Source organism: Vibrio sp. 10N.247.311.49, assembly GCF_041467655.1.
GTDB lineage: Bacteria > Pseudomonadota > Gammaproteobacteria > Enterobacterales > Vibrionaceae > Vibrio > Vibrio crassostreae_C.
In genome coordinates this window covers 1-57,671 of sequence record NZ_JBFSVA010000013.1, presented here as the reverse complement: position 1 = coordinate 57,671, position 57,671 = coordinate 1, and the positions used below count along the sequence as shown (strand labels likewise).

Annotated in this window: 48 protein-coding genes (1 of these 48 running past the window's edge); 21 read left to right on the top strand and 27 right to left on the bottom strand. The window is 45.6% G+C overall.

What is annotated here, in order from left to right; translation table 11 throughout:
* Both AB6E54_RS14030 and AB6E54_RS14025 read left to right on the top strand, forming a co-directional pair.
* Positions 1–930: the 3' portion of a GntP family permease gene (locus tag AB6E54_RS14030; RefSeq protein ID WP_017059423.1), read on the top strand. It extends 336 nt beyond the left edge of the window; 930 of the gene's 1,266 nt are visible here — the last part of the coding sequence; its start codon lies off the left edge, out of view; it ends in the stop codon at positions 928–930.
* A gap of 16 nt (positions 931–946) precedes the next feature.
* A complete protein-coding gene (locus AB6E54_RS14025) occupies positions 947–2,080 on the top strand; it encodes a glycerate kinase (protein WP_372106462.1) in 1,134 nt (377 codons plus the stop codon).
* 101 nt (positions 2,081–2,181) lie between these two features.
* Here AB6E54_RS14025 and acnB read toward each other — a convergent pair whose 3' ends face one another.
* The 4 genes from acnB to hrpB all read right to left on the bottom strand — a co-directional run bounded on the left by acnB (position 2,182) and on the right by hrpB (position 12,309).
* On the bottom strand, positions 2,182–4,770 hold the full coding sequence (gene acnB, locus AB6E54_RS14020) for a bifunctional aconitate hydratase 2/2-methylisocitrate dehydratase (RefSeq protein ID WP_372106464.1): 2,589 nt from the start codon (positions 4,768–4,770) through the stop codon (positions 2,182–2,184).
* A 272-nt stretch (positions 4,771–5,042) separates the two neighbouring features.
* Positions 5,043–7,376 carry a patatin-like phospholipase family protein gene (locus tag AB6E54_RS14015; RefSeq protein WP_372106465.1) on the bottom strand — a complete coding sequence of 778 codons (2,334 nt, stop codon included), beginning with the start codon at positions 7,374–7,376 and terminating at the stop codon, positions 5,043–5,045.
* A 38-nt stretch (positions 7,377–7,414) separates the two neighbouring features.
* The gene (gene mrcB / locus AB6E54_RS14010; protein ID WP_102331931.1) at positions 7,415–9,814 is read right to left on the bottom strand and encodes a penicillin-binding protein 1B; all 2,400 of its coding nucleotides are present in this window, start codon (positions 9,812–9,814) and stop codon (positions 7,415–7,417) included.
* Positions 9,811–12,309, bottom strand: coding sequence for an ATP-dependent helicase HrpB (hrpB, locus tag AB6E54_RS14005; RefSeq protein ID WP_372106467.1), 2,499 nt, complete (start codon positions 12,307–12,309; stop codon positions 9,811–9,813). Before hrpB ends, mrcB begins: the two co-directional genes overlap by 4 nt.
* Before the next feature lie 34 nt (positions 12,310–12,343).
* On the opposite strand from hrpB, the gene sfsA reads away from it, so the two are divergent.
* From sfsA to panC, 7 genes are all read left to right on the top strand, one after another.
* Positions 12,344–13,069 (top strand): DNA/RNA nuclease SfsA, encoded by a 726-nt coding sequence (sfsA, locus tag AB6E54_RS14000; RefSeq protein ID WP_372106468.1) that lies wholly within the window; start codon positions 12,344–12,346, stop codon positions 13,067–13,069.
* Between the two features lie 135 nt (positions 13,070–13,204).
* A complete protein-coding gene (dksA, locus tag AB6E54_RS13995; RefSeq protein ID WP_004738189.1) occupies positions 13,205–13,651 on the top strand; it encodes an RNA polymerase-binding protein DksA in 447 nt (148 codons plus the stop codon).
* 218 nt (positions 13,652–13,869) lie between these two features.
* Positions 13,870–14,745, top strand: a complete 876-nt coding sequence (gene gluQRS, locus AB6E54_RS13990) for a tRNA glutamyl-Q(34) synthetase GluQRS (protein ID WP_017068882.1) — start codon at positions 13,870–13,872, stop codon at positions 14,743–14,745.
* Between the two features lie 183 nt (positions 14,746–14,928).
* Positions 14,929–16,284 (top strand): polynucleotide adenylyltransferase PcnB, encoded by a 1,356-nt coding sequence (gene pcnB, locus AB6E54_RS13985; RefSeq protein WP_017059432.1) that lies wholly within the window; start codon positions 14,929–14,931, stop codon positions 16,282–16,284.
* The gene (gene folK / locus AB6E54_RS13980; protein ID WP_004735459.1) at positions 16,281–16,766 is read left to right on the top strand and encodes a 2-amino-4-hydroxy-6-hydroxymethyldihydropteridine diphosphokinase; all 486 of its coding nucleotides are present in this window, start codon (positions 16,281–16,283) and stop codon (positions 16,764–16,766) included. The genes pcnB and folK overlap by 4 nt, the downstream gene beginning before the upstream one ends.
* 22 nt (positions 16,767–16,788) lie before the next feature.
* Positions 16,789–17,583: a 3-methyl-2-oxobutanoate hydroxymethyltransferase gene (gene panB, locus AB6E54_RS13975; protein WP_372106470.1), complete on the top strand. Its 795-nt coding sequence runs from the start codon at positions 16,789–16,791 to the stop codon at positions 17,581–17,583.
* 8 nt (positions 17,584–17,591) lie between these two features.
* A complete protein-coding gene (panC, locus tag AB6E54_RS13970) occupies positions 17,592–18,482 on the top strand; it encodes a pantoate--beta-alanine ligase (protein WP_017059434.1) in 891 nt (296 codons plus the stop codon).
* Between the two features lie 86 nt (positions 18,483–18,568).
* On the opposite strand, the gene AB6E54_RS13965 is transcribed toward panC, so the two are convergent.
* The 3 genes from AB6E54_RS13965 to AB6E54_RS13955 form a co-directional block, all read right to left on the bottom strand.
* Entirely contained in the window at positions 18,569–19,339 is a 771-nt protein-coding gene (locus AB6E54_RS13965; protein ID WP_010435987.1) for an ABC transporter permease, read from the bottom strand.
* 1 nt (position 19,340) lies between these two features.
* The gene (locus AB6E54_RS13960) at positions 19,341–20,258 is read right to left on the bottom strand and encodes an ABC transporter ATP-binding protein (RefSeq protein ID WP_017059435.1); all 918 of its coding nucleotides are present in this window, start codon (positions 20,256–20,258) and stop codon (positions 19,341–19,343) included.
* Positions 20,259–20,594: 336 nt separating this feature from the next.
* Entirely contained in the window at positions 20,595–22,226 is a 1,632-nt protein-coding gene (locus tag AB6E54_RS13955) for a SulP family inorganic anion transporter (RefSeq protein WP_017063247.1), read from the bottom strand.
* A 286-nt stretch (positions 22,227–22,512) separates the two neighbouring features.
* On the opposite strand from AB6E54_RS13955, the gene can reads away from it, so the two are divergent.
* On the top strand, positions 22,513–23,181 hold the full coding sequence (can, locus tag AB6E54_RS13950; protein ID WP_017063246.1) for a carbonate dehydratase: 669 nt from the start codon (positions 22,513–22,515) through the stop codon (positions 23,179–23,181).
* A gap of 74 nt (positions 23,182–23,255) precedes the next feature.
* Here can and hpt read toward each other — a convergent pair whose 3' ends face one another.
* Positions 23,256–23,786, bottom strand: a complete 531-nt coding sequence (hpt, locus tag AB6E54_RS13945; RefSeq protein ID WP_061032638.1) for a hypoxanthine phosphoribosyltransferase — start codon at positions 23,784–23,786, stop codon at positions 23,256–23,258.
* Positions 23,787–24,122: 336 nt separating this feature from the next.
* Between hpt and AB6E54_RS13940 the strand changes: the two genes are divergently transcribed.
* Positions 24,123–24,728, top strand: coding sequence for a LuxR/HapR/OpaR family quorum-sensing transcriptional regulator (locus AB6E54_RS13940; RefSeq protein ID WP_102319888.1), 606 nt, complete (start codon positions 24,123–24,125; stop codon positions 24,726–24,728).
* A 226-nt stretch (positions 24,729–24,954) separates the two neighbouring features.
* On the opposite strand, the gene lpdA is transcribed toward AB6E54_RS13940, so the two are convergent.
* From lpdA to ampD, 5 genes are all read right to left on the bottom strand, one after another.
* Positions 24,955–26,385 (bottom strand): dihydrolipoyl dehydrogenase, encoded by a 1,431-nt coding sequence (gene lpdA / locus AB6E54_RS13935; protein WP_017059440.1) that lies wholly within the window; start codon positions 26,383–26,385, stop codon positions 24,955–24,957.
* A 242-nt stretch (positions 26,386–26,627) separates the two neighbouring features.
* Complete coding sequence (gene aceF, locus AB6E54_RS13930; RefSeq protein ID WP_136973774.1) at positions 26,628–28,556, bottom strand: pyruvate dehydrogenase complex dihydrolipoyllysine-residue acetyltransferase; 1,929 nt, start codon at positions 28,554–28,556, stop codon at positions 26,628–26,630.
* A 26-nt stretch (positions 28,557–28,582) separates the two neighbouring features.
* Positions 28,583–31,246: a pyruvate dehydrogenase (acetyl-transferring), homodimeric type gene (gene aceE, locus AB6E54_RS13925; RefSeq protein WP_017059442.1), complete on the bottom strand. Its 2,664-nt coding sequence runs from the start codon at positions 31,244–31,246 to the stop codon at positions 28,583–28,585.
* 62 nt (positions 31,247–31,308) lie between these two features.
* Positions 31,309–32,070: a pyruvate dehydrogenase complex transcriptional repressor PdhR gene (pdhR, locus tag AB6E54_RS13920; protein ID WP_065584924.1), complete on the bottom strand. Its 762-nt coding sequence runs from the start codon at positions 32,068–32,070 to the stop codon at positions 31,309–31,311.
* 483 nt (positions 32,071–32,553) lie between these two features.
* Entirely contained in the window at positions 32,554–33,102 is a 549-nt protein-coding gene (gene ampD / locus AB6E54_RS13915; protein ID WP_372106472.1) for a 1,6-anhydro-N-acetylmuramyl-L-alanine amidase AmpD, read from the bottom strand.
* 134 nt (positions 33,103–33,236) lie between these two features.
* Here ampD and nadC point away from each other — a divergent pair, with 134 nt between their 5' ends.
* The 8 genes from nadC (at position 33,237) to yacG (ending at position 40,325) form a co-directional block, all read left to right on the top strand.
* Positions 33,237–34,127, top strand: coding sequence for a carboxylating nicotinate-nucleotide diphosphorylase (gene nadC, locus AB6E54_RS13910; protein ID WP_372106474.1), 891 nt, complete (start codon positions 33,237–33,239; stop codon positions 34,125–34,127).
* A 253-nt stretch (positions 34,128–34,380) separates the two neighbouring features.
* A complete protein-coding gene (locus AB6E54_RS13905; RefSeq protein WP_268671608.1) occupies positions 34,381–34,797 on the top strand; it encodes a prepilin-type N-terminal cleavage/methylation domain-containing protein in 417 nt (138 codons plus the stop codon).
* Positions 34,798–36,483 carry a type IV-A pilus assembly ATPase PilB gene (pilB, locus tag AB6E54_RS13900; RefSeq protein ID WP_372106475.1) on the top strand — a complete coding sequence of 562 codons (1,686 nt, stop codon included), beginning with the start codon at positions 34,798–34,800 and terminating at the stop codon, positions 36,481–36,483. It abuts the gene before it with no gap.
* Positions 36,484–36,498: 15 nt separating this feature from the next.
* On the top strand, positions 36,499–37,725 hold the full coding sequence (locus tag AB6E54_RS13895; RefSeq protein WP_102331923.1) for a type II secretion system F family protein: 1,227 nt from the start codon (positions 36,499–36,501) through the stop codon (positions 37,723–37,725).
* Positions 37,726–37,792: 67 nt separating this feature from the next.
* Positions 37,793–38,662, top strand: a complete 870-nt coding sequence (locus AB6E54_RS13890; RefSeq protein ID WP_017065897.1) for an A24 family peptidase — start codon at positions 37,793–37,795, stop codon at positions 38,660–38,662.
* A 2-nt stretch (positions 38,663–38,664) separates the two neighbouring features.
* The gene (gene coaE, locus AB6E54_RS13885) at positions 38,665–39,279 is read left to right on the top strand and encodes a dephospho-CoA kinase (RefSeq protein ID WP_102331922.1); all 615 of its coding nucleotides are present in this window, start codon (positions 38,665–38,667) and stop codon (positions 39,277–39,279) included.
* Positions 39,280–39,305: 26 nt separating this feature from the next.
* On the top strand, positions 39,306–40,046 hold the full coding sequence (gene zapD, locus AB6E54_RS13880) for a cell division protein ZapD (protein WP_102331921.1): 741 nt from the start codon (positions 39,306–39,308) through the stop codon (positions 40,044–40,046).
* Between the two features lie 81 nt (positions 40,047–40,127).
* Positions 40,128–40,325, top strand: a complete 198-nt coding sequence (yacG, locus tag AB6E54_RS13875) for a DNA gyrase inhibitor YacG (RefSeq protein ID WP_004735515.1) — start codon at positions 40,128–40,130, stop codon at positions 40,323–40,325.
* Positions 40,326–40,588: 263 nt separating this feature from the next.
* On the opposite strand, the gene rplS is transcribed toward yacG, so the two are convergent.
* The 5 genes from rplS to ffh all read right to left on the bottom strand — a co-directional run bounded on the left by rplS (position 40,589) and on the right by ffh (position 44,203).
* The gene (gene rplS, locus AB6E54_RS13870; protein WP_004735514.1) at positions 40,589–40,942 is read right to left on the bottom strand and encodes a 50S ribosomal protein L19; all 354 of its coding nucleotides are present in this window, start codon (positions 40,940–40,942) and stop codon (positions 40,589–40,591) included.
* Positions 40,943–41,001: 59 nt separating this feature from the next.
* A complete protein-coding gene (gene trmD, locus AB6E54_RS13865) occupies positions 41,002–41,742 on the bottom strand; it encodes a tRNA (guanosine(37)-N1)-methyltransferase TrmD (protein WP_004735512.1) in 741 nt (246 codons plus the stop codon).
* Between the two features lie 26 nt (positions 41,743–41,768).
* A complete protein-coding gene (rimM, locus tag AB6E54_RS13860; protein ID WP_017063236.1) occupies positions 41,769–42,323 on the bottom strand; it encodes a ribosome maturation factor RimM in 555 nt (184 codons plus the stop codon).
* 24 nt (positions 42,324–42,347) lie between these two features.
* Positions 42,348–42,596 carry a 30S ribosomal protein S16 gene (gene rpsP, locus AB6E54_RS13855; RefSeq protein ID WP_004410028.1) on the bottom strand — a complete coding sequence of 83 codons (249 nt, stop codon included), beginning with the start codon at positions 42,594–42,596 and terminating at the stop codon, positions 42,348–42,350.
* Between the two features lie 212 nt (positions 42,597–42,808).
* Positions 42,809–44,203: a signal recognition particle protein gene (ffh, locus tag AB6E54_RS13850; protein ID WP_010435884.1), complete on the bottom strand. Its 1,395-nt coding sequence runs from the start codon at positions 44,201–44,203 to the stop codon at positions 42,809–42,811.
* A 200-nt stretch (positions 44,204–44,403) separates the two neighbouring features.
* Between ffh and AB6E54_RS13845 the strand changes: the two genes are divergently transcribed.
* Complete coding sequence (locus AB6E54_RS13845) at positions 44,404–45,198, top strand: inner membrane protein YpjD (protein ID WP_102331964.1); 795 nt, start codon at positions 44,404–44,406, stop codon at positions 45,196–45,198.
* Positions 45,199–45,325: 127 nt separating this feature from the next.
* Positions 45,326–46,597: an HlyC/CorC family transporter gene (locus tag AB6E54_RS13840; RefSeq protein WP_017063233.1), complete on the top strand. Its 1,272-nt coding sequence runs from the start codon at positions 45,326–45,328 to the stop codon at positions 46,595–46,597.
* Positions 46,598–46,694: 97 nt separating this feature from the next.
* Here the strand turns inward: AB6E54_RS13840 and luxS are convergent, their stop codons facing one another.
* The 9 genes from luxS to AB6E54_RS13795 form a co-directional block, all read right to left on the bottom strand.
* Entirely contained in the window at positions 46,695–47,213 is a 519-nt protein-coding gene (gene luxS / locus AB6E54_RS13835) for an S-ribosylhomocysteine lyase (protein WP_017056597.1), read from the bottom strand.
* 24 nt (positions 47,214–47,237) lie between these two features.
* A complete protein-coding gene (locus AB6E54_RS13830) occupies positions 47,238–47,888 on the bottom strand; it encodes a hypothetical protein (protein ID WP_017629422.1) in 651 nt (216 codons plus the stop codon).
* A 10-nt stretch (positions 47,889–47,898) separates the two neighbouring features.
* Positions 47,899–49,467, bottom strand: a complete 1,569-nt coding sequence (gshA, locus tag AB6E54_RS13825) for a glutamate--cysteine ligase (protein ID WP_102331920.1) — start codon at positions 49,465–49,467, stop codon at positions 47,899–47,901.
* Positions 49,468–49,566: 99 nt separating this feature from the next.
* Positions 49,567–52,425, bottom strand: a complete 2,859-nt coding sequence (locus AB6E54_RS13820; RefSeq protein WP_017063228.1) for a pitrilysin family protein — start codon at positions 52,423–52,425, stop codon at positions 49,567–49,569.
* A gap of 9 nt (positions 52,426–52,434) precedes the next feature.
* Positions 52,435–52,896: a YqaA family protein gene (locus tag AB6E54_RS13815; protein ID WP_017059555.1), complete on the bottom strand. Its 462-nt coding sequence runs from the start codon at positions 52,894–52,896 to the stop codon at positions 52,435–52,437.
* A 6-nt stretch (positions 52,897–52,902) separates the two neighbouring features.
* Positions 52,903–53,856 carry an NADP-dependent oxidoreductase gene (locus AB6E54_RS13810; protein WP_017065778.1) on the bottom strand — a complete coding sequence of 318 codons (954 nt, stop codon included), beginning with the start codon at positions 53,854–53,856 and terminating at the stop codon, positions 52,903–52,905.
* Between the two features lie 171 nt (positions 53,857–54,027).
* Entirely contained in the window at positions 54,028–55,158 is a 1,131-nt protein-coding gene (locus tag AB6E54_RS13805; protein WP_019825842.1) for a sodium ion-translocating decarboxylase subunit beta, read from the bottom strand.
* A 9-nt stretch (positions 55,159–55,167) separates the two neighbouring features.
* Positions 55,168–56,943, bottom strand: coding sequence for a sodium-extruding oxaloacetate decarboxylase subunit alpha (gene oadA / locus AB6E54_RS13800; protein ID WP_372106477.1), 1,776 nt, complete (start codon positions 56,941–56,943; stop codon positions 55,168–55,170).
* Between the two features lie 31 nt (positions 56,944–56,974).
* On the bottom strand, positions 56,975–57,232 hold the full coding sequence (locus AB6E54_RS13795) for an oxaloacetate decarboxylase subunit gamma (protein WP_004741884.1): 258 nt from the start codon (positions 57,230–57,232) through the stop codon (positions 56,975–56,977).
* Positions 57,233–57,671: the final 439 nt, after the last annotated feature.

Genomic DNA, 57,671 nt, shown 5'->3' with positions numbered 1-57,671 from the left:
GGCGTTTTCGTTGATGTGGCCGTTATCACGGTTTCTCCTATTGCACTGGCTATTGCTCGCCGCGCAGACCTTTCTAAAACCGCGATCCTTTTGGCGATGGTGGGCGGCGGTAAAGCAGGTAATGTCATGTCGCCTAACCCAAATGCCATTGCGGCGGCTGATGCGTTCAATGTTCCGTTAACCTCTGTGATGGCTGCAGGCGTGATTCCGGGTCTATTTGGGCTGCTTTTCGCCTACTTCTTGGCAAAGCGCCTCGTCAATAAAGGTTCAAAAGTAGCGGAAAGTGAAGTGGTCAAAGCGGATCAAAGTTCACTGCCAAGCTTTTCTTCTTCAATCGTTGCACCGTTAGTGGCTATTGCCCTACTCGCGCTGCGACCACTCGCTGATATCAATGTTGATCCTCTAATTGCATTACCCTTGGGTGGATTGCTGGGTGCACTGGCTATGGGTCGCTTCAAACAAGCCAATAGCTTTGCGGTTTCAGGCTTGTCACGTATGGCACCGGTTGCTGTAATGCTACTGGGCACAGGAACCATTGCAGGCATCATTGCTAACTCAGGACTAAAAGCTGATCTGATTGAAGTGCTGACGATGTCTGGGCTGCCTTCTTACTTACTTGCTCCGTTTTCTGGCGCACTGATGGCACTATCAACCGCATCGACAACTGCCGGAACAGTAGTGGCATCGAATGTATTTGCCAGCACCATTCTTGAGCTAGGTGTTCCAGCTCTCGCAGGCGCAGCAATGATCCACTCTGGTGCGACAGTACTTGACCATATGCCACATGGTAGCTTCTTCCATGCCACGGGTGGTGCGGTACATATGAGTATTCATGAACGTCTAAAACTCATCCCTTATGAGTCAGCGGTCGGTCTTGTTATCGCCTTCGTCTCAGTAATGATCTTCGGTGTATTTGGTCTGTTTGTTTAAGTTTAAAGGTATCAAAATGAAAATTGTAATTGCTCCTGACTCATATAAAGAAAGCCTATCAGCAATGGGCGTTGCTCAAGCGATTGAAGATGGCTTTAAACAGCTAATACCAAACGCCGAATACGTAAAATTACCAATGGCTGATGGTGGTGAAGGCACAGTACAATCTCTGGTGGATGCGACCAATGGCTCTATCATCCAACATCCAGTGATTGGTCCATTAGGTGAAATTGTCGAAGGCTTCTACGGTATGTTCGGTGACGGTAAAACTGCCATTATTGAAATGGCGGCCGCTTCCGGCCTAGATTTAGTCTCTCCAGAACAACGTAATCCACTAAAAACCACTACCTATGGTACGGGTGAGTTGATCAAAGCCGTATTAGATAAAGGTGTTGAGCATATTATTATTGGCATTGGTGGTAGTGCGACCAATGATGGTGGCTTAGGAATGGCTCAAGCGCTAGGCATTCGTATGCTAGATGCAGAGGGTCACGAGCTGGTGTTTGGTGGTGGTGAACTGTCAAAACTGACAACCATTGATCTCACCAACCTCGACCCACGCCTACAAAACGTACGCTTAGAGGTCGCTTGTGATGTCGATAATCCATTATGCGGACCAAAAGGGGCATCACAGGTATTCGGTCCGCAAAAAGGCGCAACACCAGAAATGGTTGAGCTGTTAGATGCTAACCTTGCTCATTATGCCAGTATCATGAAAAACCAGTTAGGCGTCGATGTCATTGATCTCCCTGGTGCTGGCGCGGCAGGCGGTCTAGGCGCGGCACTTGTTGGCCTGTTAAATGCGGAGCTTCGCCCTGGTATTAACATCGTAATGGACGCCGTCAATTTAGATGAAATAGTCTCAGATGCTGATCTTGTGATTACAGGAGAGGGGCGCATTGATAGCCAAACCATTCATGGCAAAACACCGATTGGTGTCGCTCGCACAGCCAAAAAACATAAACTGCCTGTCATCGGTATTGCCGGCTGTCTAGCCAGTGATTGTGGTGTGGTTCATGAGCATGGTATCGACGCGGTATTTGCGGTAGTGAACCGTTCAGTAGACTTGCCGACAGCTTTGGCTGAAGCGGCTAAAAATATTGAACTTACTGCTCGCAATGTTGCAGCAATGTATACGATTAAGCACTAATCGAGCTCTCTGTAAGCTAAAAGCAATTTTCGCTGTATGCTAAAAGCAATTAAGGCCGCTATTCACAGCGGCCTTAATTATATTTACAACAAAATCAGACGTTACGCAGGCTCTTGGAAGATAACCGTGTCTGCTTTTTCCGTGTACTGACCCATTTTATGGAAGTTCAGGTAACGGTATGTATCAGCAGCCGTTGCATTAATCTTCTCAGCGTACTCTAAGTACTCTTCTTTCGTTGGGATGCGACCTAGAATCGCGCCAACAGCAGAAAGCTCAGCAGAAGCCAGATAAACGTTCGCGCCATTACCTAAGCGGTTCGGGAAATTACGCGTTGACGTCGACATAACCGTCGAAGCATCAGCAACACGAGCTTGGTTACCCATACATAGTGAACAGCCAGGAGTTTCGATACGTACCCCAGCACGACCGAAGATGCCGTAGTAGCCTTCTTCTGTCAGTTGGTCTTTATCCATCTTCGTTGGCGGAGCCACCCATAGGCGAGTATTTAGCGAGCCGTTAAACTCTTCTAGCATCTTACCTGCAGCACGGAAGTGACCGATGTTCGTCATACAAGAACCGATGAACACTTCTTGAATCTCAGTACCTTGAACGTCCGAAAGAAGACGAGCATCATCTGGATCGTTTGGTGCACATAGGATTGGTTGATCGATGTCAGAAAGATCAATCTCGATAACGTGCGCGTATTCCGCATCTGAATCAGCAGATAGCAACTCAGGGTTCTCTAGCCACTCTTCCATTGCTGTAATACGACGCTCAATCGTACGAACATCACCGTAACCTTCAGCGATCATCCACTTCAGCATCACGATGTTCGAGTTCAAGTACTCAGAGATAGACTCTTCAGAAAGCTTAACGGTACAACCTGCAGCAGAACGCTCAGCAGATGCATCAGAAAGCTCAAATGCTTGCTCAACAGATAAGTGCTCAACACCTTCAATTTCTAGTACACGACCAGAGAATTCGTTGATCTTACCGGCTTTCTCTACCGTTAGTAGGCCTTGCTTGATGCCGTAAAGAGGAATGGCATGTACTAGGTCACGTAGCGTGATACCCGGTTGCATTTCACCTTTAAAGCGAACCAAGATAGATTCAGGCATATCAAGAGGCATAACGCCTGTTGCTGCAGCAAATGCTACCAAGCCAGAACCCGCAGGGAATGAAATACCTAGAGGGAAACGAGTATGCGAGTCACCACCTGTACCTACAGTATCAGGAAGAAGCATACGGTTTAGCCATGAGTGGATAACGCCATCACCCGGACGAAGTGAAACACCCGCACGATTCATGATGAAATCAGGTAGCGTATGGTGAGTGTTTACATCGACTGGTTTAGGGTATGCCGATGTGTGACAGAAAGACTGCATTACAAGGTCTGCAGAGAAACCAAGACACGCCAGATCTTTAAGCTCATCACGAGTCATAGGACCGGTCGTATCTTGAGAACCGACTGTCGTCATTTTAGGTTCACAGTACTGACCAGCACGAACACCTTCAACGCCACATGCTTTACCAACCATCTTCTGAGCTAGCGTGTAGCCTTTATCAGATGCAGATGGATCGATTGGTTTAGCAAACAGATCCGTTTCAGCTAGACCTAGAGCGTCACGAGCACGACCCGTTAGACCACGACCGATGATCAGTGGAATACGGCCACCAGCACGCACTTCATCAAGAAGTACTTTGCTTAGCTCAAAGTTTGAAATCACAGAACCGTTCTTGTGAACAATACCTTCGTACGGGTAGATATCAATGATATCGCCCATGTTCATGTCTTGTACGTTCAGTTCAATGGGTAGTGCGCCTGAATCTTCCATTGTGTTGTAGAAGATTGGTGCAATTTTACCACCAAGACAAACACCGCCAGTACGCTTGTTTGGTACGAATGGGATATCTTCACCCATGAACCAAAGTACTGAGTTTGTTGCCGATTTACGTGAAGAACCTGTACCAACAACATCACCAACGTAAGCCAGTGGAATGCCATCTTTTTGCATTTCTTCAATTTGTTTGATTGGACCAACGCTACCCTGTTCATCAGGAGTAATGCCATCACGTTCCATCTTCAGCATCGCTTTCGCGTGTACTGGGATGTCAGGACGTGACCATGCATCAGGCGCTGGAGATAGGTCATCGGTGTTCGTTTCACCAGTGACTTTAAATACTTTTACTGTGATTTTTTCTGCTACTTTATCTTTCGCTGTAAACCATTCAGCATCAGCCCAAGATTGAAGTACTTGTTGTGCAGCAGCATTGCCAGCTTTCGCTTTCTCTTCTACGTCATAGAACGCATCGAACATCAGTAGAGTATGAGATAGCGCTTTAACAGCGATTGGAGCAAGCTCAGCATCGTCTAGTAGAGATACTAGAGATTCGATGTTGTAACCGCCTTGCATGGTACCAAGCAGTTCTGCAGCTTTTGCTTTGCTTACTAGTGGCGAAGCTACTTCACCTTTAGTGATAGCCGTAAGGAAGCCAGCTTTTACGTAAGCAGCTTCATCTACACCCGGTGGAATGCGATTTTCTAGTAGGTCAAGAATGATTTCTTCTTCACCTTGAGGTGGATTCTTCAGAAGTTCAACTAGGCCAGCTACCTGCTCAGCATCTAGTGGTTTTGGAACAACTCCTTCGGCAGCACGTTCTTCGACGTGTTTACGGTAGGCTTCAAGCACGACTTTTTTCCTCTCATTGCGGTTCACTTCTTCCCTTCATAATTGTTAGTAAAATAAAGAAGTGAACATCCTTGGAAACTTGGCTCTCCATTGCCATTTTTGTCATTCAATTTGTATTGATGAGCGGCGTCATAGAGGCCAAACTGTGGGCGGTAGAATAGCAAATTTAACGTTAAATTAAAATCTTATCATTTTGACCAACATAGCAAGTTAAGACGAAAGTCCCACTATTTTTGCCTAATTACGCACTTAAATGGCGACTCTGCGCATGATTATTTGTAGGACGTACCTACAATCAGATACACCGAATCGAAATTATCTTCGGTTCGGCCATAAGCTAAAATGATCGGCCCGATTGGAGAATCAACACCCGCGAAAACAGAACCCGCGGTGTACATTGGCGCTTCATCAATACTCAAATCATTGTTCGACCAAACACCACCATGCTCAATGGATGCGCCCACGTAGAATGGTGATTTAAAAAGGCCGAAGTCATTTTCAAACCACTTATAACGATAAATAAGGCTGGTGTAAGCCAAGTTCTGACCAATCATACTATTCCTTGGAATACCTGACAGGTTTAAGAAGCCACCAAGCTCTTTGGGATCAATAGGGAAAATCGAATTTTTGCTCTCTACAATACCGTAATCCAGCTTTGCGACTAAAGTATGCTTCTCAATACTCTTTGCTGCCATGAAATTGGCCGAAAACTCATAAACCGTATCACTCTCAGACGTTAAATCCGATTCACCAAGAGAGCTGTCATTATCAAAATCATCATGAGAAACGAGGTACTCTAAATCGACAAAGTAACCCTTGGTCGGTAAGCTGAAATTATCCAAAGTATCCAGTCGGTAACCCATGAAGCCACCAATACGCTTGTAGCCACCACTGCCCAATGAAGGTAACGAAGAAACCTCAACATCCCCATCTGTATAACGAACACCAAATGTCAGCTCCTGCCACAAGGTTGGTTGATAGCCTAATGCCAATTCACCGACATATTCACTATACGTCATAGGGAGATAATCTTTCGTTACGTCCAGTGTCGGTTCTTCAATATCATCAATATCTGCGGGTAGGTTTCTGTTCTCTTTGCTGTAAACAACCGATGCCGAAGTAAACAGCTTTTGACTCGAAAAGAATGGCGAGTATAGTTCCGCTTCAATTCGCTTGTCCGTTCCCATCTCGATATTGGTTCTTAGCTCTGCGCCATGCTTATTAATATCAGTAAAGTTGGCTGAGACACCGAGCGAGTATTGGCTTGTAGTAGAGAAATCATCTTCAAGAAAGAATCGAAAGTTGAGGTAGTTTGGCCCCCAAGATTTTTCGTTCACATCGACCAGCAGTTGCTCCTCGCCATCTACCGTGTCAAATTCATAAGTCACCAACTCGAATCTATCTAGCGCATAGAGGTCTTGTACTTTAGATTCAATTTCACTGGTCTTCAGAATCTCACCTGAATCAAGGTTTAAACGGTTTTCGATCAGCTTATCGGAATAGTGGGTATTGTTATTGATAACAACTCGGTCAACGACGGTCTTATCGCCGTGTTTTAGCTGTCTGCGCGCTTTTTGTTTGTCCTCGATATAATGCTGATAATCGGCATTTGAGAGCGATAGCTTAGAAAGTTCATCAGTATGCTGCTTAGCGGCTTCATAGCCCGCGAGGAAAGCCGATGGCATTTTATCAAAGTCAGTCGTCTCCATTTGCCCAACATCAGGACGCAGGAAAACATCATCATCAGTCAGTGTTTCAGCTTGCTCTTGAGTGCTGCGTTGGACCAAATAATTCGAGAGTTGGTCAGCTGCCGCTAGAAAATTCGTGAAGTCTTCTTTGCCTTTGTAATTGGTACTGATATCCACCGCAATGACGATGTCCGCGCCCATCGCTCTAGCAACGTCGACTGGCATATTATTGGTGACACCACCATCAACCAGCATTCGGCCATCTAATTCATAAGGGGGAAGCGCTCCGGGAACTGACATACTGGCCATCATCGCATCAACAAGGTGACCATGGTCGATGACCACTTCTTCAAGCTCAATAATGTCGGTTGCGACTGAACGGTAGGGAATAGCAAGATGGTCAAAAGAGTCGAGTGGAGATAGGTTACCTGTGGTCTCACGCAGAATACGCAACATATTCTGACCTTGAACCACGCCTTTCCTAGCTTTGATTTCGCCCCAACCTAAACCGAGATCGGTGTTCAGTTGGTAACGGTCTTCATATTCTTTGTCACGCACTCGGCGATCACTACGGTTAACGCGATCACGATAGCCGCGATTCCAATCAACCGTATAAATAAAACTTTCAATCTCATCAGCACTCATCCCTGTCGCATAAAGCCCACCAACGTAAGAGCCCATGCTGGTACCGGTAATGTAATCGACCGGAATTTGCATCTCTTCTAGCGCTTTAAGTACACCAATGTGAGCCGCTCCTTTGGCTCCTCCACCAGCAAGCACAACAGCAACGGTTGGTCTTTTATGAGCTTGTCCAGCTTGCTGAGATTGTTCCACCGGTGTCACAGTAGATGCAAACAGCTGAAAACTGATCACAGTACCGACAATGCCTAAGCTGCTCACTATCCAACGAGAAATCATTATTTAAACTATCCTTGTCATTCTTTTCTTTTACGACTTTACCACTGAAAAAGCTTTTTTAGCCACTGTTTTGGTTGACTTTCACAACCCTTTTTAATGTTTCCATTCTCATCCCAAACCGGCAGTTTAACCGTACCGTCACAGTCAAACTCTAAAGCCCCTTGAGAAGTTCGAGTAAAACTTGCCGTCGTAATGCCATTCGGCCAAGGCAACAGTAACTGCTCTGGAGTTCGATGTTTCAGATAATCGGCATAGACACGTAGCGCACCACTAGAGCCCGTGAGTTTAGTCGGCTTATTATCATCGCGCCCTAGCCAGATGGTAGTGACTTCGCGACCATCAACACCCACGAACCAACTGTCTCGGCTGTCATTGCTGGTGCCCGTTTTACCGGCTAATCCTGCCCATGCAAACTGACCTTGTAGGAAACGCCCCGTACCTTCAGACACGCCACGTTTCATTGCATAGGTTGTAAGCCAAGCGGCTTGCTGGTCAACGCTTTGTGATACACGAGGGATCGACTGATACAGAACCTCGCCATCGTTATCAACAACTGAGCGAAGCGCAGACAAAGGTGCTATACGCCCAGAATTGGTAATGGTTTGATACATCTGCGCAACTTGGAACGGAGTCAGTGAGAACGAACCCAAAAACATCGACGGCACTGGGCGAATCTCATTTTTATCGACCCCCAGTTTTCCAATCGTATCCGAGACACTATCAATGCCTAATTGCATGCCTAAACGAACAGTAGGTACGTTGTAAGACTTAGAAAGCGCCACATACAAAGGCACATCGCCACGGAACTTACGATCGAAGTTTCTCGGGCTCCACACGCTACCTTTACTGCCTTTCAAGCTCAGTGGCGTGTCTTTCAATGTTGTCGCCAACGTGTACTTCTGAGGCTGCTCTAGTGCGGTTAAGTAAATTGCAGGCTTGACCAAAGAACCAATTGGGCGACTCGCGTTCAAGGCACGGTTAAAGCCATCGTAGCCAGTACGCTTACCACCGACCATCGCCCGGATTTCACCGGTATTTCTATCCACGGCAATAGCTGCTGCTTCCAGCTTATTACCTGCGGTTTTCGATAAATCAGGCACCTTACGAGCAATCGACTTCTCTAACTTGTCTTGAGATACCGGATCCAGAGAGGTAAAGACTCGAATCCCTTTTTTCGCCTCAAATCGATCGCCGACATACTTCTTAAGCTCAATGTTTACTTGTTGGAAATAAGCGGGCTGACGGCTAGCAATGCGTGGGTTGTCTTGAATATCCAAATCACGACTCGCCGCCTCTTCGTATTGTCGCGGAGTTAAGATGTCTTGTTGCATCAATAAGCGAAGAACCAGATCGCGTCGAGTCTTAGCACGCTCAGGATAGCGAACCGGATTGTAATACGACGGTCCTTTCACCATACCCACCAGCAGTGCTAGCTGATCGATGCGCAGCTCTTGAATAGGTTGACCAAAATACAAACGAGACGCTAAACCGAAGCCATGAATCGCTTGCCCACCATTCTGTCCAAGATAAACCTCATTTAAGTAAGCCTCTAGGATACGGTCTTTGCTGTAACGATGGTCTAAGATAAGTGCAATGTAGGCTTCACGAACCTTACGCCACAATGTACGTTCACTGGACAGGAACAGGTTTTTTGCCAACTGTTGTGTCAGCGTACTACCACCTTGTACCGTTCGCCCAGCTTTGACGTTAACGACCATTGCACGAGCGATGGCCAGTGGCGACACACCATCGTGTTGATAGAAGTTTCGGTCTTCGGTTGCCAGTAAGGCATCAACCATCACTTCTGGGAACTGATTGCGTTTTAAGAACAGGCGCTGCTCATCGTTACTTTTCTCAAGCATGCCAAGCATTTTCGGTTCAACACGCAGGTAGCCCATGTCGCCTTTCTTCTCCAGCGACTGAATGCGAGTTAATTCGTTACCATTGAAGTGCAGCATCACATGACGATCCGCTTCCGGTCCATCAACAAACTCGAACGGACGACGAATCATTTCAATCTTGGTCGAAGAAGAAGAGTATTCGCCTGGGTGACGAGGCGCGTTCACCTTACGGTAATTAAGTACATCGAGCTCATTCTTAACCTGAACCAAACTCACCGGAGTTCCCGGAGACAGGTCTAGCACTCGCGCATAAACCACGGTTGGCAAATCAAACAGCTGACCTTCAAAGCGCTGTTTGACCACAGAATCAAGATAAATACCGACGAACAACAGCAATGCCGCAAGCGCTAAGCCCGCTTTCCAAGAAATGCCCCATAGGATCTTCAACCAACCTCTTTTGCCAGATTTCTTAGCCTTAGGTTTGGTCTTTTTCGCAGCCGCTCTTGGTTTTCTTGGCTTGGCTTTGGTCGCTGGTGACTTCTTTGCTGGCGCTTTTTTAGGTGGTGCCTTTTTTGGCGTTAACATTTTGGTCATCATCGATTCAACTGTCGTTTGGTTTTAGTGGTTGCTACATGGTTAGCAGGGTCATCCGGCCAAGGATGTTTTGGGTAACGGCCCTTCATCTCTTTTTGTACTTCTTTGTACGCGCCAGCCCAAAAGCCAGCTAAATCTTGAGTAATTTGTAGTGGTCGCTGTGCTGGAGAAAGGAGCTCAAGCACTACTTTTTTACGCCCTTGCGCGATCAATGGCGAGTCTTGTTCGCCAAAGACTTCCTGCATTCGCACTGAGATCACTGGTTCAGATTGATATTGATAACGAATGGCCTTCTTGCTGCCTGTTGGCATCAGATAGTGCGTTGGCAACCATTGGTCGATTTCTTGATTCAAAGGCCAACCAAGATAAGCCGACAATGCTTGCTCAATCGAAACACTAGCCAGCCCTTTTGCCGACTTAATGCCATTCAGATAGGGAGATAGCCACTCATCAAGATGTTCAATCAAACTCGCATCGTCCATCGCTGGCCAATCATGCTCAGGCATCCAAAGTGCTGCACAGCGCACACGCTCAACCAACTGCTTAGCCGAAGCTGTCCAATTTAAGCGATCCAGCCCGCATCGAGCGACATAATTGAGCAGCGCTTGGCTCGCCTGATTCGCATCGGGATCAGGTAAAGCTTTGGTGCTGATAATCAACTTGCCCAGAGATACACGCTGCTCAGCAACTAAACGGCCACGTTTCTCATCCCAATCGGCGTAATCGGAACGCACAAACAGTTTTGGAAATTCAGCTTCTAACTGTGCGATATCAACCGCGGTGGCTAAGAAAATCTGACTGGCTCGCCCTGTGCTGCGCATCAAATCAATCACTACGATATAGTTATTGTTCGCCAGTGGATCATCATCACGAACCTCAGCACCGTGGCCATTCGCCAAAAGGAAAGCACTGCTGGTCGCGCTTCTCACTTGTGCAATCCGGTCTGGGAAGGCAAAACAAAGCACTAATGGTAGCAATGATTCGTCAGCTTGTGACAAATCTAAGTGATGATTGAGTTTGCTCGCGAGACTTTTCGCTCGCTGCATCACAACGCTATTTTTGGAATGTTTTCTTTGCTTAAGTCGATGCAAAGAGTGTTGAATATCCGTCACATTGCGCTCCGGCTCTTCCAGCAAAGCAGCAGCAACAATCGCGACATTCAACAGAGCAGGACTACCTTGCTGCGCTTTAACCAACATGCTGGCAATACGAGGCTCTAGACCTAAACGTTGGACCTGTTTTCCTAATGCCGTAAATTGACCATTATCGTCTAACAATTCAAGAGTCTGTAAGAGTTGCTTGGCTTGCCCGATAGAAGCTTTGGGTGGAACGTCTAACCATTGCAGTTCATCAGCACTCGCAGCGCCCCATTGCGTCAATTCAGACACCAGCGAAGACAAATCAGAATGAAGAATTTCAGGTTCTGGTATAGCTGGTTGCTGCATCAGCTGCGTTTCGCTGTACAAACGAACGCACAAGCCCTCTTCAATTCGTCCCGCACGGCCCGCTCGTTGTTCAGCTGAAGATTGCGAGATTTTCACTTGCTCAAGCTTAGTAATACCGGTTTTCAGATCGAACTTCGCCACACGTTCAAGCCCAGAATCAACCACCAATCGAATGCCTTCAATCGTCAAAGAAGTCTCAGCAATATTGGTCGCTAACACCACCTTTCGACGCCCTTTCTCTGATGGCGCGAGCGCTTTCTGCTGTTGAGGAAAGCTGAGTTGCCCATACAGAGGACACACATCGATATCATTGGCGAATTGTTCTAGTTGAGATTCCACCTGTTTAATCGCAGAAACGCCCGGTAAAAAGGCCAGAAGTGAGCCTAACTCTTTCTCCATCAGCGAACGAATCACGTTAGCCATTTTAGGGGCTAGATATTCATTTGCGTTAAGAGGCTGATAACGGAAATCGACCGGAAAGGTGCGACCTTGTGATTCAACGTATTTGGCATTCGGCAGCAAAGTTTGCAGAGCTTGTTGATCTAAAGTTGCCGACATCACTACCACTTTCAGATCGTCACGCAACGCCTCTTGGATCTCTAAGCTAAACGCCAATGCGGTATCGGCGTGAATACTGCGCTCGTGAAATTCATCAAAGATCACCATATCAACCCCAGTTAATTCAGGGTCGGTTTGGATCATTCTTGTCATGACCCCTTCAGTAACAATCTCTAAGCGAGTCGCACTGCTGCTTTTAGATTCACCACGAACTCTAAAGCCAATGCTCTCTCCCACCTTTTCTCCCAATTGGCTCGCTAAGTAAGTAGCAATATTCCTTGCAGCCAAACGCCTCGGTTCAAGCATGATGATTTTGCCTTGAACGGCGTTGGTCTTAACTAACTGTAAAGGGAAGAATGTTGACTTACCCGCACCGGGAGCGGCCTTTAGAATAAGTTGAGTGTGTGTTTCTACGCCAGCGAGCAGATCTGGCATCACAGCTTCTATGGGCAGTTGTGGCAATGGGAGAACCTTGTGGTGTAATGTTGGCAACATTGTACATAAAAACCTACCTGTCTAAATAAGTAATATGCACTTCAATCCTCCATTAGAGCCAGCGACTCTTATTAAACGCTATAAACGTTTCCTCACTGACATCCAACTTCCTGACGGTAGCGAGCGTACTATTCACTGCGCTAACACTGGAGCGATGACAGGATGTGCGACTCCTGGCAATACGGTGTGGTACTCAACCTCCGATAATGCAAAGAGAAAGTACCCAAACAGCTGGGAGATCTCAGAAACAGACAAAGGTCATCGTATTTGTGTAAATACTGCGCGGGCAAACCAGCTAGCAGTGGAAGCAATTGAAAATGAGACTATAGTTGAACTCTTAGGTTATAACGCGTTACGAACCGAAGTGAAATATGGCAGTGAGAATAGTCGCATTGATATTCTGCTTGAAGATAACGAAAAGCCGCCTTGCTATATCGAAGTGAAAAGCGTCACTTTGCTCGACGAGCTAGAAACGTCAACTAAAGGGCAAGGTTTTTTCCCTGATGCGGTCACAACCAGAGGCCAAAAACATCTGCGTGAACTCACAGAAATGGTCGAATCTGGAAATAGAGCCGTACTTTTATTCACTGTTTTACATTCAGGTATTGAAAAAGTGTCTGCGGCACACCATATAGACGCCAAATATTCGTTATTACTAAAACAAGCACAAGACGCTGGAGTTCAAGTGCTTTGCTATAAAGCAGAGCTCAGCAGTACTCAAATACAACTAAAACAAGCTGTTGAATTTATCAATAGCTAGGCAAAGATGCTGAACTAATCACATTGATTGCAAGTTTGAATAAGAGTATTTGCCACCATTCGTTCTTTCTGCTATAGATACCCGCCTTAAAATTAGCTGCTTTGCAGTTGACTAGGTGTAAATAGGAGATGCTGTATGCCAGAATCTAAGAAAAAAGCGCTAGGCATCCTAGCCATCGCAGGTGTTGAACCGTACCAAGAGAAGCCAGGTGAAGAGTACATGTCACCTGAGCAAACGGAACATTTTACAAAAATTTTAGCAGCTTGGCGCAACCAGCTCAGGGAAGAAGTTGATCGTACTGTGCACCACATGCAGGACGAAGCAGCGAATTTCCCAGACCCAGTTGACCGTGCTTCTCAAGAAGAAGAATTCAGCTTAGAGTTACGTAACCGTGACCGTGAGCGTCGTCTTATCAAAAAAATTGAGAAGACATTAGACAAGATCGAAGAAGACGATTTCGGCTTCTGTGATTCTTGCGGTATCGAGATTGGCATTCGTCGCCTTGAAGCTCGTCCAACTGCTGATCTTTGTATTGACTGTAAAACACTTGCAGAGATCAAAGAAAAACAGATGCAAGGTTAATTCTTGCAGATGTAAAGAAAGGGAGCCTTGGCTCCCTTTTTTGTTTGTTATCCAAGCGAAGTATTTCACACGCTTGATAGTAAATAGCAGCTTTAAGCCTTAGTTCTATACATCAAACCTTGTTCTATAGATTGAAGCTTAGTTCTAGGCATTAAAGCTCTTGTCAAACGTCTTAAGAATCGGCTACTGCGGTACCATTTAGATTAGGTTGTTCACTCATGAATTATATCGGGCGCTTTGCACCATCACCGTCAGGTCCTCTTCATTTTGGCTCACTTGTTGCTGCTCTTGGTAGCTACTTTCAAGCGAAATCTAACCAAGGAAAATGGTTAGTTCGTATGGAAGACCTCGACCCACCAAGAGAAATGGCCGGCGCTGCAGACCTCATTCTTAAGACGCTTGAGGCTTACCATCTATTTTGGGATGGTGAAGTCGTCTATCAAAGCCAACGTCATGACTTGTATCAAGCTCAAATCGATCAATGGGTTGCTGACAATCAAGCCTACTACTGCCAATGCACCCGCAAGCAGATAAAGGCTTTGGGCGGCTTTTACAATGGTCACTGTCGAGATGTAGGCCTAATCGATTCAGGTGAACAGGCGGTGCGCTTGTGCATGGACTTTCCAGTAGAGTCCTTTGATGATGTTCGCCACGGCACCATTCAAATCCCTAAAGCACTAGCTGTAGAAGATTTTATTATTAAACGCAGAGATGGATTGTTTGCCTATAACTTGGCCGTTGTCCTTGATGACATCGAACAAGGAGTAACAGAAGTCGTAAGAGGCGCAGATCTGATAGAACCCACCGGTCGACAAATCAGTTTGTATAAGACGCTCAAGCAAAAAACAGTGAGCTACTTGCACTTACCATTGGCAACCGATGGCTTGGGGAATAAACTGTCAAAACAGAACCATGCCACCGCGATAGATCTAGACAACCCAAAACCAACGTTACTCAACGCGATGCGATTCTTAGGTTTTGATATCCCGACGGCTCTTTGTGAGGCTTCAATGGATGAGATTTTATTGTGGGGCTGCCAGCAATGGAACGTCAGTCAGTTACCTGATAGTTTACAAAAAGAGCACTGTAATTAGCTCGAAACTCACGGCAAATAGCAAAAACGACACATAAAAATGCCATAACCAACCAATGTGGTTAAGCAGACGATGTTCTCAAATGGCTCGCGCTAAGCTATTATTAGCCGCAATTAAACTCTGCACTACCACTTTGGACTAAGAGAAAAACAAAGTTGGCGATACCTACTTTGTTCTAAACTAATGAATACAAACGACAATACCCCAAGCGAACAACGCGGATTCCACGAATTAGCTCTGAATATTTATACTCGTCAAGAGCACAATATTTCACGCAAGCAGATCAGCGACAACGCACTAAAAGTGCTATATCGCCTGAATGGTGCGGGTTTTGACGCATTTCTAGTCGGTGGTGGTGTGCGCGATATCTTATTAGGCTCTCAGCCAAAAGATTTTGATATTGCGACCAACGCAACGCCAGAGCAAATCAAACACCTCTTCAGAAACTGTCGTCTTATCGGTCGCCGTTTCCGCTTGGCACATATCATGTTTGGTCGCGACATCATTGAAGTGGCAACTTTCCGTGGTCACCACCAAGAACCATCGAAGAACGTTTCTGCACAATCGAAAGAAGGCATGCTACTTCGCGATAACGTGTACGGCAGTGTTGATGAAGATGCAGAGCGTCGTGATTTCACAATCAACGCGATGTACTACAACATTGCAGACTACAGCATCCACGATTACGCGGGTGGTGTAGAAGATTTAGAAGATAAACTGATCCGCCTGATTGGCGATCCAGAAACGCGTTACCGCGAAGACCCAGTACGTATGCTACGTGCAATGCGCTTCGCCGCTAAACTGGATTTCGACATCGAAGAAGACACGGCTGACCCGATTGAAGAGTTAGCTCACCTTCTAAGAGATATCCCAGCAGCGCGCCTTTACGAAGAGTCTCTGAAATTACTGCAATCAGGTCACGGTTTAGAAACCTACCACTTGATGCGCGAGTACAATCTATTCCAACAGATGTTCCCAGCGGTAGCGGAGCACTTCACCGAAGATTACGACTCACACACAGAGCAGATGCTTGATTTGGTTCTCGATTCAACCGACCTTCGCATCGAAGATGGTAAGCGAGTAAACCCAGCATTCATGTTCGCAGCGATGCTTTGGTACCCAATGAACAAGCTGGCAGACAAACTTGTCGCTGAACAGGGTATGGCACACTACGATGCGATCATGGAAGCGAGTAACATCATTCTAGATCAGCAAGTAAAGTCTATTGCGATTCCTCGTCGTCACACAGCAACCATTCGCGAAGTTTGGCAACTGCAACTTCGACTGCCTCGTCGCAACGGTAAACGCGCTGTTCGTCTAATGGAATTAAACAAATTCCGTGCAGGCTACGATTTCCTAGAAATGCGTGGTGAGATTGAAGGTGGCGAAACCAAAGAGTTAGCAAAATGGTGGGAGCGTTATCAGACTGCAGGTCGTAACATGCGTCAAGCAATGGCTAACGACGTTGCAGCACCATCAAAGTCAGGCCATCGTCGCCGTAAGACTTACCGAAACAAAAAGAGTAAGCAATCAGAATGATAACTGCTTACATTGCGGTCGGCAGCAACCTTGCCGACCCAGTTAGCCAAGCAAATTTGGCTATCGAAACGCTAAAAAGCCTACCGCGATCAACGTTTATTGCGACCTCTCAGCTATATAGTAGCACTCCAATGGGACCGCAAAATCAACCAGACTACATCAACGCGGTAGTCGCTATCCAAACCGAATTAACGCCAATTGAACTGCTTGATTGCACTCAAAAGATCGAACTAGAGCAAGGGCGCGTCCGTAAAGACGAACGTTGGGGACCAAGAACCTTGGATCTCGACATTGTGCTATACGGCAATGAGGTGATCGATTCAGAGCGCTTAATCGTTCCTCATTATGGAATGAAAGAACGAGAGTTTGTACTCTACCCGCTTGCTGAAATCGCACCAAGTTTACAACTCCCTGATGGGACTGAGCTGACAGAACTACTGAAAATAGTAGATAAGAACGGGCTCAATGTTTGGCAACAATAGCCAAGCGCATTAAGGAAAACCAATGAAAAAAGTAACCATTAACGACCTGATCAAATGCAAACGTGAAGGCCGTAAATTTGCGACTTCGACAGCTTATGATGCGAGCTTTGCTCAATTATTCGAAAGCCAAGAAATGCCAGTTCTGCTTGTCGGTGATTCACTGGGTATGGTTTTACAAGGCCATAACGATACATTACCAGTAACCGTTGAAGACATTGCTTACCATACTCGCTCAGTGCGTGCTGGTAGCCCAAATTGTCTTCTTATGGCTGACATGCCTTTCATGAGCTACGCGACGCCAGAACAAGCTTGTGAGAGCGCAGCGACTTTGATGCGTGCTGGTGCGAACATGGTAAAAATCGAAGGCGGAAGCTGGTTGGTTGATACTGTGAAGATGCTAACAGAACGTGCAGTACCAGTATGTGCACACTTAGGCTTGACGCCCCAGTCTGTGAACATTTTTGGTGGTTACAAGATTCAAGGTCGTGACGACGAGCAAGCCGACAAAATGGTTGCTGACGCGTTAGCACTGCAAAACGCAGGCGCTCAAATCGTTCTACTTGAATGTGTGCCAGCTTCATTGGCAAAACGAATTACAGAAGCTTGTGACGTACCGGTTATCGGTATCGGCGCAGGTAATGTTACCGATGGTCAGATCTTGGTTATGCATGACATGTTCGGTATTTCTGCGAACTACATGCCGAAGTTCTCTAAGAACTTCCTAACAGAAACAGGTGATATGCGTAAGGCAGTAGCTCTATACAAAGAAGAAGTAGAGAGCGCGCGCTTCCCTGATGAAGCTCATACAATCGCTTAGGAGTAAGTATGCAAACTTTTGCTGAAATAGCGGCTCTTCGTGAGCAGATTAAACAGTTTAAGCGTGATGGACGTACGGTTGCTTTTGTACCGACAATGGGAAACCTGCATGAAGGCCACCTGACTCTGGTAAAGAAAGCTCGTGAACTGGCCGACATCGTTGTGGTAAGCATCTTTGTAAACCCAATGCAGTTTGACCGTGCAGACGACCTAAACAACTACCCTCGAACGTTAGAAGCAGATTTAAGCAAACTAACAGGTGAAGGGGTTGAGCTAGTATTTACACCAACGCCAGAGGTGATGTACCCAGATGGATTAGACAAGCAGACGTTTGTTGAGGTCCCTGGCATATCTCACATGCTTGAAGGTGCCTCTCGTCCAGGTCACTTCCGTGGTGTATCAACCATTGTCACTAAACTGTTTAATATCGTTCAGCCAGACTTTGCATGCTTCGGCGAGAAAGACTTTCAGCAACTTGCTGTTATTCGCCAGATGACCACTGATTTAGCATTAGACATTGAAGTTGTCGGCGTTGCGACCGTTCGTGAAATGGATGGTTTGGCAATGAGCTCTCGCAATAGCAACCTAACGATTGACGAGCGCCAACGAGCGCCCGTTTTAGCGCGTACTATGCGCTGGATCAGCAGCGCTATTCGTGGTGGTCGCGATGATTACGCATCAGTGATTGAAGATGCTACTGACCAGCTACGCGCTGCAGATCTTCAACCTGACGAAATCTTCATTTGTGATGCTAAAACTCTGCAAGCGATCACTTCAGAATCAACTCAAGCAGTGATTCTAATGTCGGCTTTCCTAGGTAAGACGCGTCTTATCGATAACCAAGTTCTCGATTTGGTAACGGAAACCAAAGAAGAAGTGAAAGAAGAAACGACTGAATAGTCGGCTTCTGCTCTTAACGCAAAACAAAAAAAAGGTCGATGTTATATCGACCTTTTTCTTTACCTGTTACTTAGATGAACCAAAGGTTAGCTACGTAAGCCAATACCCTTTGTCACTAGGTAGTGTGCAATGCCATACAACAGCACGATAAACACACCTAGTACGCCAAACGACGTCACGATCCCCACATCAGACACACCCAAGAAGCCATATCTGAACGCGTTAACCATGTACACGATAGGGTTCAACTTCGATACACCTTGCCAGAATTCAGGCAATAGACTGATCGAGTAGAACACACCACCAAGGTACGTCAGCGGCGTTAAGATAAAGGTTGGGATAATAGAGATATCATCAAACGTGCGTGCGAATACCGCGTTAATCAAGCCACCCAAAGCGAATACTACCGACGTTAAAAATACCGTCGCAATGATCACGCCCCAATGGTCAACTTGTAAGTCGACAAAGAACAACGACACGAAGGTTACTATGGTACCCACTAACAATCCACGAACCACACCACCCATTACGAAGCCGGCGATAATCACGTAGTTAGGAACAGGCGCTACAAGCAGCTCTTCAATGTTCTTCTGGAACTTGGCACTAAAGAACGATGAAGCAACGTTGGAATATGAGTTGGTGATCACCGACATCATGATCAGACCGGGAACAATGTATTCCATGTAGCTAAAGCCGTTCATTTCACCAATACGCGCACCAATCAGGTTACCGAAGATGATGAAGTAAAGCGTCATGGTAATCGCTGGCGGCACCAGAGTCTGCACCCATATACGAGTAAAGCGATTGATCTCTTTGGTCAACAAACTGCAGAAAGCGGTCCAATATAGGCTGTACATATTATTTACTCCCCTCACGGACGATACTCACAAATAGCTCTTCTAGACGGTTTGCTTTGTTACGCATAGAGAGGACTTTAACCTGTTGCTCGCTCAATTGAGCAAAGATGGTATTCAAACCTAGGTTCTTGTCGATTTCGATTTCTAGCGAGCCATTGACCATCACTTGGCTATTCACGCCTTCAAGCTTAGGTTCAGTCGTGCCCTCTTCCAGATCCAGAATAAAGGTCTCAGCACTCAATTTGCCCAACAGCGCTTTCATTGTTGTGTTCTCAATCAGCTCACCGCGATTGATGATACCAATGTTGCGACACAGCATTTCTGCTTCTTCTAGGTAGTGCGTGGTCAAGATAATGGTAATGCCCTGCTTCTCATTGATCTCTTTTAGGAATTCCCACATTGAACGACGTAGTTCAATATCAACGCCTGCTGTCGGTTCATCAAGGATCAACAAATGAGGTTCATGCATCAATGCACGCGCGATCATCAAACGACGCTTCATACCACCAGACAAGTTACGCGCGCGTTCGCCACGCTTTTCCCACAGATCGAGTTGAGATAGGTACTTTTTCGCTCGCTCTTTCGCTAATGCTTTTGGCACGCCGTAATAACCCGCTTGTTGCAGCACGATCTGTTCAACGGTTTCAAACGGGTTAAAGTTAAACTCTTGAGGCACAAGGCCTAAGTTCTGCTTCGCCAATTCCAGATCGGTATCAATGTCGTAGCCGAACACTTTAACCTTGCCTGACGTTTTATTTACCAGTGAAGAGATAACACCAATGGTGGTTGATTTACCCGCACCATTGGGACCAAGTAGTGCGTAAAAGTCGCCTTTTTCTACTTGTAAACTAACGCCCTTAAGAGCCTCGAAGCCCCCAGCATAAGTTTTTCTTAATTGCTCAATTTCTAATGCATACATAGAGATAGACTGCCATTTGCTATAGATAAGATGTAGACGACCGAGCTTGAGGAAGAGAGTAATGCTTAAAACGAGCTAGCAGAAAACTAACCCAAACTTGTTAACTCGGCCATTTTGCAAACAAGTTTATCGTTGATTGACGATTAATACAAATATCGTGTGAGAGTTTCTTTCGAAAACAAATAAGCGTCTTGGCTACGTGAAGACTAAATCAACGTTCAATAAATATAAAAATGCCGCTAAGTGATTCACTTAACGGCATTAATGATCAGTCTTGACGTGAGCGTCTATAGCTTATTCATATCAGGTCATTCATATCAGCTTATTACTGAAAAATTAAACTGACTCAAATTGATGCTCATCTCTGTCGACATAGCTTGTTGCTGCCGTCAGGGCTTCATATCTGAATCGATAAGTGTTGGATTCAGGTACTAGGTCAATCACGTGGAACTTCTCTAGTTGTTGACGAGTATTCTCATTAGGACACAGCAGATACACCTCACACTGCGCATCCAATGCATCTTTAATCGCATTCTCTAGCGCTAGGCCAACAGTGACATCAATCATAGGTACATCTGTCAGGTCTAGAATCATCGCTTCATAGTCAGAGATACTTGAGTGCTGACGTGAAATCGCCTTTGAAACGCTGAATATCATCGGCCCTGATAGGTAGAAGAATAGCACCTTACCATTGGCACTATCGAGTAACTGACGTTCGCTATCAGTCAATGGGATATCGTCTTCATCATCACCATCACTGATCGCCTTAACTTGTCTGGCTTGCTCTCGGCTTAATCTTTCAATAATCAGAATATTCGAGATAAACACACCCAGTCCAACGGCAATAATCAAGTCAACAAACACAGTCAATAGCATCACGCCGTACATCACGCCCATGCCGGCATAGCTAACCTTGTGCGCGCGCTGGATAAAGCTCCAATCTAGGATATTGAAACCAACATACATCGCGATACCAGCCAGCACTGCCATAGGAATCGGTTCTGTTAAACCACCTGCAACCAATACCACGAGCGCAAGTACTAAAGCTCGAATAACACCTGAAAGCGGAGAACGCGCTCCCACCTGAATATTGGTTACAGTCCCCATAGTGGCACCCGCGCCAGGTAGTGCACCAAACAGACCAGAGATCATATTGGCAATGCCTTGGCCACGAAGCTCTTTGTCTGAGTCATGCTCTTTACGAGTCAATGAATCTCCGATAACCGCGGTCAAAAGCGTATCAATACAACCTAATGTACCAAGCACCAAGGCATCGATAACCATAGTAGTAAACTGTTCAGCGCTGATCGTAGGGATAACGAGGGAAGGTAAACCAGCTGGGATTTCACCAATACGGCGAATAGAGTCGGTATCAAAAATAATGACGGACAAGAGCGTTACAGCCACTAACGCGACCAGTTGAGCAGGCACATACTTACGATACTTAGCGGGGAAGCCAAAAAGAATACCGAGTGTCAGAGCACCTAGAAATAGCTCACTCACTTTTAAGTTTGCTAGCGTATCAGGTAAAGCAGAGAGCGTGCCCATTACACCACCGGATGGAGCGGCATGCCCTAACAATGGAGACAGCTGCAAGATAATCAGAATAACGCCAATGCCCGACATGAATCCGGAGATCACGCTATATGGCATCAAAGTGACGTATTTTCCTAGCTTTAACGTACCAAGTAATATCTGGAATGCACCGGCCATCATCACGACAGTAAAGGTCATTGCCATACCCGTTTCAGGATATTTAGCAACCATACTCGTCATTACGGCAGTCATGATCACCGTCATCGGGCCGGTAGGTTCAGAAATCAAACTACTCGAACCGCCAAACAATGCTGCAAATAGGCCAACCATAATGGCGCCCCACAAGCCAGCTTCAGCTCCCGCGCCAGAAGCAACACCAAATGCCAATGCTAAAGGTAACGAGATGATGGCTGTAGTTACACCGCCAAACATATCCCCTTTGAGATTGATATCCGTAAAACGACTTCCAAACAAAACACACCTTCCTGATGATGAAATGACAAACCTTATCACTTTAGCAAATGTATCAAGTGTTCAGAAAGTGTTAATTCAATCACATTATTCATGTCTTATAACCGGATTATTGATAGTGGGCTAAGTTTATGATTTTCCGTACTAGAACACGTCAGATGAGTACATTTTGACGCAGTTTTTACGAGATTGAATTTGTAACATTGTGTATAGTTAAGCATCTTAATTGAGGGATGTAAGAAGCAAGATGCCAGAAATAAAACAGCTTTTTGAGAACAATTCCAAATGGTCTGAAGAAATTCGCTCTGAAAGACCTGAGTATTTTACAACGCTTGAAGAGGGTCAAAGCCCTGGTTTTCTATGGATAGGTTGTTCAGATAGCCGAGTTCCAGCCGAGCGCCTGACTGGCTTATATTCTGGAGAACTGTTTGTTCACCGAAACGTGGCCAACCAAGTGGTTCATACAGACCTAAACTGTCTATCTGTTGTTCAGTACGCAGTAGATGTGCTTAAAGTGAAACACATTATTGTCTGTGGTCACTACGGTTGTGGCGGTGTTAACGCGGCGATTGATAACCCTAAACTTGGTCTTATCAACAACTGGTTACTGCACATCCGTGACAATTACCTAAAATACCGCAAGCAAATCGAGGGGCTTCCTCGTGAGCAATGGGGTGACAAGTTATGCGAAATTAACGTCGCAGAACAGGTTTATAACCTAGGTAACTCAACCATTATGCAAAATGCGTGGGAGCGTGGCCAAGACGTTGAAATCCATGGTGTGGTTTATGGTATTGGCGATGGCAAGCTACAGGACCTTGGCGTACGTTGCTCAAGTAACGATACTTTAGAGAACAGTCACTTAGATGCATTAAACAAGATCTTAACGACGCCTCTTCTTAGTCAACAAAGCTAACCCATTCCGTCATATATACAAAAAGCCCGCATCAAGCGGGCTTTTTAATGACTTCTAAACCACAAGCGTAATGATTACTCTTGAGGTACTACCTTACCGATGTACGGTAGGTGACGATATTTTTGAGCGTAGTCGATACCTACACCAACAACGAACTCGTCTGGGATTTCGAAACCAATCCACTTCGTATCAACTTCAACTTCACGACGTGAAGGCTTATCTAGTAGCGTACAAATCTCGATAGACTTAGGACCACGAAGGCTCAGAATCTCTTTTACTTTAGTCAGCGTGTTACCTGTATCGATAATATCCTCTACAAGTAGAACGTCTTTACCTTGGATGTCGTCATCTAGGTCTTTCAAAATACGAACATCACGTGAGCTTTCCATGCTGTTGCCGTAGCTAGACGCAGTCATGAAATCAACTTGGTGAGTTAAATCGATAGCACGAGCAAGATCCGCCATAAAGACAAACGATCCACGTAATAAGCCAACTAAAACCAGATCTTCACTGCCTTGGTAGTGTTCCGTGATCTGTTTGCCTAGTTCGTTCACTCGATCCTGAACTTCTTGCTCAGAGATCATGACTTCAACTGTATGCTTCATACTGCTCTCATTTTGTTTGGTGATTGCGACAAGTGTAGACAGTTATGCCATGGGTGCCGCTCAATTTGTGCGTAAGTCTAGCACTGCTCAAATACCCACACCACCTTATGGTTCCAATTTACTGTGAGATTATCAATGAAATGTGCACTTGTGCCTTGTCTGATAGTCGCCTCCTTTCACATCAATGTGGATCACGCTTTATGTATCAAGTTTGATGTAACTGTCTATTAAATAAGCTCAAAGGATTGACCATTCGCATATGCACCATTACACTCATCTTGGCTTAAATAATAATAAAATCATTAATATAAAAATTTCGTTGGCAAGGAAAATAAAATGGACTCAATATCTAAGAGACCTAGAACTAGGCTTTCACCTTTAAAAAGAAAACTTCAATTGATGGAAATCGCTCTTGAGGTATTCTCTCGCCGCGGCATCGGTCGTGGTGGACACGCTGATATTGCAGACATCGCTCAGGTGTCTGTCGCAACGGTATTTAACTACTTCCCAACCCGTGAAGATCTGGTTGATGAAGTACTAAATCACGTTGTACGCCAATTCTCTAACTTCCTTTCAGACAATATCGATCTGGATATTCACGCAAAACAAAACCTACATAATATTGCGACTGAAATGGTGACGTTAGTGGCTCAAGATAGCCATTGGTTAAATGTATGGTTCGAATGGAGCGCTTCGACTCGTGATGAAGTATGGCCGCTATTCGTAACAACGAACCGCACTAACCAAATGTTAGTACAAAACATGTTTAGCAAAGCGATTGAACGCAGCGAAGTCTGTGACGATCACGACCCTAAACATCTAGCGAATCTATTCCACGGCATTTGCTACTCGCTATTCATCCAAGCGAAACGTGTAGAAACGCCAGAAGAGCTTTCAAGCTTAACGGATAGCTATTTGAACATGCTGTGCATTTATAAGTAGATTCGAGATTCGAGATTCGAGATTCGAGATTCGAGATTCGAGTAAATAATTTAAGGGTTGGCCTAATGGGCCAACCCTTTTTTGTAGAATGGAATGTCTCTTCGCATCCCGAAGCGCAGCGTACTCGCATCTCGGAGTGAAACGTTCCTGCTCTTTTCTTCAGACATAAAAAAACCGCTGACGAATCAGCGGCTTTTAAAAACATTAGCGAGTGGCTAAAGAAGGATTACTTCTTCTTTTTCACTGCTTTCTTGTTTGGAAGGTCAGTGATTGAACCTTCGAATACTTCCGCAGCTAGACCAACAGACTCGTGTAGAGTTGGGTGAGCGTGGATAGTAAGTGCGATATCTTCTGCATCACAACCCATTTCGATTGCTAGGCCGATTTCGCCAAGAAGTTCACCACCGTTAGTACCAACAACAGCACCACCGATTACGCGATGAGTATCTTTATCGAAGATCATCTTAGTAACGCCATCTGCACAGTCAGAAGCGATTGCACGACCAGAAGCAGCCCAAGGGAAAGTAGCAACTTCGTAATTGATGCCTTCAGCTTTCGCTTCTTTCTCAGTCTTACCTACCCAAGCAACTTCTGGCTCAGTGTACGCAATTGATGGGATTACTTTAGGGTCGAAGTAGTGCTTCTTACCAGAGATAACTTCAGCAGCTACGTGACCTTCATGCACACCTTTGTGAGCAAGCATTGGTTGACCAACAACATCACCGATCGCGTGGATGTGAGGAACGTTAGTACGCATTTGCTTATCAACATTGATGAAACCACGCTCATCAACTTCGATACCCGCTTTTTCAGCGTCGATAAGTGCACCGTTTGGAACACGACCGATAGCAACAAGAACAGCATCGTAGCGTTCAGCTTCAGCTGGTGCTTTTTTGCCTTCCATTGAAACGTAGATACCGTCTTCTTTTGCTTCAACAGCAGTCACTTTAGTTTCAAGCATTAGCTTGAACTTGTTCTTAATGCGCTTAGTGAAAACTTTAACGATGTCTTTATCCGCAGCAGGGATAACTTGATCGAACATCTCTACAACTTCAACTTTAGAACCTAGAGAGTGGTAAACCGTACCCATCTCAAGACCGATGATACCGCCGCCCATGATAAGCAGTTTTTCAGGTACTTCGTTTAGTTCTAGTGCATCCGTAGAATCCCAAATACGTGGGTCTTCATGTGGGATGAAAGGAAGTTTGATTGGGCGAGAACCCGCAGCAATGATTGCGTTGTCGAAGTTAACAGTTGTTGCTTCGCCTTCGCCTTCAACAAGAATGCTGTTAGGACCAGTGAACTTACCGAAACCGTTAACAACAGTAACGTTACGCATCTTAGCCATACCGCCAAGACCGCCAGTTAGTTGATCAACTACTTTTTCTTTCCAGATACGGATCTTGTTGATGTCCGTTTGTGGCTCGCCGAATACAACGCCGTGCTCTGCCATCGCTTTAGCTTCTTCGATTACTTTAGAAACGTGAAGAAGTGCTTTTGATGGAATACAACCAACGTTTAGACATACACCACCAAGAGTGCTGTAACGTTCAACTAGTACTGTTTCTAGACCTAAATCCGCACAACGGAATGCCGCTGAGTAACCAGCAGGACCTGAACCAAGTACAACAACTTGGGCTTTAATTTCTTTGCTCATTGTGACCTCTTGTAGTCATTATCCCTAACAGGCTGAGTAGATGTTCTTAAAATTATTGGGCTTTCAAACAGGAAACATTTTACAGAGATGTTAACAGTGTGAAAGTAGCTTTAAGTTAGCCTGTGAGCTAGACAACAATTCCCCATCAGATTATGAGAAATGCAGGAAACTGTTGTCTAAAAATAGTCTTTATATAAAGAATTAAGGTGACCCGAAAGTCACCTTAATAATTACTTTCTCAATTACAGTACTAGACGACGAATGTCAGATAGTGCGCTGTTTAGGAAAGTAATGAAGCGTGCACCTTCAGCACCATCGATCACACGGTGGTCGTATGATAGAGACAGTGGAAGCTGTAGACGTGGTTGGAACTCTTTACCATTCCAAACTGGCTTAATTTCAGACTTAGATACACCTAGGATACCTACTTCTGGAGCATTTACGATTGGAGTAAATGCAGTGCCGCCAATACCACCAAGGCTAGAGATTGTGAAACAACCGCCTTGCATGTCTGCCGCTGTTAGCTTACCAGAACGTGCTTTCTTAGAAACAGCCATTAGCTCTTCAGATAGCTCGTAAATGCCTTTCTTGTTCACGTCTTTGAAGACAGGAACAACTAGACCGTTTGGTGTATCAACAGCGATACCCACGTTTACGTACTTCTTAAGAATGATGCTTTCGCCATCTTCAGAAAGAGAAGAGTTAAACGCTGGGAATGCTTCTAGCGCTTTAGCAACAGCTTTCATGATGAACACAAGTGGAGTGATCTTCATGCCAGTGTCTTTCTTCGCTTCGATTGCGTTCTGTTCTTTACGGAATGCTTCTAGCTCAGTGATGTCTGCGTTGTCCCATTGTGTAACGTGAGGGATCATTACCCAGTTACGGTGCAGGTTAGCACCAGAGATCTTCTTAATCTTAGAAAGCTTCTGAACTTCAGTTTCGCCGAACTTGCTGAAGTCAACTTTTGGCCATGGTAGTAGACCAAGAGCAGAACCGTCGCCGCCTTTGCCAGATGCAGCTGCACCAGACTCAAGACGCTTAAGTGCATCTTTAACGTAAGACTGAACGTCTTCTTTAAGGATACGGCTCTTACGACCAGTACCTTTAACCTTAGAAAGGTTAACGCCAAATTCACGAGCTAGACGACGAACTACTGGAGAAGCGTGCGCGTAGTCACCGTTCTCTTGGAAGTCGCCAGCTGCTGCAGGTGCTTCTGCTTTAGGAGCAGGTGCCGCCGCTGGAGCTGCTGCTTGTGCAGGTGCTGCAACAGGAGCAGGAGCTGCGCCTTCAACCGGAGTGCCGGCCACGACGAAAGTCATGATTAGAGAGCCAGTTGACACTTTGTCGCCAGCTGCAATCTTGATCTCTTTTACTGTACCAGCGAATGGTGCAGGAACTTCCATTGAAGCTTTGTCGCCTTCAACAGTAATTAGAGATTGCTCTTCTTCTACTGTATCGCCAACCGCTACCATGATTTCAGTAACTTCTACTTCGTCACCACCGATATCAGGAACGTTTACTTCTTTTTCAGCTGATGCTGCTGGAGCCGCTGCAACTGGTGCGGCCGCTGGAGCAGGAGCTGCTGCAACTGGAGCGCCAGAGCCCGCTACTTCACCTGTTTCTACAGAGAAAATCATTACTAGAGAACCAGTCGATACTGAGTCACCAGAAGCGATCTTGATTTCTTTAACGATACCAGCGAATGGTGCAGGAACTTCCATTGAAGCCTTGTCACCTTCAACAGTAAGAAGAGATTGTTCTTCTTCTACTGCATCACCGATAGCAACCATGATTTCAGTTACTTCAACTTCATCACCGCCGATGTCAGGAACGTGAACTTCTTTAAGCTCAGCTGCCGCTGCAGGAGCAGCTGCAACTGGTGCCGCCGCTTCAACTGCTGGCGCAGCCGGTGCTGCTGCAGCACCTTCCGCAGGAGAGCCTGCCTCTTCAAAGATCATGATAAGAGAACCAGTAGAAACAGAATCGCCTTCTGCTACTTTGATTTCTTTAACGATACCCGCTTGAGACGCTGGAACTTCCATTGAAGCTTTGTCGCCTTCAACAGTGATCAGTGACTGCTCTTCTTCAACCTTGTCGCCAACGTTTACAAGAATCTCAGTTACTTCAACCTCGTCAGCACCGATGTCTGGTACATTAATTTCGATTGTCATTGTATTTACCTACCTTAATGCCAGTCTTATGCGTATTGCGGGTTAGTTTTTTCAGTGTCGATATCGAATTTAGCAATTGCTTCAACAACTACAGATTTCTCGATGTCACCACGTTTAGCCAGTTCAGTTAGAGCTGCAACTACGATGTAGCCAGCGTTCACTTCGAAGTGACGACGTAGGTTTGCACGGCTGTCAGAACGGCCGAAACCATCTGTACCAAGTACTTTGTAAGACTCAGTTGGCATGTACGCACGTACTTGCTCAGCGTAGTTCTTCATGTAGTCAGTCACTGCGATTGCAGGTTCTTTACCAAGAACAGTCGTGATGTACGGTACTTTCTCTTCAGCTTCTGGGTGAAGCATGTTGTCACGCTCTACCGCTTGGCCGTCACGAGTTAGTTCGTTGAACGACGTTACTGAGAATACGTCAGATGCTACGCCGTACTCTTCGCTTAGAATTTCAGCCGCTTTACGCGCTTCGTTCATGATAGTACCAGAGCTCATTAGTTGAACTTTGCCCTTAGCACCAGCGTGAGATTCAAGCTTGTAGATACCTTTACGGATGCCTTCTTCAGCGCCTTCTGGCATTGCTGGCATTGCGTAGTTCTCGTTCATTACTGTTAGGTAGTAGTAAACGTTCTCTTGCTCAGGACCGTACATGCGACGGATACCGTCTTGCATGATTACCGCTAGCTCGTAAGCGAACGTTGGGTCGTAAGAGATACAGTTAGGGATAGTGTTCGCTTGGATGTGCGAGTGACCATCTTCGTGCTGTAGACCTTCACCGTTCAGTGTTGTACGACCTGCAGTAGCACCTAGTAGGAAGCCACGAGCTTGTTGGTCGCCTGCTAGCCATGCCATGTCACCAATACGTTGGAAACCGAACATTGAGTAGTAGATGTAGAACGGGATCATCGGTAGATCGTTTGTGCTGTATGAAGTTGCAGCAGCAACCCATGAAGCCATAGAACCTAGTTCGTTGATACCTTCTTGAAGAACTTGACCAGACGTTGCTTCTTTGTAGTAAGAAACGATGCCTTTATCTTCAGGTGTGTATTCTTGACCGTGTGGGTTGTAGATACCAACCTGACGGAATAGACCTTCCATACCGAATGTACGAGCTTCATCACAGATGATAGGAACGATGTTCTTACCAATGTTCTTATCTTTAAGAAGGATGTTTAGCGTACGTACATAAGCCATAGTTGTAGAGATATCACGCTTCTGTTCACCTAGTAGAGGTGCGAATGCGTCTAGCTCAGGAACCTTGAACTCTTGAGTAAACTTAGGAAGACGTGCAGGTGTGTAACCGTGTAGAGCGTTACGACGAGCGTGCATGTATTCGTACTCAGGCGTACCTTCTTCCAATTTCAGGTAAGGAAGTTCAGCGATCTTCTCATCTGAAAGGATGTCTTCTAGGCCTAGGCGATCACGTAGGTGTTGAACATGAGTCATGTCCATTTTCTTAACACCGTGTGCAATGTTCTTACCTTCAGCTGCATCACCCATGCCGTAACCTTTAACAGTCTTAGCTAGGATTACAGTTGGCTTACCGTTTGTCTCTTTTGCATTGTTGAATGCAGCAAACAGTTTAGAAGAATCGTGACCACCACGCTTAAGAGCGAAGATTTCGTCATCAGTCATGTCTGCAACTAGTGCAGCTGTTTCTGGGTACTTACCAAAGAAGTGCTCACGTACGTATGCGCCATCTTTAGATTTGAATGTTTGGTAGTCACCATCGATAGTTTCGTTCATTAGTTGAAGAAGCTTACCAGTAGTGTCTTTAGCTAGTAGAGAATCCCAGTTGCTACCCCAGATAACTTTAACAACGTTCCAACCTGCGCCTTTGAATAGGCCTTCAAGTTCTTGGATGATGCTACCGTTACCCATTACAGGGCCGTCTAGACGCTGTAGGTTACAGTTGATTAGGAAACATAGGTTGTCTAGTTTCTCACGCGCAGCGAAAGAAATAGCACCACGTGATTCTGGCTCATCCATCTCACCGTCACCTAGGAACGCGTATACGCGTTGCGCTGAAGTTTCTTTCAGGCCACGGCCGTCAAGGTACTTAAGGAAGCGCGCTTGGTAGATAGCAGAGATAGGACCAAGACCCATAGATACTGTCGGGAACTGCCAGAACTCAGGCATCAGTTTCGGGTGCGGGTAAGAAGGGATACCTTTACCATCAACTTCTTGACGGAAGTTATCTAGCTGTTCTTCAGTTAGACGACCTTCAACGAATGCACGAGAGTAGATACCTGGAGAGATGTGACCTTGGTAGTAAACTAGATCGCCACCGTCTGTCTCGTTTGGAGCACGGAAGAAGTGGTTGAAACATACTTCGTAGAACGCTGCTGCTGACTGGTAAGAAGCCATGTGACCACCAAGGTCTAGGTCTTTCTTAGAAGCACGCAATACGATCATGATTGCGTTCCAGCGAATAATCGAACGAATACGACGCTCAAGAGTTACGTCACCAGGGTAAGCTGGCTCTTGTGCTGCTGGAATTGTGTTGATGTAGTTTGTGTTGATGCCTGTAGCCATATCAACACCATCTAAACGCGCTTTATCTAGAACTTGTTCTAGTAAAAACTGTGCACGTTCTACACCTTCTTCACGTACTACTGACTCAAGAGCTTCTAACCAATCTTGAGTTTCCAGAGCATCAACGTCATGCTTCATGTCAGACATGGCGATCTATCCTTTTTGTTAGTTGGATTCTACTAAACACGTAAATAGCCGAAGTATTACGGCTATTTACCCTGTTGAATTCGACGTAAAGAACGTTCGCGGCGCGACTCTTCTTTGGTCAAATCCATCAATGTTTCTTCGATGTAAGCTAAATGAGAGTGTGACATTTCACGTGCCTGTTCTGGCTGTCCTGAAACGATCGCATCCACAATGTTAGCTCGATGTATACTCACTTTCTCCACAACGTCTTTACGACGATGCAACAGCTTTAAATTTTCTAAGACGTTTTGTTCGAGTAACGGAGCCAAGCTACGAACAATGTGCAATAACACCACATTGTGCGCTGCCTCTGTTAAAGCAATAAGAAAAGCCATCACCGCTGCAGATTCGGCTTCAATATCAACCTTATCTTGCGCACCGCGAATTTTTTCTTGGCATGCTTGAATTCGAGCAAAGTCTTCATCAGTGCCACGCAATGCCGCGAAGTAAGCCGAAATCCCTTCCATCGCATGACGCGATTCCAACAAGTCTAGTTGGGTTTCAGAATGGGACGACAACAAATTAAGCAAAGGATCTGAAAAGCTTTTCCAGATATTTTCGCTAACAAACGTACCTCCACCTTGACGGCGAGTAAGCAAGCGTTTTGCTTCTAAACGTTGTATCGCTTCTCGGATTGAAGGACGAGACACATCGAACTGTTTCGCCAGTTCGCGCTCAGGCGGCAGCTGCTGCCCTGGAGCCAGTGTTCCTTCCACTATCAACCTTTCTAACTCTTGTTCGATAACATCGGAGAGTTTTGGCTGACGAATCCTTTGATAAGCCATAGTTTGTTGTTCTTCTTTTTCTTCGCTGACAATTGGTAATACCAATTTTAAGTTGGGCAGAAATTAACATAATTAAAACGCCACTGTCCAGCCTAAAATTGACCTGCATCATAGAATACAGCGTGAATTAACCATGATTTAACAAATGAAATTTAAAACAGCAACCAAATTGGTCTTACCATTTACAGGGGTAATACTTTTGGGGAGTGTTCGTGCTAGAAAGTTTCAGGATAAAAATGAATTGTTTCAGAAAGATTAGCGTCACTTGTTTAAAAACCGAACCAAGCGCACATTTAGGGTGGAAATTCTGTTCATAAATTTTAATAAATGAGTGTTTGATAAGTTCGTCACACTCTCAATTTATTGATGCGCTTCTCTCCACCACTTTCTTTACATCGCAACAACAAAAATTCACAAGTCATTATGCCAGGCGTTGACTATTCAACGCCCACCAGCGGTAAGGCCATCGTCAAAAACGGAGGCTTAAACTTTGAGATTTTTTTTAAACTTCTGCCAATCGAACACCAAGCCAGGGTCAGTTTTACGCAGAGGCGCTATGTATTGATGGCCAGTGATACGTTCGCTGGTGATTTGAGGGAACGTAGATACGATCGTTGCTGTTAATTGGGCAAGCGCTTGATACTGCTGCTCGGTGTAAGCCACAAAGTCACTGCCTTCCAGTTCAATACCAATCGAATAGTCATTACACCTTTCACGCCCTGCAAAGCTCGACTGGCCAGCATGCCAAGCTCGGTCTAAGAAAGAAACGAACTGCACCACTTCCCCGTCGCGACGAATCAAACAGTGCGCCGATACATCCATTTGGTGAATCACCTTAAAAAACGGGTGTTCCGACGGGTCTAGCTTACCCGTAAAAAACTGTTCGATGTAAGGCCCACCAAATTGACCCGGAGGCAAGCTAATATTGTGAACCACCAGCAGAGAGATATCGTCGGCACTCGGTCTAGCATCAAAATACGGGGAAGGAACATGCCGAGCGTAGTCATACCATCCATTGGAGCTGATCGTCATCTTGGTCTCACTTTATTTTCTGCTAGCACAATAAGATGTGACCTTGCCCATAGAGCAGTCGCGCTAGCCTCTTTAATTTGAAGTTAAGCAAGAGTATCATTCCATTCCCACTCCCTTTCAAGATTAGATTTGCGATGAAAAACACACATAACAGCCACCAACGCCTTGACTACTTAAAAGAGCAACTGCCTCTAGAGATCACTCGTGCAGTAGCCGAGACTATCAAAGAAGACCTAGGTGGCACGTTAGATCCAGCGGCTGATATTACGGCAAGTCTAATCCCAGCAGACGCAATCAACAGCGCAACCATCATTACTCGTGAGCACGGTGTGTTCTGTGGTAAAGCTTGGGCTGATGAAGTGTTTAAGCAACTGGGCGGTGAAGTGACTATCGAGTGGAATGTAGAAGATGGCGACAAGGTTGAACCAAACCAAACACTTTGTACCTTAACAGGTCCAGCACGCGCGCTATTAACGGGTGAGCGCAACGCAATGAACTTCATTCAAACGCTATCTGGTTGTGCGACTACGACGGCTACCTACGCGGACAAAATCAAACACACAGAGTGCCGCCTGTTAGATACTCGTAAAACGATACCTGGCCTGCGCAGCGCACTAAAATACGCAGTCGCTTGTGGCGGCGGTTTCAACCACCGTATTGGGGTTTTCGATGCTTACCTAATCAAAGAAAACCACATCATCGCTTGTGGTGGCATTGAGAAGGCTATCTCTACTGCAAAAGAGCTGAACCCAGGTAAGCCAGTGGAAGTTGAAACCGAAAGCCTAGAAGAGCTAGAGCAAGCGATCAGCGCTGGCGCAGACATCATCATGTTAGACAACTTCACCACAGACATGATGCGTGAAGCCGTGAAAATCAACGCTGGACGTGCAGCACTAGAAAATTCTGGTAACGTGACTCTAAATACCATTGCAGAGTTTGCTGAAACGGGTGTTGATTACATCTCGGTAGGCGCACTAACTAAGCACCTAAAAGCGATGGATCTATCAATGAGATTCAAAGCGTAATTGACTGAATAATAAATAATTTCTATAAAGGCACTGTTTATAACGGTGCCTTTTTTATTGCCTGAATTATCAGTATTTCAAGCAGTTATTTAAGTTGATCGCATAAATTTGCGCGCTATATGAAACACTACACCAATAAATACCAAACCACTCGCGACCACACCTGAACACCATTCCACTACTCCATCTCAACTTCTATTCTTTCCATCAACCAGTGCCTGCACTGAAACAAACTAAAGAATGGAATTAGACAATGAATAACAAGAACAAAAGAACGAACCAGAAAGGCTTTACGCTGATTGAATTGATGATCGTGGTGGCGATTATTGGCGTGTTGTCTGCGATTGCAGTACCTGCATATAAGGATTATGTGTCAAAGAGCGAGCTAGCCTCTGGATTTGCCAGTGTAAAGTCAATAATTACTCCAGCAGAGCTTTATATACAAGAAAATGGGTCATTATCAGGTGCAAACCCAAGTCTTTTAGGTATATCAGCTGGAGCTAATAGTCTAGGAAACCTTTCGGTTGGTACAGACACAGTTGTATTTACACATGATAATGGCGCGGTGACAGGAGCTGTTTTTACTTATTCAAGAAGCACTACTACTGGATGGACTTGCGCCTTAACGGGCCAGCCATCAAATGTAGCAGCTCCAAAAGGTTGCTCATAAGTGCTAACCAACCTACCAACCGTTCTTCGTCAGGCTAGTTTGCTTAGCCTGACTCAAGAACAAGCCGTAGCGGAACATGTACAAGCTTCGGGTGTTTCGACACCTGAAGCTTTGCTCGTTCTAGATTTATTCAGCGGCGATTCCTTAGCAAACAACATTAAAACCATCTTTGGCTTACCGTTAGTACAGCTCGTCAATACAGACTATGAAGGCTTATGTGACCAGCTGGGGCTTCGTGAACTGATTACCAAGTATCGTGCTATACCGATTTCAGTCTCTAGCTCTACTCTCACACTAGCCTCCGCCGACCCGACCAATTTACAAGCGGAAGATGACTTTCGATTTGCGACGGGATTACAGATTGAACTGGTTGTCGCCAACTACTCTGAATTAGAAGGTGCGATACGCAAGCTGTATGGCCGCTCTATTTCAGGGCAAGACTCTAAACGCAAAGAGATCACTCAAGATGAACTCGCCAATCTTGTTGAAGTGTCTGACGACGAGATAGCATCGATAGAAGATCTCAGCCAAGACGATTCCCCTGTCAGCCGCTTTATCAATCAGATACTGGTTGATGCGGTACGCAAAGGCGCATCAGATATCCACTTCGAACCTTACGAAGAGCACTACCGAGTGCGACTGCGTTGTGATGGTATCCTTGTTGAAATACAGCAACCCGCCTCTCACCTAAGTCGTCGTCTATCAGCTCGCTTAAAGATCCTCGCCAAGCTTGATATCGCTGAACGCCGCTTGCCTCAAGACGGTCGTATTAAACTGCGTCTAAATGACGACTTGGCGATTGATATGCGGGTATCAACGCTGCCGACCTTGTGGGGTGAAAAGATCGTTCTTCGACTGCTTGATAGCAGCGCGGCCAATCTAGATATCGATAAGTTAGGTTACACCGAAGATCAAAAAGCACTCTACCTCAATGCCCTGAAGCGCCCACAAGGGATGATCTTAATGACAGGTCCAACTGGCAGCGGAAAAACCGTCTCCCTTTATACTGGCCTTCGAGTGCTCAACACTACTGAACGCAACATCTCAACAGCCGAAGATCCGGTGGAAATTAACCTATGTGGTATCAATCAGGTACAAGTGACACCTAAGATCGGCTTTGGGTTTGCGGAAGCGCTACGATCATTTTTACGACAAGACCCCGATGTTGTAATGGTTGGAGAGATCCGAGACTTGGAAACTGCAGAGATCGCGATCAAAGCGTCGCAAACCGGACATTTAGTACTTTCAACATTACACACCAACTCAGCAGCAGAAACCGTCACCCGACTCGCCCACATGGGGATTGAGCCCTTTAACCTCGCTTCGTCATTAAGCTTAATTATCGCGCAGCGACTGGCAAGGCGACTCTGCAACCACTGTAAAGCAGCTGACAAATCGCCGGACATATTTCTGCGTCACTCTATTCCTAACAATCAAACACTCTACAAAGCCAACCCTAAAGGGTGCAATGAGTGTAATCAGGGTTACTCCGGTCGAGTGGGCATCTACGAAGTGATGCCGTTCACCGACAAACTAAAAAATAGCCTGATCAATAAACCTAACGCGTTAGAGATTGAAGACATCGCGCGTAGAGAAGGCATGAGAACACTGCAAGAGTCCGGTATCGATAAGTTGCTTGAAGGCACGACCAGTTATCAAGAACTGCAACGTGTTCTGTATCTATAATTCATCGGAGCGCTCATGACGACCAAACTTCAGTCACAATTAAAAAACTACCACTGGAAAGGCATCAATAGCTCAGGCAAAAAGGTGTCAGGGCAAACCTTGGCACTCGCCGAATTAGAAGTACGAGAAAAGCTCAAAGAGCAGCATATTCAGATTAAGAAAATCAAAAAGAAAAGTATCTCAGCAATCACTCGTTTAACTCATCGAGTCAAAGCCAAAGATATCACTATTTTGACTCGACAACTGGCTACCATGTTGGCAACTGGTGTGCCGATCGTGCAAGCCATCAAGCTAGTGTCAGACAATCACCGCAAAGCAGAAATGAAATCGATTCTATCGCATATCTGCAAAGGTGTAGAAGCCGGAACGCCAATCTCAAAAGCGATGCGAACCGCAAGCCGCCACTTTGATGACCTCTATACCGACTTGGTCGCGACAGGCGAACTCTCCGGTAACCTAGCACAAGTGTTCGAACGTTTGGCGACCTATAGAGAAAAGAGCGAGCAGTTAAAGTCCAAAGTCGTCAAAGCACTCATCTACCCCGCGATGGTGGTCACCGTTGCACTGACCGTTTCTTATTTAATGCTGACCATGGTGATTCCAGAGTTTGAGTCGATGTTTTCAGGCTTTGGCGCCGACCTGCCTTGGTTCACTCAGCAGGTACTCTATCTGTCACATTGGATGCAGGCTTACAGTTTTTATACCGCTGTGGGCATTGGGCTTGTTGTCCTGATTATTTACCAACTGTGTCAACGTTCCCACTCGATCAGACTGTCTGTCAGTCGGCTAGGATTGCGCTTCCCTGTTCTCGGTGGCGTATTAGCGAAAGCCTCAATAGCCAAATTCAGCCGAACCTTATCAACAAGCTTTAGTTCCGGTATTCCTATTTTAATGAGCCTAAAAACCACAGCCAAAACCGCAGGCAACCTACATTATGAATCAGCAATCATTGAGGTTCACCGAGAAACCGCAGCAGGCATGCCGATGTATATCGCGATGCGCAATACCAATGCCTTCCCTGAAATGGTGTTGCAGATGGTGATGATTGGTGAAGAGTCGGGCAACCTTGATGATATGCTCAATAAAGTCGCTTCCATTTACGAGTTTGAAGTAGACAACACCGTCGACAATTTAGGCAAAATTTTAGAACCATTGATCATCGTATTTTTGGGAACGGTTGTTGGCGGGCTTGTGGTTGCGATGTACTTACCGATCTTTAATCTTATGAGTGTGTTAGGATAGCCAAAAGCAACTTAACACCCATGAGTAGCAAACTTCTGCTCATATAGATCAAGTGGTAAAGGACACTATGGAAGTATTTCACTACTATCCTTGGCTATTCCCCGTATTAGCTTTCATTTTTAGCCTTCTTATCGGCAGCTTCCTCAATGTAGTCATACACCGCTTACCGATTATGATGGAGCGAGAGTGGCAACAAGAGTGCTCGGAATATTTCTCTCAATATAAAATTCCAGCGCCAGAGGGAAAGTTCAATCTCAGCATTCCTCGTTCAACCTGCCCGAAATGCAAAACCCAATTAAGAATCGTCGACAATATCCCAGTGTTAAGCTGGTTGCTCTTAAAGGGTAAGTGCCACAGCTGTGCGAATCCAATCAGCGCTCGCTACCCTTTGGTCGAACTGCTTACAGCAATACTTTGCACAATGGTTGCTAGCCACTTTGGTTTCAGTTACTACGCCATTGCTTTGATTCTTTTCACCTTCGCACTGATTACCGCGACCTTTATCGATCTCGATACCATGTTGTTGCCTGATCAAATCACCTTGCCTTTGGTATGGTCCGGTATCGCATTAGCACTGTTTAATATCGGCCCAGTATCGCTGCAAGATTCCGTGGTTGGCGCAATGGCTGGTTACCTCGCTTTATGGTCTGTTTATTGGTTGTTCAAACTACTGACAGGCAAAGAAGGCATGGGTTACGGTGACTTTAAACTCCTGGCTGCGCTTGGCGCATGGCTTGGTTGGCAGCACCTACCGATGATCATCCTTTTATCTTCGCTTGTTGGCCTTGTGTTTGGTTTGATTCAACTTCGCTTGAAACAGCAAGGCATAGATAAAGCCTTTCCATTTGGGCCCTACCTTGCGATTGCGGGTTGGGTAAGCTTGATGTGGGGTAACGACATCATGGGTTGGTATTTCACTTCTGTACTAGGAATTTAACCATGGCAATCATTATCGGATTAAGCGGTGGTATCGCCAGTGGCAAAACCACGGTCGCTAACCTGTTCAATGAACATTTTAATATAGATATTGTTGATGCTGATATCGTGGCGCGTGAAGTGGTTGCGCTGGGCAGTGTCGGCTTAAAACAGATTACAGAACACTTTGGTGAGTCTATCTTGCTTGACGATGGAACACTCAACCGAAGTCGACTGCGTGAGCTGATCTTCTCAGATCCTAAAGAGAAGCAGTGGCTCAATGATCTTCTTCATCCCATGATCCGTGACAAAATTGACAGTGACCTGTCTAAAATCACATCCCCGTATGGTTTATTAGTTGCGCCGCTATTGGTGGAAAACCAAATGCAAGGCATGGCCAATCGCGTATTAATTGTTGATGTGCCAGTAGAAGTTCAAATAGAGCGAACGATGAGTCGTGATAATGTTTCTAGAGAACAAGTTGCATCAATTTTAAAATCACAGGCTTCAAGAGAACAACGCTTAGCAGTTGCAGATGACGTGATTAAAAACCATACTAAAAACCAAGAACTTTTGCCTCAAATCACAGATTTACATCAAAAGTATCTGGCAATCAGTGCTGTAGATGGGTCAGAATAGAACAATGTTGAATGAAGGTTTGCTCGATGATCACCCATAAATTTGAACATCCTCTAAATGAGAAAACAAGAATCTACTTAAGAGTTGAATCGCTCTTGAGGCAGCTACACTTGTCTTCTACATTTTCCGATGCTCAACAGTATCAACTCTTTTTCCGTTCCATCTTTGATCTGATTGAAATCTTCGAACAGATCCAACTCAAGAGCGAACTCGCAAAAGATATTGAGAAGCAACGTGTAACCTACAAAAGCTGGTTGGATGTTGAAGGTGTCGATCAAGAGATGCTGACATCACTACTTAATGACATTGGTAACATCTATCGTGATCTGATGCAGGCAGAACGTTTTGGCCAATCACTTAAAGAAGACCGCTTCCTGAGTGCGATTCGCCAGCGCTTTAATCTTCCAGGTGGCTCATGCTGCTTTGATTTACCGGCACTGCATTATTGGCTGCACCTTCCTCTTGATAAGAGAATGCGAGATGCTAAAGCTTGGATGGACAGCTTACAGCCTCTGTATGAAGCGCTAACGCTATGGTTAAAGCTCACCAGAGAGACTGGTCACTTTAAAGAGCAAATTGCTCGCGCTGGCTTCTTCCAGAGCGATGCTGATGAAGCGAATATCCTTCGCCTTTCTATTCCAATGCAATACGGTGCTTATCCGATGATCTCCGGGCATAAAAACCGTTTTGCCGTTAAGTTCATGAGCTTTGAAACAGGACAAGCCTGTACTCAAGACATCGAATTTGAATTGGCTGTCTGCAGCTAATTAATTTCCTTTTATAGTTTGGCTTGAGCCTTCACTCGAGCCTAAACTCTTTCTTACAATACCCTCTAATTAAGAATCACTATGTCGAAAAAAATCACCATCGTTAAATGCCCTCAATGTAATGCCGACGTTGAATGGGGCGAACAAAGCCCACACCGCCCGTTTTGCAGTAAGCAATGTCAGATGATTGATTTCGGTGAATGGGCAGACGAAGAGAACAGCATTGCTGGCGCACCAGACATGTCAGATAGCGATGGTTGGTCGGAAGACCCGCACTAAGCAAATAGCGGGTAAATTTTGAAGGGTTGGCGTTTAACGTCAATCCTTTTTTATTGCCTATAGCATGGTACGAATAGAGATTCCTTACTCCTTCCTTCGTCAGTCTAGGGAATGACAGTTAAATGTGAGTTTCGTTTTAGTCCGTCATCCCCAAAAGCGAGGAACGAGTGAGTTCGGGATCTCTTACCTGTGAAACTCTAAATAGCAGACACAAAAAAGCGGAGCCAAATGGCTCCGCTTTTATCGATAGAATGCAAAAAGAATTACTTCTTAGTAAGCTTCTCTTTAATACGAGCTGACTTACCAGAACGCTCACGTAGGTAGTACAACTTGGCACGACGTACTGCACCACGGCGTTTAACTTCGATGCTATCAACCATTGGAGAGTGAGTTTGGAACGCACGCTCTACGCCTTCACCGTTCGAAATCTTACGAACTGTGAATGCAGAGTGTAGACCACGGTTACGAATAGCGATTACAACGCCTTCGAAAGCCTGTAGACGCTCACGGTCACCTTCTTTTACCTTAACCTGAACTACAACAGTGTCACCTGGTGCGAATTTAGGAAGGTCTGATTTTAGTTGCTCTTCTTCAAGAGCCTTGATGATGTTGCTCATTTGTATAAATTCCTAGAATAAACTGATACTAAATTTAATAGGTTACTGCTTGCTTTTCGTTAAGAGCGTTGCTCTTTAATGAATTCAGCCAGTAATTGTTCCTGTTCGTCAGTCAGAGCTAGGTTTTCCAGGAGCTCTGGTCTTCTTAGCCAAGTTCGGCCCAACGATTGTTTTAATCGCCAGCGACGAATGTCCTTATGGTTTCCAGACTTGAGTACCGATGGCACATCTTTATCGTCTAGCACCTCAGGGCGCGTATAATGGGGACAATCTAGCAAACCATTTGCAAAAGAATCTTCTTCTGCTGAAGCGAAATCTCCAAGTACACCCGGAACAAACCGAGAGACTGAATCAATCAACGTCATGGCTGGCAGTTCGCCACCCGTCATCACAAAATCGCCAATCGACCATTCTTCGTCGACTTCAGATTGAATAATGCGCTCATCTACCCCTTCATAGCGACCACAAATAAGAAGCAAGTTCTCGTTTGTTGCCAACTCTTCAACACCTTTCTGGTCGAGTTTACGACCTTGAGGTGAAAGATAGATTACTTTCGTCTTTCCCGGTGCTGCTTGCTTGGCAGTTTGGATAGCATCGCGCAAAGGCTGAACCATCATTAACATGCCAGGACCACCACCGTAAGGTCTGTCATCAACAGTGCGATGTTTATCATGAGTGAAATCGCGAGGATTCCATGTCTCAATAGATAAAAGACCTTTTTTAACCGCTTGACCTGTTACTCCAAAATCAGTAACAGAACGGAACATTTCAGGAAACAGGCTAATAATGCCAACCCACATGTGTTCTCTCGCTCTGTAATTTGGAGTTAGAATCCAGGATCCCAGTCAACTTCGATCCGGCGAGCTTCGCGATCAACTTTCTTGATCACTTGCTCTTCAAGGTACGGTACTAACCGTTCCTTTTGGCCAAAAGCATCTTTAAGATTTGCTTTGATTACTAGAACATCGTTCGAGCCAGTTTCTAATAGGTCAGTGACCTCACCAAGGTCGTAACCTTTAGTGGTAAAAACTTGCATACCGAACAATTCGCGCCAGTAGAATTCATCTTCTGACAATTCAGGTAACGAAGCAGGGTCAATAGCAATTTCAAAGTTAGTCATCAGTTGCGCGTCTTCACGAACATCTAATCCCGCTAGCTTACATACATAACCTTGGCCATGACGTTTCCAGCTCTCAACTTTGTACTCAACCCACTTACCCTTTAGGTTTAAATACCAAGGGCTGTAATCAAATATGCTTTCAGCATTGTCTGTGTAGGAGAACACTTTGAGCCAGCCACGAATACCATAGGTAGACCCAAGTTTACCCATGACAATTCTATTATTTTGCTCGCTCATAGTTTCTTTACCCTTCATCGACATAAGCTATTTCTCTTTAAAAAAGAATTAAGCCGCTTTTTGAGCGTCTTTAACTAGCTTAGCTACACGATCAGATAGAGATGCGCCTTGACCAACCCAGTGGTTAACACGATCTAGGTCTAGACGTAGACCTTCTTCTTGACCTTGAGCTGTAGGGTTAAAGAAACCTACTTTCTCGATGAAACGGCCAGTTGCAGCGTTACGGCTATCCGCAACTACGATTTGATAAAATGGGCGCTTCTTTGCACCGTGACGTGCCAAACGAATGGTTACCATGTCGTCCTCTTTGCTTTCTTAATAAAATAATTAACCCCAAGTATAAGTAAATAGCTTGGGGTCTCGTGCCAAATTAAAGCCCCGGAATTTTACTCTTATTCCGGTGCAATGCAAGGGCTTTAGCTATTTTTTCACCAACATAGCTGCCGTACACTTTCTGTGACACGGCTAACACTATGAAAAGTAACGTAGCTAAAGCTTACATTTGTAGATTATCGACCAAACGGGTTAAAGCCACCACCCATTCCGCCCATACCTCCACCGCCGCCCATCATGCCTTGCATGTTGCGCATCATGCCTTTCATGCCACCTTTCTGCATCTTCTTCATCATCTTCTGCATTTGGGTGAACTGCTTAAGCATACGGTTTACATCTTGTACCTGTGTACCAGAACCAGCGGCAATACGCTTTTTGCGTGAGCCTTTGATTAAGTCAGGGCGTTGACGCTCTTTCATGGTCATAGAGTTGATGATCGCTTCCATCTGCTTGAACATCTTGTCATCAACTTTATCTTTAACGTTATCTGGTAGCTGAGACATGCCTGGAAGCTTATCCATCATGCCCATCATGCCGCCCATGTTTTGCATCTGACCTAGCTGTTCACGGAAGTCTTCAAGGTCAAAGCCTTTCTTCTCTTTGAACTTCTTAGCCAGTTTCTCTGCTTTCTCGGTATCAACGTTTTTCTGTAGGTCTTCAATAAGAGACAGTACGTCGCCCATACCTAAGATACGAGAAGCAACACGATCTGGGTGGAACGGTTCTAGTGCGTCAGTCTTTTCACCAACACCCAAGAATTTAATCGGCTTGCCTGTGATATGACGAACAGACAGAGCAGCACCACCACGCGCATCACCATCAACTTTCGTCAAGATAACACCGGTTAGTGGTAACGCATCACCAAAGGCTTTTGCAGTGTTCGCAGCATCTTGACCTGTCATTGCATCAACAACGAACAGTGTCTCTACTGGTTTAATTGCAGTATGAAGCTCTTTGATCTCGCCCATCATCTCTTCATCGATAGCCAAACGACCCGCAGTATCGACAAGTAGCACGTCGTAGAATTTCTTCTTCGCGTGGTCGATTGCAGCGTTTGCAATATCAAGAGGCTTTTGATCAGCTGAAGATGGGAAGAAGTCTACGCCAACATCGCTTGCTAACGTTTCAAGCTGTTTGATCGCCGCTGGACGGTAAACGTCGGCAGACACAACCAAGACTTTCTTCTTGTCACGCTCAGTTAGAAGCTTAGATAGCTTACCTACCGATGTGGTTTTACCCGCACCTTGTAGACCCGCCATTAAGATAACGGCTGGCGGCTGCGCTGCTAGGTTAAGAGCCTCGTTAGACTCACCCATCACCGCTTCAAGTTCAGCTTGAACGATCTTAATGAATTCTTGACCAGGCGTTAGAGATTTAGAAACCTCAACACCCACAGCGCCTTCTTTTACGCGCTTAACAAAATCGCGGACAACGGGCAGTGCAACGTCGGCTTCAAGTAGCGCCATACGTACTTCACGCAGCGTCTCTTTAATATTGTCTTCGGTCAGACGACCTTTACCGCTGATGTTCTTCAGCGTTTTGGATAGACGATCCGTTAAATTATCAAACATAGTTTTCTCTTCGCTCAAAACTGCGACTATTACTGTGAGTATACATTAGCGCGGATTAGAGTCATACCCGTTGTAGAGCGTTAATCATCCGTGCTTGTGATGTGAGACATTATTCACTTGGAATTGAATGAGGTTCGCCATAGCCCCAAAGAGCAATGCGAGGTATAATTCGCCAATTAGTAATCATTAAAATGGATACCATGGACAGTCTTATTGCGATCGCAGCAGCCTTTCTTTATACAATGGCGATTTCCACGATCATTCCAGGTCTCGTGCACCAAACAGGAATCCGTGTAAAAACGGTGTTTATCAGCGCATTACTTGCTCTAGCTTTCCATGCTTGGTTGCTTGACGATTTGATTTTTAATGCCAGTGGCCAAAACCTCAGTATCTTGAACGTTGCTTCATTAATCAGTTTAATCATATCTGTGGTAATGAGCGGTGCAATGCTCAAAACCCGTCTGTGGTTTATCTTACCCGTCGTCTATAGCTTCGCTGCGCTGAACTTGATGGCTGCCACTTTTCTTCCAAGCACCTTCATCAAACATCTAGAGAATGACCCAAAACTGCTCGTGCACATCTCTTTGGCTCTATTCTCATACGCAACGTTAACTATCGGTGCGCTATACGCCCTGCAACTTGCGTGGCTAGATCACAAACTTAAAAAGAAAAAAGCCTTAGTGATAAACCCTAACCTACCTCCTTTAATGATGGTGGAAAGACAGCTTTTCAAGATCATTTTGATTGGTAATGGCTTATTAACAGGTACCTTGTTAACGGGTCTCATCTTCGTGCAAGATATGTTTGCTCAAGGAAAGGCACACAAGGCTGTGTTGTCTTTTATCGCTTGGGTTATCTACTCCATCCTTCTGTGGGGTCACTATCAGAAAGGTTGGCGTGGACAGAAAGTCACTTGGTTCGCACTGGCCGGCGCCAGCATGCTCACATTAGCCTACTTCGGTAGCCGCTTCGTCCAGGAAATCATCCTGAACTAGTCTGTAAAATAAAGGCAAGGTCTCACATACCTTGCCTTTAAAATATTGAGTGCAATACATTCAATTGACATCTCGACCATGTTCGGTCATAAATTAATCAAGATACACAAATAGGAAAAGAATAGTTTTGGACGACATATCAACGGGTATCTTATTTGCGCTACTCGCGTGTCTCATTGTAATTTCTGGTTATTTCTCTGGTTCCGAAACGGGCATGATGTCCCTGAACCGCTACCGTTTAAAGCACTTGGCCAATACGGGTCATAAAGGTGCCAAACGTGTAGAAAAACTTCTGAACCGCCCAGACAGATTGATTGGCCTCATCCTCATCGGCAACAATCTCGTCAACATTCTTGCATCTGCGATCGCTACTATTCTTGGTATGCGCATCTACGGGGATATCGGTGTGGCTATCGCTACTGGTACCCTGACTCTCGTGATCCTAGTATTCGCCGAGGTAACCCCAAAGACCATCGCTTCTCTATTTCCTGAACGTGTCTCTTACGCGAGTAGTATCCTTTTGATGATACTGATGAAGGTGCTATCACCATTGGTGATCTTAGTGAACTTCATTACCAACGGCTTCATTCGTATCTTAGGCGTTAAAGCCAGCCATGATGCAACCGACCACTTGAGCTCCGAAGAGCTTAGAACCGTGGTAAATGAAGCCGGTAGCTTAATCCCTCAACGTCACCAAGATATGTTGGTGTCTATTCTGGATTTAGAGCACGTCACCGTGAACGACATCATGGTGCCGCGTAATGAGATTACTGGTATCGACATCAATGACGACTGGAAATCGATCGTTCGTCAACTTACCCACTCGCCTCATGGTCGCGTAGTGCTGTACCGTGACCAAATAGATGAAGTGGTCGGCATGCTTAGGCTGCGTGAAGCTTACCGTCTGATGCTTGAAAAGAACGAATTCAATAAAGAAACCCTGTTGCGTGCCGCGGATGAGATCTACTTTATTCCTGAAGCGACACCACTCAATATTCAACTGCTTAAGTTTCAACGCAATAAGCAGCGCATCGGTTTGATTGTTGATGAGTATGGCGACATCAATGGTTTGGTTACATTAGAAGATATTCTAGAAGAGATCGTAGGTGAGTTTACCACCTCAATCACCCCAAGCTTATCTGAAGAGATTACTCCGCAAAGCGATGGCAGCTTCTTGATTGAAGGCAGTGCCAATATCCGAGATATCAACAAAGGCTTACAGTGGGCACTGCCTACCGATGGCCCAAGAACGCTGAATGGTTTGATACTGGAACATCTTGAAGATATTCCTGAGAGTCACCTGAGTGTTCAGGTTGCCAGCCACCCAATGGAAATTGTTGAGCTTGAAGAGAACCGCATCAAACTGGTTCGCGTGTTCCCACAGATTGTGAACGGCTAACTGAGTTATCACTGAAGCTCACATAAACAAAAGACCCGGTTCATTGAACCGGGCCTTTTAGTATCTAACTCGCCCTATCTAGGGTAGCTATCAATGACTAGTCGATCTTAAGCTCTTGCAGCATAGACTCTGGCAGTGCCAGTTCATCATTCTTGTTTACAGAGATGCCTGCAGCGATGATCGCATTCGCGATCTCTTTCGCTTCATCCAAAGAGTGCATTGCCGCGGTACCACATTGGTATTCGTTCAGCTCAGGGATCTTATTCTGGTTCTCAACTTTCAGTACGTCTTGCATCGCTGCCAACCAACCGTCAGCCACTTGTTGTTCTGTAGGCGTACCAATCAGGCTCATGTAGAAACCAGTGCGACAGCCCATCGGTGAGATATCGATGATCTCTACATCTGAACCGTTCAATTGATTACGCATGAAACCAGCATATAGGTGCTCTAGAGTATGGATACCTTTCTCAGATAGGATGTCTTTGTTTGGCGCAGTAAAACGCAGGTCAAACACAGTGATGGTATCCCCTTTTGGGGTTTGCATTGTTTTAGCAACACGAACGGCAGGTGCGTTCATGCGTGTGTGATCAACAGTGAAACTATCTAATAAAGGCATTGCTCTTCTCCATGACGGCTGGCTTTAGAAAAACCAGCTTCGATTGTCTTCTAGTTCTTTGCGGCACTGTTTCAGCTGCCATCCATAATCTTTTGCTTGCTGTTCGACTTTGCGCGCCACCTTAATTAGCGATGGCTTGCTGTTGTATGACTTACGCTTATAACCACCACGGCCTTCATGATAAGCCAGGTATTGGTTATATGGGTCCCATAGTGAGATGCCCAATTGACGACGCGTCTCGCTGGTATACCAACCGATGAACATCAATGCATCATCAAAGTTGGTTCTTGAACCACCGTTATTGGTCGCCTTTTGGAAGTCTTCCCAAGCAGGATCTTGAGCTTGTGCATAACCGTAGGCACTGCTTACACGCCCCCACGGTATAAAGCCAAGAATGTAATCTTTAGGTGGGCGCGCATCATGACGATAGCTACTCTCTTGTTTCACAAAAGCCATCGCAACGTTAATCGGCGTTCCCCATTCTTCTTGCATATCCAAGGCATCTTCATACCATGAAGGGTGCTCTCGAAAGATGCTACACAAATTATCTTGCTGCTTTGGCGGTGGCGTTGCACATCCAACCAACAGGCTAGAGACAACACCAACAGTCACTACAGGTAACCATTTACTACTCACTCGAGTAGGCTGACCTAATAAGGCTTGCTTCCTTTCCACCAAAGTCTCGCTATGCTTTTAAATACGAAAAATAATCCGCTAAGAAGCTATCAAAATCTTGAGTGCTTGCTTCTTCACTTTGTTGCTGAGCAATCACAGAACGTTGAACTTCTGCTTCCATCAACTCAGCTGAATATACTTTGTATTGGTGCGCTTTGTGTTGCTGAGCGTACGTTTTACCTAACGCGCAACCCACTTTACCTAAGCCGCCCAATTTTTTGGTCTCTTCTAGCAACTGGCCAGAAATAGTTAGCTCAGGGTTATCAATCCAAGCCTCAAGCGTATCGCATGTTTCTTGGTATGCACGACCACCTTGTTCAGCGTCCATCATCTCGGCAATAGAGCGCAGATCTTTGAAGACACGCTTCGCCCAATCTTGCAGAGACAATCGCTCACCATGACAACCGATTTGCAGCTCTAGACCAACCTGACGACCTTGTAGGATCACCTTGTTCCAGTTATCGCGCCAGCATTCAAGCTCGCAGTTATCCATCTCAGCAGAGTCCGTTAGCACACTCCACGTTAGGAATAAGTCTAGGAAGCGAACCTGCTGCTCATTGATACCAATTGAGCTGAATGGGTTTACATCTAAAGAACGAACCTCAATGTACTCAACACCACCGCGTGCCAATGCTTCAGATGGTTTCTCACCACTCTTCGCGACACGCTTAGGGCGGATTGGAGCGTAAAGCTCATTTTCAATTTGCAGTACGTTGCTATTCAACTGACGGTATTCACCATCAACCTTAGTGCCAATCTCGGCAAATTCTTCTGATGGTGTGCGAATCGCTTGATTCAAACCTTCAAGGTATTGGTCTAGGCTGTTGAAACCAATCTTCAACACACTTTGCGCACTGTTCGTGTAGCCAAGGTCGCTCAGGCGCAGCGCCGTTGCTTTTGGCAGATACAATGTCTCACCAACCTTTTCAAAAGGTAGGTTTGTTTCTCTTCCTTTGATGAAAGAAGAACATAGCGCAGGTGAAGCACCGAAGAAGTATGGGATTAACCAACCAAAGCGGTAGTAGTTACGAATCAAACCAAAGTAAGCATCTGACTTAGATTCACAACGCGCTTCTTCAGTTTGCTCTCCAAACAGGCTATCCCAAAAGCTTTCTGGGAAAGAGAAGTTGAAGTGAACACCAGAGATAATCTGCATCAGGCTACCGTAACGACGTTTTAGGCCTTCACGATATAGGGTCTTCATCTTACCGTTATTCGAGGTGCCGTATTGCGCTAGCTGAATGTAATCTTCACTGCCAACGTAACAAGGCATAGAAAGCGGCCATAGTTTTTCGCCGTCTAACTTGGTTTGCGTGAAGTGGTGGATATCAGACAACTGATTCAAAAGCGTCGGAACGTCGTTAGAAACAGGCGTGATAAATTCCAGTAGCGACTCAGAGAAATCGGTCGTTACCCATTCGTTCATCAACGCAGATCCCAAAGCCTCAGGGTGCGGCCCAGTAGCAAGGTGCCCATCTTCCGTGTAGCGTAATGTTTCCCTTTCAACACCACGACCAAATTGAGAGAAGGTCTTAGGGTTGGTTGCAACTTGCTTTAGTCGCGCAGCAAAATCAGTCAAAATTCAGTTCACTTATCTTATATTGTTCTGATTAGAACTATCATAAATTAGGTTGGAGGAGAAAAGTAGAGTCTCTTCCCTCCCCCTTTAATGTGTACTCTAACGAATGATTTCAAGCTCTTCTATTGGAATATCTAACTTTTCTAATTGCGGGCGAAGCGAAGTCGCGTCACCAACAACGATTATTTGATAATCATTCGGGTCAAACCATTTCTTAGATAGCTCGTTTAAGGTCTCTTTTGAAACCGTTTCAACTATCTGATTACGCTGTTGTAGGTAATCTTCATCAAGGCTCAATGCAACAATATTACTCAACAACCCCGCCTTTTGACTTGGCGTTTCGTATTTAAGTGCATCTTGTTGACCGACGGCAAGGCGCATAAATTTCACCTCTTCGTCAGTTAATCCACTTTGGCTAAACTCATTCAGCTCATTAATAAACTCTTGAATCGATGGAACCGTCGCATTCGCCCTTACCTGCGCGCTAAATACCACTGCGCCAGTTTCACGAGTACTTGCGAAGTAACCGCTTGCACCGTAAGTGTAGGCTTTGTCTTCACGTAGGTTCTGGTTGATACGGCTATTGAAGTTGCCCGCTAAGTTAAAGTTAGCTAACTGGCTCAAATACAATTCACCCGTTGCATCAAACGGCAGGCCTTTACGAACCAAGCGAACAATGCTTTGCGGCGCACCCGGTTTATCGACTAAGTACAGGTGCTGACCAGAAAGCTCTTTGACGATCTGTGGACGCGTTAATGGTGCCGCATCGCCTTGCCACTCTTCAAAGAATTGTAGCTGTTTCCCTACCTCTTTCTTCGAGATGTCTCCCACAACAACAATATTGGCACCTTCTGGTGTGTAATGTTGCGCATAGAATTTTTTCACATCGTCTAAGGTCAATTTCGATAGAGATTCCTTAGTACCATCACTTGCACGAGCAAAAACAGTGTCACCAAACAGCACTTCACGGGTTGCTTGAGAAGCCATCCAACTTGGCTGCTGATGCTGATACACAACGCCTTCTAGCATCTGTTTCTTAACGCGCTCAAAATCTTGCTCATCGAACTTAGGATCGAATAGAACCTCTTGCACAATCGCTAAGGTTTGAGGCAAGTTTTTCTCTAGCGTCGAGACTGAAATATCTGTGGTGTAGCTGCCCGCACTAATGCTCACGCTGCTACCAAGTTTATCTAAGGTCGCTTGTAACTCTTCAACGGTTCGTTTAGTTGAGCCTTCTTCCATCATCGAAGCCGTTAGGTTCGCTAGGCCTTCTTGCCCTTTGCGAACATAGCGTTCGCCTGCAGGCAATTGAATTTGCAGCTGTACTGTCGGCGTTTCACTGGTCACGGTACCAATTAAGTCAGTGCCATTTGCAAAGTGCATGCGGTACAACTCAGGCATGGTCGCCTCAACACCAAAGTTCACTTCTGGCATCACACTGCGATCAAAGGTATCCGGTGCCTTTCTGAAATCCAGTTGATCTTCCGTCACCTTGCTGTATTCCGGCAACGTACGTGGTGGCGTGGTAAAGGTCGCTTCACGAACCGCCAAATCGAGCTTTTTCTTAGGAACCACACTCAAGGTAACCTTGTGCTTACCTTCGATGAAATCTTGGTATGCCTTGCTCACGCTCTCAGGCGTCACCGCTCGGATTTGATCGAGTTGTGATTCAATGCGATCAGGCTGACCATAGAAGGTTTGGTTCGACGCGAGTTGCGACACCTTACCTTTAACGCTTTGCAATGCAAAAACAGCATTCGCTTCGGCCATGCCAGTGATCTGGTCTAAACGCTCTTGCTCAACGCCCTCTTTCGAGAATTGCTCCAGGGTATCCATCAGCTCTTTATTGAGAACCGTCAAATCGCCTTTTTCACCTGAGTTGCCCATTGCATACACGTACATGGTACACGCCAACTCAGCACAATCATGGAAAGAGCCAGCGCTGACGGCCTTCTGCGTTTTTACGAGGTTTTGATATAGGTAACTGTTGGTACCTGAACCTAACACGTTAGACAATGCATTCAGTGAAGCTTGCGTCTCTTCACCGCGATACGTTGTTGGCCACCCCACCAGCACCATCGGCTGACGAATATTGTCTTCTAAGGTGATGTATTTATCTTCTGTTAGAACAGCAGGTTGCTTCTCTGCCGCCTTCACTTCAGGGCCTTGAGGAATTGAACCAAAGTACTTGTTAACCCATTCTAGCGTGTCATCAACGTCGATATCACCACCAATCGTTAACACGGCATTGTTTGGGCCGTACCAACGCAGGAAGAACGCTTTAAGATCATTCACGTCAACACGGTCAAGATCTTCAACATAGCCGATTGGTTGCCAAGAGTAAGGGTGACCTTCAGGGTAAAGCGCTTCGCCCATGCGTTCCCACATCAAGCCGTAAGGACGATTTTCGTAGCTCTGCGCTCGCTCGTTCTTGACCGTGCCTCTTTGAACCTCAAATTTCTTCTGAGAAACAGCATCCAACAAGAAGCCCATTCGGTCTGATTCTAACCACAACATTTTCTCAAGTTGGTTAGAAGGAACAGTTTCAAAATAGTTGGTGCGGTCACGGTTGGTCGTGCCGTTTAACGAACCACCCGCTTCGGTAATGATCTTAAAGTGCTGTTGGTCACCAACGTTCTCTGAACCCTGGAACATCATGTGCTCAAAGAAGTGAGCAAATCCCGACTTGCCTATCTCTTCACGTGCTGAACCGACGTGATAAGTTACATCAACATGCACCAACGGATCGGAATCATCAGGGGAAAGAATAACTGTCAGACCGTTTTCAAGCTGATACTTGGTGTAAGGAATCACTACTTTATCTTTAGAGGGCTTAACCTCTTCTAACAGAGTGACACCTTCAGGTAACGAGGAAAAGAAGGGCGTTGAGCTAGGTACATTGTAAGAACAGCCAGCAATGGCGATAAGAGAAAATGTACCAAGTAAAACCTTTTTCATAGGTTCTCCTTAGAAAAAACCGAAGTAGATAGCAGCAAGTAAGCTATAGCGAGCGGCTTTGCCAATCGCTATCAAAATAACGCTAGGGATGAATTTCATTCTTAGCCAACCCGCAGCGAGACACAAAGGGTCACCAATGATCGGTAACCAACTAAATAACAGTGTCCAGTAGCCATAGCGACTCAGCCAAGCCATAGCCTTATGACCATGCTTTTCAGATTGAGTTCGATTAGGCAACCACAAACCAATCCAATAGTTAGTCAGGCCGCCTAAGGTATTGCCTAATGTCGCCACCAGAATGATCGATGAGGTTGAAAACTGATCTAAGCTCAATGCAGCCACAAGGCTAGCTTCTGAACCACCGGGTAGTAACGTGGCACTCAAGAAGCCACTGATGAAGAGTACCCACAGCGCCGAGTCCGAGAACCACAGCGCGATATTTTCAAAAAGGGAGTTAAAAAATTCTAACACTGCCTATCAACTTTCTTGCATTTTAAGTAGCACCTTGCCTCTGGTGTGTCCGGTTTCAACCTGCAGGTGCGCCGACTGCGCCTCGTCTAACTGGTAGATACCTTGAATTTCTGTTTTGAGCAATCCGACACTGACCATGTAAAGCATGGTGTCCATTTGCTCAGGGTTTGGTTCAACCAGCATGCCTGATGCAGTAAAACCTAATAGTGTTGCTTTCTCACAGATAAGTTCTGCAGATAGAGTCGGTACTGTCACTACTCGCGCGCCATCTTTTAGGCACTTCAATGCATCAAGCGCGGTATCGCCACCGACCAAATCAATCAACACATCGACATCAGATACTCTTTCTGATGCTGGCGCAAACTTATAGTTAATCGCGTGAGCACCTAGCGTCGCAAGGTAATCAAGATTGGCTTCGCTGCAGGTTGTGTAAACCTCAGCTTTTGCTGCCACTGCAATTTGAACCGCAAGGTGACCAACGCCGCCCGCGCCCGCTAAAATAAGCACGCGGTCGCCTTCTTTCACTTCGGCTTTGTTGAGCGCTTGTGCCGCTGTTTGACTCGCAAGTGGTAATGCAGCTGCCGCTTCTAGAGTGACAGAATCAGGAACCATACTTAATGCAGCTTCTGGAACACACACATATTGGCTGTAACCGCCACCTTGCAGTGGAAAACCAATAAAGCCAGCCACGTTATCACCAACAGTAAAGCGTTCAGCCTGTTCGCCTAGCGAGACAATTTGCCCTGAAATATCGTAGCCAGGCACCCAAGGCAGGTTATCTTTGTTTTGTGCTGCCGCCCAACCAAGACCCGCTCGGGTTTTGACATCAATCGGATTAATGCCTGAAAAGGAAACTTTAACCACCACTTCTCCAGCCTTAGGCTCAGGGATCGCACTGGTTTGAATACTTAGGTTTTCGACGCCGCCGAATTGAGTAATCGCAATCTGTTTATTTTCCATTCCACATTTCCTTGATTGATAAAAGCCCTAGTGAGCAAGCACCCTAATTAATAAAAAGAAAGGGATGCGAAAGCATCCCTTTGACTATAAACCATTTAATAAGGCTAAGTTAACCGCTCATTCGTAAATTGACGACCAATTAACGTAACGATACATGACCCAGCAAATCCACTAGCCCACGAGAGCTAATAGAATGCCCGCCGCAACCGCACTACCAAGTACACCGGCTACGTTCGGACCCATTGCATGCATCAATAAGAAGTTCTGAGGGTTTGCCTCAAGACCAACCTTGTTCACAACACGTGCCGCCATTGGAACCGCCGATACGCCAGCTGCGCCAATCAGTGGGTTGATGTCCTCTTTCGAGAATCGGTTCAACACCTTAGCCATCAATACACCACCCGCCGTACCGATACTGAACGCGACCGCACCTAAACCTAGAATACCCAGTGTTTCTAAGTTCAAGAACGTATCCGCTTGAAGCTTAGAACCAACCCCTAGACCTAGGAAAATAGTTACAACGTTAATCAGTTCGTTTTGAGCTGTTTTTGAAAGGCGATCAACCACACCCGCTTCACGCATTAAGTTACCCAAACAGAACATACCAACTAGAGGTGTTGCTGAAGGTAGGAACAAAATCGTCATCAGTAGTACAGCAAGCGGGAAAAGAATCTTCTCGGCTTTGCTAACGTGACGAAGTTGAGCCATCTTAATTTTGCGCTCTTCAGGAGACGTTAACGCTTTCATGATTGGTGGCTGAATGATAGGAACCAAAGCCATGTAGCTATAAGCCGCTACTGCAATGGCACCTAAAAGATCCGGAGATAACTTGCTTGCCAAGAAGATCGCAGTTGGGCCATCGGCACCACCAATGATCGCAATTGACGAAGCATCGGCCATCGAGAACTCCATTCCTGGAACGTAGTTCAGCAAGATCGCGCCAAATAGCGTCGCGAAGATACCAAACTGAGCCGCAGCCCCTAGCCACAACGTTTTAGGGTTCGCAATCAACGCACCGAAGTCCGTCATCGCACCAACACCCATAAAGATCAGCAGTGGGAAAATACCTGTCTCAATACCAATGTAGTAGACGTAGTAGAGCAAACCACCTGGATCAGTAAACCCAGCATTTGGAATGTTTGCTAATACAGCACCAAAACCAATAGGCAGTAGAAGTAACGGTTCAAATCCTTTACGAATTGCCAAGAACAACAGTAAGCAACCAACCAGCATCATACAGATCTGGCCGAACTCAAAGTTCGCAATCCCTGTTTCAGACCATAAGGTCATCAATCCTTCCATGGTACTCCCTTACGCTAAGCTTAGTAGTGGAGCGCCTACAGTAACTGCATCGCCTTCTTTAACATTCAATTCTTGAACGATACCACCACGAGCAGCACGAACTTCCGTTTCCATCTTCATCGCTTCTAGGATTAGTAGAACGTCGCCTTCAGAAACCTCAGTACCCGCCTGAACGTTTACTTTAAAGATGTTACCCGCCAATGGAGCTGGAACCGCTTCAGCGTCAGACGCTGCTACTGGTGCAGCCTGAGTAGGTTTTGCAGATGGCGCCACCGATGTCAGTTCACCTTGTGGGCCAACTTCAACATCGTAAACTTGACCATCAACCTTCACGCTGTAGCTTTCAATACCACCAGAAGCTTGTACAGGAGCTGCAGCAACTGGAGCTGCAACTTCTAGCGTTGGTGCTGGTTCAAATGCTTCAGGGTTACGACGGTTCTTAAGGAACTTAAGGCCCACTTGTGGGAAGAGCGCGTAAGTCAGTACGTCATCAACCGTATCTTCAGCTAGAGAGATACCCTCTGATTTCGCTTTCTCTAACAGATCCGTCGTTAACGTATCCATTTCAGACTTAAGTAAATCAGCAGGTCGACAAGTAATCGGCTCTGCGCCGTCTAGAACTTTCGCTTGCAGTTCAGCATCAACCTCAGCCGGAGCTTGACCGTATTCACCTTTCAGTAGACCAGCAGTCTCTTTCGTGATGCTCTTATAGCGCTCACCGGTTAAAACGTTAATAACCGCTTGAGTACCGACAATCTGAGAAGTTGGTGTTACTAAAGGAATGTAACCAAGCTCTTTACGTACGCGTGGGATCTCTTCTAGAACTTCATCCATGCGATCGGCGGCGCCTTGCTCTTTAAGCTGGCCTTCCATGTTAGTTAACATTCCGCCAGGAACTTGAGCGATTAAGATGCGAGAATCGACACCTTTTAGCTGACCTTCCCATTTCGCGTACTTTTTACGTACATCACGGAAGTAAGCCGCGATGGGTTCGATTTGGTCTAGTTTAAGATTCGTGTCGCGCTCTGTACCTTCTAACATCGCAACAACCGTTTCGGTTGGCGTATGACCGTAAGTACAGCTCATTGAAGAAATAGCGGTATCTAGAATGTCGATACCCGCTTCAACGGCTTTAACCGCTGTTGCAGTCGATAGACCAGTTGTCGCGTGGCTATGCAGTGCTAGAGGAACGTCACACGATGCTTTGATACGTGTAATCAGCTCTTCTGCTTCATACGGCTTTAATAAACCTGACATATCTTTGATACATAGTGAGTGACAACCTAGGTCCTCTAGGCGTTTGGCCAAATCAACCCAAGTATCTGAGTTGTGAACCGGACTGGTTGTGTAAGACAACGTACCTTGAGCGTGGCCACCAACGTCGATCGTTGCTTTCACTGCTTTTTCAAAGTTACGTACGTCATTCATCGCATCAAAGATACGGAATACGTCCATGCCGTTTTTATGGGCACGTTCAACAAATTTTTCTACTACATCATCCGCGTAGTGACGGTAACCCAACAGGTTTTGACCACGCAGTAGCATCTGCATTGGTGTGTTTGGCATCGCTTTTTTAAGTTCACGTAAACGCTCCCATGGATCTTCTCCAAGAAAACGGATACACGAATCAAATGTCGCGCCGCCCCAAGTCTCTAGAGACCAGTAACCGACTTTATCCAGTTCTGCCGCAATTGGCAGCATATCTTCGATACGCATACGAGTAGCAAATAGTGACTGGTGCGCGTCACGAAGTACCACATCTGTGATAGCTAGTGGTTTAGACATGCTCATAAACTCCTTTTTAATCCTTTAAATGCTACTTAGCAGTAGACGCACGGTATTGATGAACCGCGGCCGAAATTGCTGCCACTACCTGTGGACTAACAGCTGAAGGGTTTGATTGTGATTTTTGAATTTTTTTAGGTGCTGCGATCGGCTCTGGTACTTCTTCTGGTACCAGTTTTGACATCAACCGAACGAGGTAAACTAGAATAGTTAGGAAAATAAAGACAACGGACATCCCCGTTATCATTAGAGTCGCCGCATCTCCTAGCAGGCTTCCAATATTAGTCATGTTGCTTCCTTTCTTCGTCATCCTGACATACGTACAGGATTTCAGCGAATAGTGATCCCGACCCATGGATTATCTCGATTGGTAAAAGTTTGTCAATTTTGTTTAAGGTTCTGTTACGGATAACGCACACATAAGGTTAATTATTCGCCTATCAGATCACATAAATCTGTCAAATACGTCATTTTTAGATATTTAAACTGTGACTTAAACGGGGCTTTTCTGGGAATTGATATGAGAAAGGTGGAATAACAAAGAAGAAATCAAGAACTACTTTAAATACAACAAGTTAAACAACGAACAAATTTAACATTGTCGCAACAAATTTGCAGCAGACATAAAAAAAGCCTCGTATAAATGAGGCTTTTTCTAATAATGTGGCGCGCTCTGGAGGATTCGAACCTCCGACCGCCTGGTTCGTAGCCAGGTACTCTATCCAGCT

Bases quoted from the DNA above. Each gene is read 5' to 3' on its own strand.
- zapD (WP_102331921.1), top strand. From the start codon at position 39,306: ATGATCACCCATAAATTTGAACATCCTCTAAATGAGAAAACAAGAATC.
- yacG (WP_004735515.1), top strand. From the start codon at position 40,128: ATGTCGAAAAAAATCACCATCGTTAAATGCCCTCAATGTAATGCCGAC.
- coaE (WP_102331922.1), top strand. From the start codon at position 38,665: ATGGCAATCATTATCGGATTAAGCGGTGGTATCGCCAGTGGCAAAACC.
- ampD (WP_372106472.1), bottom strand. From the start codon at position 33,102: ATGACGATCAGCTCCAATGGATGGTATGACTACGCTCGGCATGTTCCT.
- panB (WP_372106470.1), top strand. From the start codon at position 16,789: ATGAAAAAAGTAACCATTAACGACCTGATCAAATGCAAACGTGAAGGC.
- lpdA (WP_017059440.1), bottom strand. From the start codon at position 26,385: ATGAGCAAAGAAATTAAAGCCCAAGTTGTTGTACTTGGTTCAGGTCCT.
- rplS (WP_004735514.1), bottom strand. From the start codon at position 40,942: ATGAGCAACATCATCAAGGCTCTTGAAGAAGAGCAACTAAAATCAGAC.
- AB6E54_RS13965 (WP_010435987.1), bottom strand. From the start codon at position 19,339: ATGTACAGCCTATATTGGACCGCTTTCTGCAGTTTGTTGACCAAAGAG.
- aceE (WP_017059442.1), bottom strand. From the start codon at position 31,246: ATGTCTGACATGAAGCATGACGTTGATGCTCTGGAAACTCAAGATTGG.
- hrpB (WP_372106467.1), bottom strand. From the start codon at position 12,309: ATGTTGCCAACATTACACCACAAGGTTCTCCCATTGCCACAACTGCCC.
- rimM (WP_017063236.1), bottom strand. From the start codon at position 42,323: ATGTCGATGAAGGGTAAAGAAACTATGAGCGAGCAAAATAATAGAATT.
- hpt (WP_061032638.1), bottom strand. From the start codon at position 23,786: ATGAAGCATACAGTTGAAGTCATGATCTCTGAGCAAGAAGTTCAGGAT.
- AB6E54_RS13960 (WP_017059435.1), bottom strand. From the start codon at position 20,258: ATGTATGCATTAGAAATTGAGCAATTAAGAAAAACTTATGCTGGGGGC.
- can (WP_017063246.1), top strand. From the start codon at position 22,513: ATGCCAGAAATAAAACAGCTTTTTGAGAACAATTCCAAATGGTCTGAA.
- AB6E54_RS13845 (WP_102331964.1), top strand. From the start codon at position 44,404: ATGGACAGTCTTATTGCGATCGCAGCAGCCTTTCTTTATACAATGGCG.
- AB6E54_RS13795 (WP_004741884.1), bottom strand. From the start codon at position 57,232: ATGACTAATATTGGAAGCCTGCTAGGAGATGCGGCGACTCTAATGATA.
- AB6E54_RS13955 (WP_017063247.1), bottom strand. From the start codon at position 22,226: ATGTTTGGCGGTGTAACTACAGCCATCATCTCGTTACCTTTAGCATTG.
- AB6E54_RS13905 (WP_268671608.1), top strand. From the start codon at position 34,381: ATGAATAACAAGAACAAAAGAACGAACCAGAAAGGCTTTACGCTGATT.
- AB6E54_RS13810 (WP_017065778.1), bottom strand. From the start codon at position 53,856: ATGGAAAATAAACAGATTGCGATTACTCAATTCGGCGGCGTCGAAAAC.
- rpsP (WP_004410028.1), bottom strand. From the start codon at position 42,596: ATGGTAACCATTCGTTTGGCACGTCACGGTGCAAAGAAGCGCCCATTT.
- AB6E54_RS13805 (WP_019825842.1), bottom strand. From the start codon at position 55,158: ATGGAAGGATTGATGACCTTATGGTCTGAAACAGGGATTGCGAACTTT.
- nadC (WP_372106474.1), top strand. From the start codon at position 33,237: ATGAAAAACACACATAACAGCCACCAACGCCTTGACTACTTAAAAGAG.
- AB6E54_RS13895 (WP_102331923.1), top strand. From the start codon at position 36,499: ATGACGACCAAACTTCAGTCACAATTAAAAAACTACCACTGGAAAGGC.
- pdhR (WP_065584924.1), bottom strand. From the start codon at position 32,070: ATGGCTTATCAAAGGATTCGTCAGCCAAAACTCTCCGATGTTATCGAA.
- oadA (WP_372106477.1), bottom strand. From the start codon at position 56,943: ATGTCTAAACCACTAGCTATCACAGATGTGGTACTTCGTGACGCGCAC.
- folK (WP_004735459.1), top strand. From the start codon at position 16,281: ATGATAACTGCTTACATTGCGGTCGGCAGCAACCTTGCCGACCCAGTT.
- sfsA (WP_372106468.1), top strand. From the start codon at position 12,344: ATGCACTTCAATCCTCCATTAGAGCCAGCGACTCTTATTAAACGCTAT.
- trmD (WP_004735512.1), bottom strand. From the start codon at position 41,742: ATGTGGGTTGGCATTATTAGCCTGTTTCCTGAAATGTTCCGTTCTGTT.
- AB6E54_RS13890 (WP_017065897.1), top strand. From the start codon at position 37,793: ATGGAAGTATTTCACTACTATCCTTGGCTATTCCCCGTATTAGCTTTC.
- ffh (WP_010435884.1), bottom strand. From the start codon at position 44,203: ATGTTTGATAATTTAACGGATCGTCTATCCAAAACGCTGAAGAACATC.
- dksA (WP_004738189.1), top strand. From the start codon at position 13,205: ATGCCAGAATCTAAGAAAAAAGCGCTAGGCATCCTAGCCATCGCAGGT.
- aceF (WP_136973774.1), bottom strand. From the start codon at position 28,556: ATGACAATCGAAATTAATGTACCAGACATCGGTGCTGACGAGGTTGAA.
- AB6E54_RS13940 (WP_102319888.1), top strand. From the start codon at position 24,123: ATGGACTCAATATCTAAGAGACCTAGAACTAGGCTTTCACCTTTAAAA.
- panC (WP_017059434.1), top strand. From the start codon at position 17,592: ATGCAAACTTTTGCTGAAATAGCGGCTCTTCGTGAGCAGATTAAACAG.
- gluQRS (WP_017068882.1), top strand. From the start codon at position 13,870: ATGAATTATATCGGGCGCTTTGCACCATCACCGTCAGGTCCTCTTCAT.
- pcnB (WP_017059432.1), top strand. From the start codon at position 14,929: ATGAATACAAACGACAATACCCCAAGCGAACAACGCGGATTCCACGAA.
- luxS (WP_017056597.1), bottom strand. From the start codon at position 47,213: ATGCCTTTATTAGATAGTTTCACTGTTGATCACACACGCATGAACGCA.
- AB6E54_RS13820 (WP_017063228.1), bottom strand. From the start codon at position 52,425: ATGAAAAAGGTTTTACTTGGTACATTTTCTCTTATCGCCATTGCTGGC.
- AB6E54_RS14015 (WP_372106465.1), bottom strand. From the start codon at position 7,376: ATGATTTCTCGTTGGATAGTGAGCAGCTTAGGCATTGTCGGTACTGTG.
- mrcB (WP_102331931.1), bottom strand. From the start codon at position 9,814: ATGATGACCAAAATGTTAACGCCAAAAAAGGCACCACCTAAAAAAGCG.
- AB6E54_RS14025 (WP_372106462.1), top strand. From the start codon at position 947: ATGAAAATTGTAATTGCTCCTGACTCATATAAAGAAAGCCTATCAGCA.